Here is a 49,871-nt window from a genome sequence, read left to right as displayed (position 1 = left end):
TCCTTCGACGACCTCGGCGCGCCCCGACTTGTGCGCCCGGAAGGGCGAGCCCATCCGGGAGGCCAGCTCGTCGCAGACGAGGTAGCCGATGTTGTGCCGGTGGCCGGCGTAGGTCGGGCCGGGATTGCCCAGCCCGACCACCAGCCACACGTCCGCCTGGTCGGCGGTCACTCCTCGGTCGACTCCTCGGACGAGCCCTCGGCGGCCTCGGCCTCGGCGGCCGCGATCTCCTCGTCGGACTCGTCGCGCTCGATGCCGGCCTCGGCCTCGGCCTCGGCGAGCTCGGCCTCGACCTCCTCGGCGGTCGGGGCGGCGGTGATGTTGACGATGAGGAGCTCGTCCTCGGCCAGCAGGGTGGTGCCGGCGGGCAGCTGCAGGTCGGAGGCGAGGATCTGGGTGCCGACCTCGGCGCCCTCGACCGAGACCTCGATCTGCTCGGGGATGTTGGTGGCCTCGGCCTCGAGGGAGACGGTGGCGTTCTCGGTGACGACGAGGGTCTCGGGCTGGGCGTCGCCCACGACGACGACCGGGACGTCGACGGTGACCTTCTCGCCGCGCTTGACCGCGACGAAGTCGATGTGCTCGAGCACCCGGCGGATCGGGTCGACCTGGACCTGCTTGGTCAGGGCGAGCTGGGTCTGGCCGTCGACGACGAGCTCGAGCAGGGCGTTCGCGCCGCCGTGCTTGAGGGCCATCATCGTCTCGTGACCCGGCAGGGTCAGGTGCAGCGGCTCGGAGCCGTGGCCGTAGACGACGGCGGGCACCTTGTGCTCGCGACGGATGCGGCGCGCGGCGCCCTTGCCGAACTCGGTGCGCTGCTCGGCGGTGATCTTCTCGGCGGACATGACTCTCCTCGTGCTGTGCTGGAAGCTGGGCGCAGCCCGGGCGCGAGCGACGGGCGGCCGGAGAGCCGGGCCCTGTCGATCACGGAGCGTCGATCACGCTCCCTCGCCGAGGCAACCGGGGAAGCCTACCCGCGCCGGCGTGCGGGGCACCAATCCGCGCGTGACCGCAGAGGCCGGTTAGGTTCACCCTGTGTCGCTCACCCTCGCCGAGGCCCGTGCCCGGGCCGCCGCCGTCAGCCAGGTCTCCTACGACATCGCCCTCGACCTGCGTCGCCCGCAGGAGGGCACGTTCGGCTCGCGCACCGTCGTCGTCTTCACCGCGCACGAGCCCACGACCTTCCTGGAGCTGACCGCGGCGAGCGACCTCGTCGTCAGCATCGACGGCGTGCGCGTGGAGCGTCCCGACTACGACGGCCGTCGCCTACGGTTGCGCGACCTGCGTCCCGGCACCGAGCACCGCGTCGAGGTCGAGGCCCGCGTGCCCTACGTGAGCGACGGCGACGGCATGCACCGCATGACCGATCCCGCCGACGGCGAGGTGTACGTCGGCGCCTACGTCGGCATGGACATCGCGCAGAAGATCTTCGCCTGCTTCGACCAGAACGACCTCAAGGCGCCGCTGACGCTCAGCGTGGCCGCCGAGCCCGGCGTCACGGTGCTCGCCAACGGCCAGCCCACCACCACCGCGGCCGAGCAGGCCGACGGCGTCTGGGCCTTCACCACGACCCCGCCGATCCCGGTGGTGCTGTTCGTCGTCGTGGCCGGCCGCCTGGCCTCGCACCGCTTCGAGCACGCGGGCGTCCCGTTCGGCTGGCACGCCCGCGCGTCCCTGGCCGACGCGCTCGCCCGTGACGCCGCCGAGCTCGAGCGGATCACGCTGGAGTGCTACGAGCACTACGCCGACCTCTTCGACGAGCCCTACCCCTTCGACTCCTACGACCAGGTGTTCGTGCCCGGCCTCAACTGGGGCGCCCAGGAGATGCCCGGCTGCGTCACCTACCGCGACGAGCTGCTGCCCGTCGGGCCGATGGCCGAGCACGAGCGGCTGCTGCGAGCGATGATCATCGCCCACGAGATGTCGCACATGTGGTTCGGCGACCTCGTCACGATGACCTGGTGGGAGGACACCTGGCTGCAGGAGTCCTTCGCCGACTACATGGGCTTCCGCGTGGCCGCCGACGCCGCCGGCTACGTCGGCGCGCAGGCCGCCTTCGAGGTGGCCCAGAAGCCGGCCGTGTACGACGCCGACCGGCGACGCTCCACCCACCCCGTGGCCGCGCGTCCCGAGGACGTCCCCGACGTCGACGCCGCGGCCACGATCTTCGACGCCATCTCCTACGGCAAGGGCAACGCCGCGCTGCGCCAGCTGGTGACCTGGCTGGGCGATGAGACCTTCCTGCGCGGCGTGAACGCCTACCTGATCCGCTTCCGGTTCGCCAACGCCACCCTCGAGGACCTCGTCGCCTGCCTGGAGGAGGCCGCGCTGGCCGCCCCCGAGCGTCGCGACGTGCGCGCCTGGACCCAGGCCTGGCTGCGCACCACCGGCTACGACGAGATCGTCGTGCACCGCGGCGACGACGTCCCCGTGCTGCGCCGCCGCGGCAGCCGCCCGCACCGCCTCACCGTCGCGGCGTACGACGAGCAGCTGCGCGAGGTCGCCCGCCGCACCGTCGACCTCGCCGACGACCCCGTGGCGCTCGTCGACATGCGCGGGCGGATCGTCGTCGTCAACGCCCTCGGCGAGACCTACGCGCGCGTGCTGCCCGACGAGGTCTCCGCCTCGCACCTGCGCGCGGGGCTGACCCGCATCGAGGACCCCCTCGTGCGCTCGGTGCTGTGGTGCGAGGCGTTCCTCGCGCCCGCTGACGACGTGCTCGCCGTCGTCCGCGATCACCTGCCGCACGAGTCCGCGCCCTCGGTGGCGGCCGCCGTCGTGCTGCGGGTGCTGCGCCGCACCCTCCTCACCGTGCCCGCCGCGCAGGTGGAGGACGCCCTCGTGGTGCTCGCCGCCGCCTGCGGCGACGGCCTGGCCCGCACCGAGGACCCCGCCCTGGCCGCCGCTCTCCTGCCCGGCTGGATCGCCGGCTCCCGCTCGGTGCCCGCGCTGCGCCGAGCCCTGGAGACCGGACGCGTCGGCGTCGCCGACCTCGGCCCCACCGACCGCTGGGGCGTGCTCGCCCGGCTGGCATCCCTCGGCGAGCTCGACGACGCCGAGATCGAGGCCGCCGTCGCCTCCTCCCCCGGCCGCGACGCCGAGCTCGGCGCCCTGCGGGCCCGTGCCGCGCGTCCCACGCCCGAGGCCAAGGCCGAGGCGTGGGCGCTGGCCTCGGCGCCCGACGTCGACAACCGGCGGTTCGCCGCGCTCCTCGACGGCCTGTGGTCGAGCAGCCGCACCGAGCTCGTCGCGCCCTACGTCGAGCGCTACCTGCGCGAGGCGCCGCTCTGGGCCGCGCGCGGCCAGGCGTTCGCCCAGGTGGTGGGTCGCTCGTTCCCGACCTTCGCCCTCAGCGGGGCGCAGCGGGCGCAGCTGCGCGCGGCGCTGGCCGGCGACGTCCCGACCGTGCTGCGTCGCCAGTGGGACGACCGGCTCGACGACCTGGAGGTCTGAGCGCACCTGCGCTCGGGCGGGGCCGGCTCCGGGTGGAGCCGGCCTCGCGCGTCCTCGCTCAGGCGTGCCCGTCGAACATCGACGTGACCGAGCCGTCCTCGAAGACCTCGCGGATGGCCCGGGAGACCAGCGGGGCGATCGAGAGGATCGTCAGCTTGTCGAACTCCCGCTCGGCGGGGATCGGCAGGGTGTTGGTGACGATGACCTCGGTGGCCGGGGAGTTCTTGAGCCGGTCGACGGCGGGGTCGGAGAGGATCGCGTGCGTGGCGGCGATGATGACGCCGGCCGCGCCCTCGGCCATGAGGGCCTCGGCGGCCTTCACGATGGTGCCGCCGGTGTCGATCATGTCGTCGGTGAGCACGCAGATGCGGCCCGAGACGTCGCCGACGACGCGGTTCGCGACGACCTCGTTGGCGACGTCGGTGCGCCGGGTCTTGTGGATGAAGGCCAGCGGGGCGCCGCCCAGCTTGGCCGACCAGCGCTCGGCGACCTTGATGCGGCCGGCGTCGGGCGAGACGACGGCGAGCTGCTCGTCGCCGTACTTCTCCAGCACGTAGTCGGTGAGGATCGGCAGCGCCATCAGGTGGTCGACGGGGCCGTCGAAGTAGCCCTGGATCTGGTCGGCGTGGAGGTCGACGCAGATGAGCCGGTCGGCGCCGGCGGTCTTGAACAGGTCGGCCATCAGCCGCGCCGAGATCGGCTCGCGGCCGCGGTGCTTCTTGTCCTGGCGGGCGTAGCCGTAGAACGGCATGACCACGGTGATGCGCTTGGCGCTCGCGCGCTTGAGCGCGTCGACCATGATCAGGTGCTCCATGATCCACTCGTTGATCGGAGCGGTGTGGCTCTGGATGACGAACGCGTCGCAGCCGCGCACCGACTCCTCGTAGCGCACGTAGATCTCGGAGTTCGCGAACTCGTAGGCCGAGGTCGGCACGAGGTCGGTGCCGAGGAGCTGGGCGACCTGCTCGGCGAGCTCGGGGTGGGCCCGGCCACTGAAGACCATCAGGTTCTTCTCGGTGGCCTTCTTCATTCCGGTCACGATGCGCTGCCTTCGGTCGCGGGGCGGGACGGCCAGCATCCTCTCACGTCTCCCGACCTCCCCCGGACGCCCGTTCCCTGGCTGAGCGGGGCTCGTGGGGGAGATCACGGCGTGGGTCGGGCGGGGCCCGCGTGAAAGCTCTGGCGGCCGACCGCCAGACCTTTCGGTTGGCGTTCGAACCTTCGAACTCCAACCGAGGGTTTCGGCGGCTGGCCTCTGAAGCTTTCGGCGGCTGGCCGCCAAAGCTTTCAGCGCCGCCGCGCGCAGATCCGCCCGGGACCCTTCGGGATCAGCCCTCGAGAGCAGCGCGGGCGGCGTCGGCCTGGGCGGTGCCGTCACGCCGCTCGAGCGCCCAGCCCTCGAGCACCCGCATCGGGCCGGCGCTGACGGCGAGGGCGCCGGGGGGCACCTCGCCGCGGACCACCGTCCCGCCGCCGGTCGACGCGCCGTCGCCGATGACGACGGGGGCGACGAAGGTGTTGTTGGAGCCGGTCTTGGCGTGCTTGCCGACGACGGTGCGGTGCTTGTTCACGCCGTCGTAGTTGGCCACGATCGTGCCGGCGCCGATGTTGGTGCCCTCGCCGATCTCGGCGTCGCCGACGTAGGAGAGGTGGGGCACCTTGGCGCCCTCGCCGAGCACGGCGTTCTTGGTCTCGACGAACGTGCCGACCTTGCCGCGGCCGCCGATGCGGGTGCCGGGACGCAGGTAGGCGAAGGGGCCGACGCTGGCGCCCTCGCCGACGACGGCCAGGTGCGCGTGGGCGCGCACGACCGAGGCGCCGGCGCCGATCTCGCAGTCGGTGAGGGTGGTGTCGGGGCCGACGACGGCGTCCTCGGCGACGACGGTGGTGCCGAGCAGCTGGGTGCCGGGCAGGATCGTGACGTCGCGGGCCAGCTCGACGTCGGCGTCGATCCAGGTGGTGGCGGGGTCGATGACGGTGACGCCCTCGCGCATCCAGCGCTCGAGGATGCGGCGGTTCATCTCCGCGCCGAGCGTCGCGAGCTGGACGCGGTCGTTGGCGCCCTCGGTCTGGCGGACGTCGTCGAGCCGGTAGGCGCCGACGTGCAGCCCGGCGTCGCGGGCGAGGCCCACGAGGTCGGTGAGGTAGTACTCGCCGCCGGCGTTGTCGTTGGAGAGCCGGTGGATGGCCTCGGAGAGGAAGGCGGCGTCGAAGGCGAGGATGCCGGAGTTGATCTCGTCGATCTCGCGCTGCTCGGGGGTGGCGTCCTTCTGCTCGACGATCGCGGTGACCTCGCCGTCGGCGTCGCGGACCACCCGACCGTAGCCGGTGGGGTCGGGGACGACGCCGGAGAGGATGCTGACCGCGCGCTGGGCGGCCTCGTGGTCGGTGGCGAACGCGCGCAGGGAGTCGCCCTGCAGCAGCGGGGTGTCGCCGTAGGCGACGAGCACGGTGCCCTCGAGCGCCTCGACCGACTCCAGCGCCACCCGGACGGCGTGCCCGGTGCCGTGCTGCTGCTCCTGGACGGCGAGCACCGCCTCGGGCATGAGCTCGGCGATGTGCGGCCCGACCTGCTCGCGCTGGTGGCCGACGACGGCGACGACGCGCTGCGGGCCGGTCTCGCGCACGGCGGTGAGGACGTGGCCGATCATGCTGCGGCCGCCGATGCGGTGGAGCACCTTCATCGTCTTCGACCGCATCCGGGTTCCTCCGCCTGCGGCGAGCACGACGACGGTGAGTGGCACGGCCACGAGCAGGTCTCCTCAGGGCGGGGTGGGCGTCGGGCCACTGTAGTGAGGGCGCGGACAGGGGTCGAGTCGGGAGCGCAGGGGGATGCCCGTCGGCGGCGCAGGAGCGCACATCGCTCCCCGGGTAGGAGTCGAACCTACGTCGCTAGTCCTGATTCAAAGTCAGGCGGGCCCTGCCGGCAGACCAACCGGGGAACGCCCCCTGCGGAGGCGAGGACACCTTAGCCATCGGCGGGGTGGACGCCGCGATCGCCGGAGGCCTCCCGCAGACCGGGCAGCTCGACGACGGCGCGGGTGCCCTCGCCGGGCCGCGAGTGGAGGACGAGGGTGCCGCCGTGGGCCTCCACCAGCGCGCGGGCGATCGGCAGGCCGAGCCCCGAGCCGCCCTCGGAGCCGGAGCGGAACCGGTCGAAGACGTGCGGCAGGAGCGCGGGGTCGATGCCGGTGCCGTCGTCGAGCACGCTGATGCGCAGCCGGCTCGGGTCCGGCGCGGCCTCGAGGACGAGCGCGATCCGGCCCTCCTCGGCGGTGTGCCGCACCGCGTTGGCGACGAGGTTGCGCAGCACCTGGTCGAGGCGGGCGGGGTCGACGTCGATGGCGCCCCGGGTCCGGCACACGACCTCGAAGCGACGGGGGCCGAGCAGCGGCAGGTCGCGCTCGAGGTCGGCGGCGAGGTCGGCGACGTCGATCGGCCGGGTGAGGAGGAGGTCGGAGCGGTCGGTGACGGCCAGCGTCAGCAGGTCGTCGACGAGCAGGCCGGTGCGGTCCAGACGGGCGAGCAGGGCCTCGACGTCGGGCTGCGCAGCGGCGTCGACGCGGTCGCGCAGCAGCTCGGCCTGCGCCCGCAGCACCGCCAGCGGGGTGCGCAGCTCGTGCGAGGCGTCGGCCACCAGCCGCCGCTCCTGCTCGAAGGAGCGCTCGAGCAGGGTGAGCATGGCGTCGAGAGAGCCTGCGAGGCTGCGCACCTCCTCGACGTCGCTGCGCCGCACCGGGGCCCGGGCGGTGAGGTCGCCGCCGCTGACCTGCGCGGCCACCAGCTGCATGCGGCGCAGGGGACGCAGGAGCAGCGCGACGCTGAGCGCCACCAGGGCGGCGGCGCCCACCGAGAACGGCAGCCCGACGGCGAGCATCTGGCCGCGCACCCGGGCCTGGGCGGCCTGCACCGGCGTCCAGGAGTCGGCCACCTGGACGGTGCCCAGGTAGGCGCCGCCGGGGCGGTCGCTGCGCACGACGAGCGTGAGCACCTCGGCGCGCTGGCCGCCGCCGAGGGAGCGGCGCTCGACGCCGGGCGAGGCGCCGCACAGACCGCCCGGGACGTGAGAGGCGCGGCGCTCGAGCCGCGGCTGGTTGGTGACCGGTCCCAGGTCGGGGATGTGGACGACCTGCAGCTGCGAGAGCGGGTGCTCGTGCTGCTGCACGACCCAGGCATGCGCCGCGGCGAGGAGGTCGGCGCGGTCGTGCATCGGACGCCGGGCCACCAGCGCGTTCCACTCCCGTCCCTGCGTGACGAGGTCGGAGTCGATCTCGTCGGCCAGCCGGCGGCCCGTGGTGTGCTCGACGACGAGCAGGCACGCCACCGTGCTGAGGAAGACCAGCACGCCCGCGATCAGGCCGACGCGCAGCGCGAGCGACCGCGGGAGCAGGCGCATCAGGACGACCCGAGCGCCGGGGCTGCGGCGGTGGCGGGCGCCGCGGCGCCCGGCGTGCGCAGCCGGTAGCCGGCCTGGCGGACGGTCTCCAGCAGCGGGCCGACGTCGGGCCCGAGCTTGCGGCGCAGCTGCCCCACGTAGACCTCGACGACCTTCGTCCCCGGGTCGTGGGAGAGCCCCCACACGGCCTGCAGCAGCTGGGGACGCGAGACGACCTGGTCGGGGTGGCGCATCAGGTGCGCGAGGAGGTGGAACTCCCGCGCCGTCAGGTGCACCTCCTCGGCGCCCCGGCGCACCTGGTGGGAGCGCAGGTCCAGCGCGAGGTCGCCGAGCTCGAGCACGTGCGAGGCCGACTGGGTCGGCGAGCGCAGGGCGGCGCGGATGCGGGCGGAGAGCTCGGCGAGCGCGAACGGCTTGACGAGGTAGTCGTCGGCGCCGAGGTCGAGGCCACGCACCCGGTCGGCCACCTGCCCGCGCGCGGAGACGATCACCACCGGCAGGGCGGGGTCCTGACGCCGCAGCCGCGCGAGCACGTCCAGTCCGTCGCAGTCGGGCAGCACGAGGTCGAGGACGACGACGTCGAAGTCCTCGGCGGCCAGCAGCACGAGGGCGCGCTCACCGGACCCGACGTGCTCGACGACGTACCCGTCGGCCTCGAGTGCGTTCCGGACGAAGCCGGCCAGGGCCTGCTCGTCCTCCACGAGAAGGACCCGCACCTCGTCAGCGTACGCACCTCCATCCGGGGCGAGGAGGCCCCGGAGGGAGGTGCGCTCCGTGGAGTGGGTCACACCACTCAGCGGGCGGCGAGGGCGCGGAACGAGGCGAGGTGACCCTGCTCGTCGCCGCGCACCTCGGCGGTGAGGTCGGCGGCGGCGACGTCGCCGCGGGCCCGCTCGGCGGCGGTGTCACGGCCGTACATCGCGATCGCGTCCTGCTCGGAGGCGATCGACGCGCGCAGGTTCGAGGCGGTGCTGCCGACCAGGCCGGCCAGGTTCGCCTCGGTGGCGAAGTGGTCCTCGAGCTCGACCGCGGCGACCTCGCGGAAGAGCGCCGCGAGCCGCGGGTCGCCGGTGTTCGCCGCCCGGGCGGCCCACTGCGTGTACTGGCCCCAGGCGAGGGTCTCGGACTCCATCGCGGCCTGCAGCGCGGCCGCCACCGACGGCGCGGCGCACGCCGGGGACGCCGGGTGGGTCGCAACGCGGTCGACGCTCGGGCCCGCGGCCACGGAGCCGGCCGCCGCCTGCTGGAAGAGGGCGAGGTGGCCCTGCTCGTCGGAGCGGATCTCGCGCAGCGTGGCGGCGACGCCCGGGCAGCCGGCGGCGTCCGCGATGGCCGCCCAGCGGCCGTAGTCGCGCGAGGCGCCGCTCTCCGAGGCGACGGCGGCGCGCACGTCCTGCGCGTTGGTGCCGACCAGCCCGGTGAGAGCGCCCTCGGAGACGAAGTGGTCCCAGTACTCGACGTCGGCCACCGCGCGCCAGGTGTCGGCGGCGGTGGGGTCGCCGGCCGCGGCGTCGGCGTACGCGCGGTACTGGCCGTAGGCGAAGGCCTCGGTGACCATGGCGTGCTGCAGCTCGGCGATCGTCGCCGGGGAGGACGCGGGAGACGGAGCCGCGGTCGGGCCAGCGGCCTGAGCGCCGCCGGGAGCGGCGAGGGCCAGGCCGGCGAGGGCGGCGGCCGCGAGGGCCGGCGCGAGGACGCGACGCGAGCGGGTGGTGCGCGGGCGGATCGACATGACGTGACCTCTTCGGGAGCGGGCGGGCCCGATGCCCGCCGACGTCTCGATCCCACGCCGCGCTGGTGAGGAAGTGGTGAGTCCGAGGACAGGAGGCGGTCAGGCCTGCGACGTCGAGATCGCGGGGCCTCCCGGCGCGGCGAGCACCTCGCCGAGCGCGTCCAGGAGCGCGGCCCCGGTCCGCTCGGGGGCGAACCGGTGCCGGAGCCGCTCGGCGAGGCGCTCCGCGCGGGCGAGCGAGACCTCCGGATGGTCGACGACCTCGCGCAGGAGGTGCGCGGCGTGATGGACGTCGGGCTCGGCCCACAGGTCGCCCTCGACGTAGCCGACGTCCCACACCGTCTCGAAGGCCGGCGCCGGCTCGTGGTCCACCAGGTGGGCGAGATCGGGGTCCAGGAAGTCGAGCTGACCCCCGAACCCCGTCATCACGACCGGACGACCCGCGAGCGCCGCGTCGAAGGCGCCGAGGCCCCAGCCCTCCGAGCGCGCCAGGGAGAGGTAGACGTCGCCGACCTGGTGGAGGGCGGCGATCTCCTCGGGCGGCAGCGTGTCGTGACAGATCACCGACACCGGCGGGGCTCCGGGCGTGGCGTCCAGGAGCGGCCGCAGCGAGGTCGCGGGCGAGGGATGCCGCCACCGGCGGCGGACCCGGCCGGCCGAGAGGATCGGACGCCAGCTCGTCGGCGGCACCGTGAAGTCCTCGTCCCCGGTCTTCACCACGAGGCGCACGTCGGTGCGGCCGGCGAAGGCCTCGACGAAGGCGGCGACCGCGCGGTCGAGGGCCTTGCGGCGCACGCTGGTGCCGATCACGTAGACGGTGCGGGCGCCCGGATCCGCGCGCGGTCCGAGCCGCCCGGCCTCGATGCGGTCCTCGAGCCGGATGCGGGCGGCGGCGGTCGGAGCGACCGGCGCCGGAGGCAGGTGCGGGACGACGTGGATCGGGACCGTGACGCCGGAGCCGCGCAGGACCTCGACGTTCCATCGGCACGGCACCAGCACGCCGTCGAGACGGTTGAGGATCGGCGCCCAGCTCGCGGGCGTCCGAGCGGTCTCCCAGACCGTGTAGCCGACGACACGGTCGGCGCGGGCCCGGGCGGCGTCGAGGAGGTCGGCCTGGAACCCCGGGACGCAGTGGAGCACCGCCACCTCGGGGTCCAGGGTGGCGCGCGCGGCGACGTCGAGGAGCGGGTCGCCCCATCGCCGCGCCCGGTCCGACGAGGTCGCCTCCCGCAGGGCCGGCCCGTGCGGGAGGAGCGGCGTCCAGCGCACCGCGACGTCGGAGGCCGCCAGCCACCGCACGTACTCCTTGCCGGCGGTGGCGTAGCCCGTCGCGCCGGCCTCGCAGAGCCACTCGATCCTCACCGGCCGATCCTCTCCCGCATCCCCGCTGCGCGCAGGCGGATCACGGCTTTCGGCGCTCCGCAGCGACCTGGCAGGACGCCGACCGATCAGTACACCGCGTAGGCGGTGATCGACGCCTTCTGCTTGTCGTCCTTGGCGGTGCCCTGGCAGGAGAACGGACCCTGCACGAAGCAGGTGAAGCGACCGCTGGCGTTGATCAGCGAGATCTCGACGTACTTCGTGCCACCGAAGGACAGCGACTTCCCGTAGTTGCCCCGGCTGTTGAGCGTCGGGTAGCTCACCTTGGCGACGCCGGCCTTGCTCACCGTCGTGATGGCCACCCGCGATCCGCGGGCGAGGTCGGCCATGTCGATGGCGACCTTGAGGGTCGCCCGGGAGGGCAGGCGGCTCGGGGTGAACCGGTAGGTCCGTGCGGCGAGGTGGTTGATCGTCGTCGAGGCGACGAGGTCACGGTCGTCGCGCACCGTGAACGACTTCGCCGGGGACGCCGACGGGTAGCGCACGGCCGCACCCTCCGCATAGGTCTGCTGGGGGCGACGGTTGGCCGCCACGAACGCGGCGAACTCCTTCGCGGCGCTCGAGCCGCGCGCCTTCAGCGCGGTGTCGACGGCCTGCCAGGAGTACTGGTCCGGACCGCCGGGCGCCGCGTCGACCTGGTCCCAGACGTCGCGGACCAGGGTCGGCAGCCCTCCCTGGGCGTCGGGGTACTTCTCGGTGAGGAAGCGGAAGAAGATCCACACGCCGTAGTGCCAGTTGGCCAGGGAGCCGGAGTCGATGAACTGGTCCATCGAGGTCTGCGGCGAGCGCAGCGGGCTGGTGGCCAGGTACTGCCGGTTGTCGTTGACGTCGGGGTAGACCTCGTCCTCGATCCAGGCGGCCGTGGCCTCCAGCAGCCAGGAGTCCTCGAGGTAGTCGTAGCCGAACTGCACCGCGTGGAAGTACTCGTGAGCAGCGGTCACCTGCAGCGAGGCGAGCGGCTCGTTCTCGAACTCGACGAAGTCGTCGTCGAGGGCGCAGTAGGACCAGACGTCGTAGACCTCCTGGCTCTGCGCCGGGTCGTCGGAGGTGCAGTAGCCGTAGACGCCGTCCCCGCCGAGGTTGGAGAGGTAGACGTCGAACTTGTCCGTGCCGCCGCCGACGGTGCCGTCGGACTTCGGCGCCCGGTAGCCGGCGTCGAGGTACTGGCTGCGGATGGCGGTCATCTCCGACAGCGTCTGGTCGACGGCGTCCGGGACGCCGTTCTCGTCGTCATCGACGTTCGGCGGGGCGTCGTCGGTGCTCGTCACGTAGTGCACGCAGATCGAGGCGTTGCAGACGGGCGGCGCCTCGGCCACGGAGTAGGAGAGGTCGCCGCGGCCGCCGATCCGCTTGGCCGTGGGGCGCGCGAGGTAGGCGTCGGCGGCGGCGCGGTCGGCGGGCGTCATCTCGGAGCGCGCGACGCTGAGGTCGCGCAGGGCGAGCGTCAGGTCGGTGCCGCGGGCGCGGCCGCCCACGACGTCCTCGACGGTGGCCAGCGCGGCGGCGGCGCGGGCGGAGGTCCTGGCGACGGGGGCGGGACGCTCGGCGTCGGCCGAGGCCATGGTCACGGTGCTGAGCGGCAGCGCGAGCGCCATGACGGCGCCGGCGATCCGGAGGGGGGTCACGATCACCTGGCGAGGCTAGGAACCCCGGCGCGTCGACGGTGGCCGAACGGCGACGTCTTGACTCTTCGGTCCAGACCACCCGAGGCCACCGGCGACGGTGGCAGAGTCACCCCATGGACCTGCCCGTCATGCCGCCCGTCTCCCCGATGCTCGCGAAGTCGGTGAAGGGCGTCCCGGATCCGGCCGCGCAGGGCGGGCTGTCCTTCGAGCCCAAGTGGGACGGCTTCCGCTGCCTGGTGTTCAAGGACGGCGACGAGGTCGAGCTCACCAGCCGCAACACCAAGCCGCTGACGCGCTACTTCCCCGAGCTGGTCGAGGCGGCCCGAGCCCAGCTGCCCGACCGCTGCGTGCTCGACGGGGAGGTCTTCGTCAGCGACGGCTCGCGCCTGCAGTTCGAGGTGCTGCAGGAGCGCATCCACCCGGCGGCCTCCCGCGTGAGGCTGCTCAGCGAGCAGACGCCGGCGTCCTACGTCGCATTCGACCTCCTGGCCCTCGACGACGAGGCCTACCTCGAGCGTCCGTTCGCCGAGCGTCGAGCCGCCCTCGTCGCCGCGCTCGGTGACACGCTCCCGCCCCAGGGCGGTCCGTTCCACCTGACCCGCACCACCACCGACGCCGCCGAGGCGCAGCGCTGGTTCGAGCAGTTCGAGGGCGCCGGGCTCGACGGCGTCGTCGCCAAGCCGCTGGGCGCTCCGTACTCCCCCGGCGGGCGCACGATGCTGAAGATCAAGCACAGCCGCACCGCCGACGTCGTCCTGGCCGGCTACCGCGAGCACAAGGACAGCACCCCCGAGCGTCCCCTGCTCGGGAGCCTCCTGCTGGGCCTGTGGGACGACGGCCGCCTCCAGCACATCGGCGTGAGCGCCAGCTTCACCGCGGCGCGACGCGCCGAGCTGATGGACGAGCTCGCTCCGCTGGTGTGCGGCATCGAGGAGCACCCGTGGAGCGCCTGGGCCGGCGACGCCATCGCCAACCCCGACCGCGTGCCCGGCACCCAGAGCCGCTGGAGCGCCGGCAAGGACCTCTCGTTCGTGCCGCTGCGCCCCGAGCGCGTGCTCGAGGTCGGCTACGACCACATGGAGGGACGGCGCTTCCGGCACACCGCGCAGTTCAAGCGCTGGCGTCCTGACCGCGACCCCGCGTCGTGCGGCTACGACCAGCTCGAGGAGGTCGCCTCCTACGACCTCGGCGAGGTGCTGGGCGGAGTGCCGGGCGGGGACGCCGGGGAGTAGCGTCGCGGCATGGCCTACGACGTCGTCCTGCTCGTGGAGCAGGCTCTCGATCCCGCCGACGCCGCCCGCGTCCGCTCGCTGCACGAGTCCGTCGAGGAGCCCGTGGCCTACCACGTGCTCCTCCCCGTCGAGGACGCCGCCGCGCGCATCGAGGCCGCGCTGAGCACGCTCTCGGGCGGCGAGCTGAGCGCCGCGCCCGCCATGGCGCTCTCCGGCGCCGACCTCGACGCCCTCGACGCCGAGGCCCGCCAGCGCGCGCAGGCCGACCTCGACGCCAGCACCGCCGCGCTCGTCGCGCTGGGGGTGGAGGCCGAGGGCGCCCTGGTGCCGGAGTCGCCGCTGGACGCCCTGCTCGCGCGGGTCGGCGCCGTCGACGCCCGTGAGGTCATCGTGCTCACCCGACCCCACCTCGTCGCGGAGCTCTTCCGCCTCGACTGGACCTCGCAGGCGCGTCGTCACCTCGGCGTCCCGGTGCTGCACCTGCTCGAGCACGAGAGCTTCGACGAGCAGGCCGGCGGCGGCGAGGGCGTCTCCGGCTTCTGAGGCAGGACCCGCCGACTCCGGCGCCCCCGTGACCTCATGCGGCGGTCCGGATCTTGTTACCGAACTGTGGATGTCGCGTGGTCGCCGTTGTGGACCGCCGCCCCCTACTGTTCTGGTTGTCGGAGGGAGTTCCGGGGGGAACGAAGACCGACACGGCCCGCCACACGGGCGCTGCGAATCTGGGGGGAGGAGCAGCGAGCCGAGGGCCACATGTAGAGCCGGTATCGCCGGGGGGCGATCCGGATCGAAGCACAGGAGCCCGTTCGTCGCACAGGGCCTCGTCCATCGGACTTGAGGCCGCGGCGGGCGGGCCCTGGCCTTTTCCGGGGTCGCTCGCCCTCGCTGCGGTCCCCTGTCAGGACTCCACGCGGTTGCCGTCGGCGTCCCAGTGCTCGGCGACCTTCTTGCTCGGCTGCACCCGCGGCGGCTCGCCGGGCATCTTCGGGTAGTCCGGCGGGTAGCTGAGCTCGCCGCCGGGCAGCGTCTCCCACAGCTCCAGCAGCGGCTCCAGCGAGCCGGACGAGGCGTCCAGCTCGGCCCACGGGTCGCCGTCGGCGAGGTGCTCGCGCACCGTGGTGAGGTTGAGGGTGGCCGGGTCGTCGAGCTCGGCGAGCTGTTCCCACGTCAGCGGCGTGCTCACCGGGGCGCCCGGACGCGGCCGCAGGCTCCACGCACCGGCGATGGTGCGGTCGCGGTTGTTCTGGTTGAAGTCGACGAAGATCCGCTCCCCGCGCTCCTCCTTCCACCAGGCCGTGGTGACGCCGGGGTCGCGCCGCTCGAGCTCGCGACCGAACCCGATGGCGGCGTGCCGCAGGTCCTCGAAGGACCAGCGCGGCTCGACGCGCACGTAGACGTGGACGCCGCGGTTGCCGCTGGTCTTCGGGAACCCCCGCAGCCCGAGCTCCGCGAGCACGTCGCGGGCCAGCAGCGCGACGCGGCGGGCGTCGGCGAAGGTGGTGCCCGGCTGCGGATCGAGGTCGATGCGCAGCTCGTCGGGGTGCTCGACGTCGGGGCGACGCACCGGCCAGGGGTGGAACGTCAGCGTCCCCATCTGGGCGGCCCACACCAGGGACGCCGGCTCCGTGGGGCACAGCTCGTCGGCGGTGCGGCCGCTGGGGAAGCGCACCTGCACGGTCTCGACGAAGTCCGGCGCGCCCCGCGGCAGCCGCTTCTGGTAGAAGCCGTCGGCGCCCTTGTCCTGCGGTCCGACGGCCAGCCGCATGCCCTCGCGCCAGCCGTCGGGCCAGCGCTCCATGGCGGTGGGCCGCTCCCCCAGCGCCCGCATCATCGCCTCGCCGACGTCGGCGACGTAGCGGCACACGTCGAGCTTGGTGAGCGCCGGCGTGCGGTCGGTGGCCTCGTAGATCACGCGGTCGGGGCTGGAGACCCGCACCTCGCGGTCACCGGCCATCACCGTCGCCGCAGGTGCCTTCGCCATGCGCTCACGCTAGCCGTCGACCGTGGCCGGCGGCGACCGCCGCCTGCGGCGCCACGGCACTGGGCGGTGCCTCGACGGTTGCTCAGGAGAACGGGATCTTCCAGTCAGGCCCGCTGCCGGACCTGACGATGAACGGCGACCACCCGTCGTCGAGGACGGTCACCTCGAGGCCGGAGAAGATGAGGCGCACGTCGTGCCCGTTGGTCTCCATCACCGCCTCGAACATGGGAATCCCCAGTCGGTTGCCCCAGTCGACTGCCGTCGATGAGTCATCGACGAGACGGAAGCCCGGATAGAGGGCCTGCCACCTGACGCCCCAGACGTACCCGTCGAGCTCGACCCCCGTCTCGTAGACGGTCAGACGGTCGTCGAGCGAGATCGGCCACACGTCATCACGCACGGCTGTGGTCACCGAGGCCTTCACGCAGTGCCTGAAGCGGTAGCGACGGTGCTCGGGCTCGATGCCCGTGGCAGGGTCGGCCGTCGCGTAGACGACCACGTCATAGTCACGCATGAAGTCGGCGTAACCGTGGAACACGACCGCTTGATCGAACACCTCCTCGAAGGCAGCGGCGATCTCGGCGCGACGTCGAAGCAGTGTCACGGCCACCGTCGTCCCGAGGGCGTCCGCGCACCTCGCGCATCCGCTGACCGCGTCCTCACCATGCGCCGACCCTAGGCGCTTGCGTGGCGGCCTAGGGTCGGAGGCGTGGGTTATGACGTTGAGAAGTCCGACGCCGAGTGGCGCGAGCAGCTCTCCCCCGCCGAGTACGACGTGCTGCGCAAGGCCGGCACCGAGCGTGCGTTCGTGGGGAAGCTGACCGACACCGAGACCGTCGGCGTGTACCGCTGCAAGGCCTGTTCCACCGAGCTCTTCCGCTCCGAGACCAAGTTCCACTCCGGCTGCGGCTGGCCGTCGTTCTACCAGCCGATCACCGACACCATCGAGTACATCGAGGACACCAGCTTCGGCATGAAGCGCGTCGAGGTGCGCTGCGCGCACTGCGGCTCGCACCTCGGCCACGTGTTCCCCGACGGCTACGGCACCCCGACGGGCGACCGCTACTGCATCAACTCCCTCAGCCTGACCCTCGAGCCGGCCGACGGCTCGGGTCCGGTCGCCGGCTGAGGCCGACCACCCGGTCACCCGACCACCCGACTAGCCAGCCCGCCCGCCGCGATGCGTCGACGGCCCCCGGATCCAGATCCGGGGGCCGTCGGCGTTCCTGCGGGTGCTGCGGGTCGGTAGGTAGATCAGGGCAGGCGGTCGACCAGGTCGCGCACGCCCACCCGGGCGCCGGTGTAGAAGGGGATCTCCTCGCGCACGTGCCGGCGCGCGCCCGAGGCCCGCAGGTGACGCATGAGGTCGACGATGCGGTCGAGCTCGTCGGCCTCGAAGGCGAGGATCCACTCGTAGTCGCCGAGGGCGAAGGAAGCGACGGTGTTGGCGCGGACGTCCTTGTAGTCGCGGGCCATCTGGCCGTGCTCGGCCAGCAGCGCGCGGCGCTCCTCGTCGGGCAGGAGGTACCACTCGTAGGAGCGGACGAACGGGTAGACGCACACGTGCGCCTTGGGCTCCTCGTCGTCGAGGAAGGCCGGCACGTGGGAGCGGTTGAACTCCGCCGGGCGGTGCAGCGCCATCTGCGACCAGACCGGCTCGAGGCGCGCGCCGAACGCGGTGCGGCGGAAGCGGTGGTAGGCCGACTGCAGCTCCTCGCTGGTGGCCGCGTGCGACCACATCATGACGTCGGCGTCGGCGCGCAGGCCGGCGACGTCGTAGAGGCCGCGGATGATCACGTCGGCCTCCGCGAGCTCGGCGAAGAGCTTCTCGACCTCGGCGCCCTCGGCGTCGCGGTCGGCGTCGCCGAGGACGTCGCGCAGACGGAAGACCGACCACATGGTGTAGCGGATGGAGTCGTTGATCTCGCGGATGCGCGCTGCGTTCGTCTTCTGCTCGGCCATGGCTCCATTGTGCCTCGCCGCGCGCGGCGCCCCGACGGTCCCTGGTCCCGTGGAGCTCGTGCGCTCCGTCACCCGACGGCGGCCGCGAGGTCGGAGAGCACCTCGGTGGCGGCGCGGTGGGCCGAGGCGATGACGGCCGGGATGCCGACGCCGTCGTAGGAGGCGCCGGCCACGGCCAGGCGCGGCACCCGGTGCAGCGCCTCGCGGATCCGCTCGACCCGCTCGAGGTGGCCCACGGCGTACTGCGGCAGGCCGTGCGGCCAGCGCTGCACGTGGACGTCGACGGGGTGGGCGCGCAGCCCGATCGCCTGGGCGAGGTCGAGCAGGGACTCGCGCACGAGCTCCTCGTCCGAGGCCGTGGCGACGTGGTCCTCGCCGTGGCGGCCGAGGGAGGTGCGCAGCACCAGGAGGTCCTCCCCCGCCTCGCCGGCGGCGCGGCCGGCCTCGCGCACCCAGTCCCACTTGGCGAAGGAGAACGTGCTGGCCTTGATCCGCCGACCCTCGACCGGCGGCACGAGGAACCCCGACGAGCCGGTGGCGGCGAGGTCGGGGGCGTCGGTGGCGCGCACGACGAGGGTGACGACGACGACCGAGGCGGCCTCGATGCCTCCGATCTCGGCGGCGGCGTCGGGCGCGACGTCGGCGAGCAGCCGGGACGCCGGGGCGGCGGGCGTGGCGAGCACGACGCCGGAGGTCCGGACGCGCGTCGGCGCGTGGGGCGGGCCGAGGACGACGTCGTAGCCGGTGGCGGTGGGGTGCAGCTCGCGGACGCTGACGCCGAGCCGGACGTCGACGTCGCGGGCGCGCAGGTCCTCGAGGAGTCGCTCGGCGAGCAGGCCCATGCCGCCCTCGACGCCGGCGAAGACCGGGGCCGAGTACGTGGTGGGCGTGGCGGGCGACTGCTCCAGCACCGAGCCCCGCTCGGCCAGCGCCACCAGCTGCGGGACGGCCGCCCGCGCGGAGATCCGGCGCGCCTGACCGGCGTAGACGCCGCCGAGCAGCGGCTCGACGAGGAGGTCGGTGACCTCGGTGCCGAAGCGGCGGTCGACGAGCTCGCCGACCGAGACGTCGTGGGTGAGCACGCTGGCCGGCAGATCGCGCTCGCCCCGCACGTGGGCCAGGCCCTCGTCGCTGAGCAGCCCGGTGGCGGCCAGCTGCTCGACGTCGAGCGGCACGCCCATCAGCGTGCGGGGCAGCGGCAGCAGGCCACGGCGGGTCCAGATGCGGGAGGCGGCGATCGCGGGGTGGACGACGTCGATGCCGACGCTCGCGGCGAGGTCGACGCCCTCGGGACGCCGGTTCAGCATCGCCTCGGCGCCGACGTCGACGAGCAGGCCCGCGACCTCGCGCCGTCGCAGCTTGCCGCCGACGCCCGCCGACTCCTCGCACACCACGACGCGGTGGCCGGCGAGGGCGAGGTCACGCGCCGCGGCGAGGCCGGCGATGCCGCCGCCGACGACGACGACCGGATCCGTGCTCATGACCCTCGCCTCATGGCACCAGGGTGTCACCCCGGCCCAGGCGAGCGCCCGGGACCATCGTCCCGGATCGTCCCGCCTCAGCCCGCCAGGCGGCCGAAGCCGGAGCGGTGGAAGACCAGCGGGCTGCTGGCGTCGACGTGGTCGGCGCCGTGCAGGAGCAGCAGGATGATCGTGTGGTCGCCGGCCTCGACCTCGCGGTAGATCGAGCAGTCGAAGCGCGCGGCGGCGTCGTCGAGGGTGACGGCGCCCTCCTCGCTCACGGTGACCTCGACGTCGTCGAAGCGGCGCTCGACGGGCCCGGCGAGCTGGCGGCAGACCTGGCCGTGGTGGTCGGCGAGCACGCTGAGACCCAGGTGACCGGCGCGACGCAGGTCGGGCCAGGTCTTGGAGGTGTTGGCCACCGAGAACGAGACCAGCGGCGGGTCCAGGCTCACGGAGGTGAACGAGCTCGCGGCCAGGCCGGTGAGCGCGCCGTCGACCTCGGCGGCGACGGCGACGACGCCGCTGGGGAAGGCGCCGAAGGCCTGCCGCAGGCGGACCGGGTCGAGGTCCTGGTTGGTGACGAGCGGCGTGACGGTCATGCGGGGACTCCAGGTGCGGTGGGGGCTGTGGGGGTGGCGCTGCGGGCCAGGCGGGCGGCCTCGGTGAGGGTGCGCACCGACTCCGCCCAGAGGTCGAGCCAGGCGGCGTAGGCGTGCGGGTCGTCGTGCTGCGCGTCGAGCACCGAGAGCCCCTGCGCCGGCACGCGGGCGCCGATCTCGGCGAGCACGGGCCGCAGCGTGAGCTCGGGGGCCAGCGCGTGCGCCGGCGACCCGCTGAGCATGAACGGGACGGCGACGCCGCGCATTCCGGTGCCGCCGGCGAAGCGGTCGAGGAAGAGCTTGAGCAGGCCGGTGCAGGCGCCCTTGTAGGTGGGCGAGGCGACGACGACCAGGTCTGCCTCGCCCACCTGCTCGACCAGCGACGCGACGTGCGCGTCGGACCAGTCGAGGAGGGCCGGGCCGAGCGTCGCCAGGTCGACGACGAACGGCTCGGCGTCCGGCTCGAGCGCACCGGACAGCCAGGTGGCCGCGGCCAGGGTCCGCGAGCCGGGCCGGGGGTTGCCGACGACGACCGCGACCCGCGGGGCCGCGCTCACGACGCGGCCTTCCCGCCCGAGCCGCGGCCGGCGTACTGGAAGGGGGTGGAGGCGCGCACCTGCGGCGGCGCGGGGTGCTCCCACAGGCCGCGCTGGGCGAGGATCGGCAGCACGCCCTCGCCGAACTGGTAGGCGCCCTCGAGGTGGGGGTAGGCCGAGAGCACGAACTCCTCGATGCCGAGGGCGTGGTACTCCTCGATGCGGTCGGCGACCTCCTCGTGACTGCCCACCAGGGCGGTGCCGGCGCCGCCGCGCACCAGGCCGACGCCGGCCCAGACGTTGGGGTGGATCTCGAGGTCGTCCTTGGTGCCGCCGTTGAGGGCGAGCATGCGCTGCTGGCCGACCGACTCCGAGCGCTTGAGGCCCTCCTGCACCCGCGCGATGTCGGCGGGGTCGATGCCGGCGAGGAGCCGGTCGGCCTCGGCCCAGGCCTCCTCGGAGGTGTCGCGGTTGATGACGTGCATGCGGATGCCGAAGCGGATCTCGCGTCCCTCCTCGGCCGCCAGCCCCCGGATCCAGGCGATCTTCTCGGCGACGGCCGCCGGCGGCTCGCCCCAGGTGAGGTAGACGTCGGCGTGCTTGGCCGCGACGCGTCCGGCCGCGGGCGAGGAGCCGCCGAAGTAGATGGCGGGCGCGGGCTCGGGGATCTGGTTGAGCCGCGCGGCCTCGACCTGCAGGTGCTCGCCGTCGAAGTCGACCTCCTCGCCGCGCCACAGGGCCCGGACGATGGTGAGGAACTCATCGCAGCGCGCGTAGCGGCCGTCCTTGTCGAGGAAGTCGCCGAACATGCGCTGCTCGGCGCTCTCGCCGCCGGTGACGACGTTGAGCAGCAGCCGCTGGCCGGTGAGGTTCTGGTAGGTGCCGGCCATCTGGGCGGCCACGTAGGGCGAGATGAGCCCGGGGCGGAACGCGACGAGGAACTTCAGCCGGTCGGAGACCTGGCTGAGCATCGCGGTGGAGAGCCAGGCGTCCTCACACCAGGCGCCGGTCGGCGTCAGGGCGCCCTCGAAGCCCATCTGCTCGGCCGCGCGGGCGATCTGGCCGAGGTAGGGGACGTCCGCGGGCCGGCCCGACGGTCCGGCGGTCACGCCGTGCCCGCCGCCGACGACGTGCCGGCCGTCGCCGCCGTTGGTCGGGAGGAACCAGTGGAACGTCAGGGTGCTCACGATGAGGTCCTTCGCAGGTCGATGCAGGTGGGTCGGGTCGGGTCGTGTGGAGGCGTGTCAGAGCTGGCCGTGTCGCGGCGGCAGGGTGCCGTCGAGGGCGTGGCGGCCCAGGTGCTGCACCTTCCACGCCGCGGGGTCGTGGAGGGTGTGGGTGCGGGCGTTGCGCCAGTGCCGGTGCAGGTTGAGGGAGTCCAGCGCCGCGCGGGTGCCGGCCACCTCGAAGAGCCGCGAGGACGCCTCGAGCGAGGCGTGGGTGGTGGCGGCACGGGCGGCGGCCACGGCCAGCGAGGCGGTGCCGGCACTGGCCTCGGTGAGGTCGGCCTCGGCGGCGTCGACGGCCCGGGCGGCCTCGGCCAGCAGCGCCTCCGCGCCGCGGACCGCGAGCTCGACCTCGCCGAAGGCGTGCACGACGAGGGGGTCGTCGGCGGCGCGCTCGACCCCGGCGTCGGGGTAGGGCCGGCTCCTCGAGGTGACGAACGCGGCGGCCTCGCGCACCGCGGCGCGGGCGATGCCGGCGTCGAGGGCGGCGTGCAGCACCTGGGCGAACGCGCCGTAGGTCTGCGGGCCCTCGAAGGTCAGGTGGTAGGGCGTGACGAGGTCGGCTGGGACGGCGACGTCGGTGAGCCGCACGGTGCCCGAGGCGGTGGTGCGCTGACCCATGCCGTCCCAGTCGTCGACGACCTCGACGCCCGGGGCGTGCCGCTCGACCCAGGCGACGTGCAGCGGCCCGTCGACGTCGAGGTGGGCGAGCACGGGGATCCAGTCGGCGAGCAGCGCGCCGGTGGCGTAGCCCTTGAGACCGCGCAGCCGCCAGCGTCCCGGCCCGTCGGGCAGCAGCGTGGTGGCGTGGTCGCGGACGTGCCGAGAGCCGATCTCGGACTGGGCGTTGCCGAAGCGCCGCCCCTGCAGCACCTCCCCCAGCAGCCTCTCCTGCTGGGCCGCGGTTCCCTGGCGGCGCAGCGCGCCGACGTAGACGAAGTGGCTGTGCGGGATCTGGGCGATGCTCGGGTCGCCCTCGGCGAGCACGCGGAACACCTCGGTGACGGTGGCCGTCGGGAGGTCCGCGCCGCCGAGGGCGGCCGGCACGGTGATCGCGAGCAGCCCCGAGGCGGCCAGCTCGTCGAGCTCGGCCGCCGGGAGGATCCGCTCGGCGTCGCGCCGCGCGGCCCCCTCGGCGAACCGGTCGGAGAGCTCGCGGGCCACGGCCACGGCGCGCTCGGCGTCGAGCACCGGGACGCGCGTGCCGCGCTCGGGGCTGAGGGTCGCCATCAGACGCGCTCCAGCTCCGCGGCCTCGAGCTCGCGGACGAGCGGCAGGATCTCGCGGCCGAAGTACTCGACGTCCTCGTGGTAGTGCAGGAAGCCGAGCAGGAGCAGGTTGACGCCCTGGCGCTTGTACTCGATGGCACGGTGGGCGATCTGCTCGGGCGTGCCGATCAGGCCGGTGCGGAAGCCGTCGTTGTACTGCACGAGGTCGGCGAACTCCGAGTCCTGCCACATGCCCTTCTTGTCGCCGGTGGCCTGGCCGGCCTGCTTGACCGCCGAGCCGAAGCCCTCGACGGCCTCGCGGTCGGCCTTGTCGACGATCTCGCGCAGGACGTCGCGGGCCTCGGCCTCGGTGTCGCGGCCGATGAGGAAGCCGTTGACGCCGAAGCGCACCTTCCCGGCGCGACCGTGCACGGCGGCGACGTCGTTGACGTCGCGGATCTGCTCGGCGATCCCCTCGGGCGTGTTGCCGTTGGCGAAGTACCAGTCAGAGACCCGGCCGGCCATGCCGCGGGCGTCGGTGGAGTTGCCGCCCTGGAAGATCTCCGGGTGCGCGCGCTCAGGCGTGATGATCGGCTTGGGCTTGAGGTCGAAGTCGTGGAGCCGGTAGAAGTCGCCGTTGAACTCGGCGTGCTCGGAGGTCCAGATCTCGCGGACGTAGCGGATGAACTCCTCCGAGCGGCGGTAGCGCTCGCCGTGCTCGAGCCAGGGCTCACCGAGCTTGGTGAACTCGTCCTTGAACCAGCCGCTGACGACGTTGATCGCGGCGCGACCCCCGGTGATCTGGTCGGCGGTGGCGATCCACTTGGCGAGGACGCCGGGCTGCCACAGGCCGGGGTGGACGGCGGCGATCACCTTGAGGCGCTCGGTGGCCAGCAGCAGCGCGAGGCTGAAGGACGTCGACTCGAGCTGGTAGGCCGCGCCGTAGGAGGCGATGTAGCGCACCTGGGAGAGGGCGTACTCGAAGCCGTTCTCCTCGGCGAGGCGGGCGAGCTTGACGTTGTAGTCGTAGCCCCAGTCGGTGCGCTGCTCGATGTTGCTGACGACCAGGCCGCCGCTGACGTTCGGGACCCAGTAGGCGAACTTGAGCGGCTCGTGGAAGTGCGGCGGGAGGCTGGTGGACATGGCGGAGGACCCTTTCCGGGATTACTGCTCTTAGTTGACTAGGTTGCTGGACTTTTAGCGCGGACACAAGTCCGGTGCGCACGGATGCGACGAGGGGGTGAGAGGCAGTGCCTCTCACCCCCGGTCGCCGGACGTCGGCTCAGGCCCCGACTCAGGCGTCGGACCCCGCGCCGCGGCGGGTCGCTCCGATCGCCCAGGCGTAGGGCGGCGGCGTCCCGTTGACCAGGTGCGCGCCGACCACGCGCGCCTTGAGGATCCGCGGATTGTGGGACGACACGGTGCGCGCGTTGCGCCAGTGCCGGTCCAGCCCCCGCGCCCGGGAGGTGCCCGAGGCTCCGAGGGTGTCGAAGAGGTCGCTGGTGGCCTTGAGGATCAGCTCGGTCACCACCACCTGCGCTCGCGACGCCTCGATCTCCGCGGCCTCGTTCAGGCGCGCGACCTCCTCCGCGGACGCGCTGGCGGCCTCGGCCACGGCCTGCACCGCGCGCGCCACCTCGACGGTCGTGGCCCGCGAGGCGTAGACCGCCGAGGCGATCTCGCCGACCCGCGCCAGCACCTGGGCGTCGTCGCGCACCCGGGCCGCGTTGGCGTGGGAGTAGTTGCGCTCCCGCTCGCGCACCGCGTCCAGGGTGTCGGCCAGCGCGGCCTCGCCGATGCCCGTCAGCGTCGCCAGCAGGTTCAGCTGGTACACCGCGGTCTGGTACGGGAAGCGCTCGCCGAAGGGCAGCACGTGCTCGGCCGGCACCGGGACGCCGTCGAAGGCGGTGGTGCCGCTGCCGGTGCCGCGCTGGCCGAAGCCGTCCCAGTCGTCGAGCACGACGACGCCGTCGGCGCGGGTGTCGACCAGCGCGATGGCGAAGTCGTCCTCGCCGTCGGCGCCGCCGCCCACGCGGCGGGCGTAGACGTCGGCCCACTCGGCGAAGATCGTGCCGGTCGTGTAGAACTTCTGGCCGTCGAGGCGGTAGCCGCCCCCACCGGCCGGCGTCAGCACGGTCTGCTGGGTCTCGATGCTCGTCGATCCGGTCTCCGACCAGGCGTTGCCGGCGATCTCGCCGGCGACGAACCGGGCGAACCAGGCCTGCTGGTCCTGCCCGCGCCGGTGCTGCCACAGGCGGTCCTCGGCGAGCGCGAAGTGCCCGCGGAAGGCCTGCGTCAGGTTGCTGTCGGCGGCGGCGAGGTCGATCCAGACCTGCACGAGCTCGGGCCAGTCCAGCCCCGCTCCCCCGTGCTCGACGGGCACCTGCAGCGCGCCGAGCCCGGCGAGCTTGAGCGCGTGCACGGGCTCCTCGGGCAGCGAGCCCTCGAGCTCGCGCGCGAGCGCCCCCTCCGCGATGCGCGGCAGCAGCTCCTCGACGGCGGCCCGCTGGTCGATCGCCTGCGCCGGGGCGGGCCGATCTGCGATCTCGGTCATCGTCGGCCCCTCACGTGTACCAGGTGGGCTCGGGGATCTCTCCGAGCAGGAAGTGACGGCCGACCTCGGCGCGCTTGTGCGCGATGGGGTCGTGCAGGGAGTGGGTGCGGATGTTGCGCCAGTGGATGTCCAGGCCCACGGAGCTCGACGTCGCCCGGGCGCCGGTGACCTCGAAGACCCGGGTGCCGACCTCGAGGCCGACGTCGATGGCGACCTGCTTGGCCGCGGCGATGACGACGGCGGCCTCGCCTCGCTCGGCCCCGGTGACGTCGTCGGCGTGGGCGTTGATGGCCTCGATGAGCCCGGCCGCACGCTCGGCGAGCGCCTCGGCGGCCCACAGGCGCGAGCGGAGGTCGCCGTAGGTCTCGAGGATGTAGAACTCCTCCGATCCGCGGCTCTTCACGTCCGGGGTGTAGGGCCAGGGGCGGGTGCGCTCGCGGGTGTAGCTGGCCGCGGTGGCCAGCGCGCCCTCGGCGATGCCGAGGTAGAAGTTGGCGAAGACCAGCTGGATGAGGGGCACGTTGAGGGTGTTGTAGACGCGCGGGGCGAAGCGCCACCCCTCGTCGGTGCGCACGTAGCCGGCCGCGGACTCCCAGGGCACGCGGACGTCGACGATCTCCACCGAGCCGCTCTCGGTGAGGCGCTGGCCCAGGCTGTCCCAGTCGCCGGCGAAGCGCAGGCCGGGCTGGTCGGTCGGGACGATCGCGAAGACGTGGTCCTCGGTGCCCTCGATGACGCCCTCGAGCACGGTGACGTCGGAGATGCGACCACCGGTGGAGAAGGACTTGCGGCCGGAGAAGACCAGCTCGTCGCCCTCGACGCGCACGACGAGGTCATCGTCGCGGGGGTTCACCGCGCCGCCGAAGAACCACTGGTTCTCCCCGGCGGCCTGCTCGACGGCGGCGATCTGCTCGGGGGTGCCGACCAGGCGAGCGGCCCAGGCCCACACGTAGTGGTAGCCGAGGAGCTGGCCGATCGAGCCGTCGCCGGCGGCCACGGCGCGCACGACGCGCAGCGCGGTGGTCCAGCTCTCGCCGGCGCCGCCGTGCTCGACGGGCGCGAGGAGCGTGACGAGGCCGGCCTCCTTGAGCAGACGCACCTCGGCGACGGGGCTGGCGTTGGCGCGGTCGCGCTCGACGGCGTCGACGGCGAGCTGGCTGGCGACCTGGCGGGCCCGCTCGACCCACTCCTCGGAGGTCTGCGGGCGGGCTCCGAAGGCCGCCTCGGACGGGTGCTGCGCCGGGGTGGGCGCCTGGGACTGGAGCGTCATCGCTGGCATCCCCTCTCGTGTCGTAGGATCATCTTTGTCTAGTAACTTAGTCATGTTTAGGACGGGCGCCAGTCCTCCGACGCACGGAACTGTCGAGCACCGCCGACAGGCCGCACCGACCACCCACCCGCCACCAGCACCCGTACCGCGAGGACCCGCATGCGCATCGAACAGCTCGAGTACCTGGTCGCCGTGACCCAGCACGGCTCCCTGCGCCGCGCGAGCGAGCGGCTGCACGTCTCCCAGCCCGCCCTCAGCGAGGCGCTCTCCAAGCTCGAGCGCGAGCTCGGCGTCACCCTGCTCGACCGGCGCCGGACGGGCTCGCGGATCAGCCGCCAGGGCCGCGACCTCCAGCAGCACATGGTCGAGGTGCTCGACGCCGTCGCCCGGCTGCGCACCGCCGCCGGCGACCAGAGCGCCCGCAGCCGCCTGATCCGCCTCGGCACCGTCAACGCCGCCACCTCGACGCTGCTCGTGCCCGCGGTGCGCGAGTTCCAGGACGCCCACCCGCGCACCACCGTCGAGGTGCTCACCATCCAGCAGGGCGCCATCCACGAGGGGCTCCTCGAGGGCACCATCGACCTGGGGCTGGTCAACGAGCTCGCCGGCGACGACGGCCCGGCCGACCTCGTCGGCACCGACCTCCTGCATGGCCGCCCCGTGGCGGTGCTCCCCGCCGGACACCCCCTGGCCGTCCGCGACGCCGTCAGCGTCGACGACCTGCGGGCCGAGCGGTTCGTCGGCATGCGCGCGGGCTACCTCATGCACCGCTACGCCCACCGGCTCTTCGGCCCCGACCAGCCGCCGGTCGTGCACAGCACCGACGGGGCCGAGATGGGCAAGGTGATGGTGGCCGAGGGGCTCGGCGTCACGCTCCTGCCCGACTACAGCGTCGAGGGCGATCCGCTCCACCGCGCCGGGCTGATCGTGCACCGGCCGATCGAGGGCGATCGCACCGTGGTCAGCCTCGTGCTGCGCCACCGGCGCCCCGACCTGCTGCCCGTGCAGGTGCGCGACCTCGTCGATCGGCTGCGTCGCACCGCCGACGCCTCCTCGCACGAGGTCGTGCACCAGCCGGCCTGAGGCGCCGACACCGGGAACCGGGGCCGGAGCCCGCGCGTCCGATCGGCATGCGCCAGCGACACCCGCTCCCCGTCCTCGTCCCCGCCCTGCTTCCCGTGCTCGCCGTGCTGATCGGCCTCCTCGCCGCCTGTGGCGGAGGGGGCGGCGACGCCGGCGAGCGGAGCGGCGCGAGCGCGGCCGGCTCCTCGGCAGTGGTGCCCGAGCCGGCCGCCGACGGCGTCCGGGCCTCCTACGACTCCGCGGAGGCGAACGCCGACACGACGGCCGAGAAGGCCTCGTCGGCCCCCGGGGTGCTGGCGCCCTCGGTGATCTCCACCGGCGCCGTGTCCCTGGCCGCCGACGACGTGGGCGCGGCCCGCCGGGAGGCCACCGCGGTGGCCACCGGCCTCGGCGGCTCGGTGAGCGACGACAGCACCGACGTCGACACCGACGGCCGCGCGCTCAGCAGCGTGCTGACGCTGCGGGTGCCCAGCGCCCGGTTCCGCGACGCGATGGACCGGCTCGAGGGCGTCGCCGACCTGCGGGCCTCGAGCACCAGCAGCGAGGACGTCACCACCCAGGTGCTCGACACCGCCGCCCGGATCCGCGTGCAGCGGGCCAGCATCGCCCGCATCAGCACGCTCATGCGCCGCGCCGGCAGCCTGGCCGACGTCGTGCGCGTCGAGCGCGAGCTGGCGAGCCGTCAGGCCGACCTGGAGTCGCTGGTGCGTCAGCGCGACCACCTCGCCGACCAGACCTCGATGGCCACGATCTCGGTGACGATCGAGCGCACCGGCACCGTGCCCGACGACACCCGACGCACCGGGTTCCTCGGCGGCCTGCGCTCGGGCTGGGACGCCTTCTCCGACGCCGCGTCCGCCACGGCCACGGCGACGGGCGCGGCCGTCCCGTTCGTCGGCCTGCTGCTCGTGCTGGCCGCGCTGGGCTGGGTGCCCCTGCGCCGTCGGGCGCGCGGGCGGACCGCTCAGGCCAGCGGGTAGCCCTGGACGAACTCGGTCAGCCGCGCGAGCTGGTCGGGGTCGGTGGAGGGGATGACGCCGTGGCCGAGGTTGAAGACGTGGCCGCGGGCCGCGCGTCCGGCCTCGATCACCTCCGCGGCGCGGGCGGTCATGACCTCGGTGGGGGCGAAGACGAGCGTGGGGTCGAGGTTGCCCTGGACGCCGCGGTCGCCGACGCGGCCGATCGCGTCGGCCAGCGGGGTGCGCCAGTCGACGCCGACGACGTCGGCCCCGGCCTCGCCCATGAGCGTCAGCAGGTTGGAGGTGCCGACGCCGAAGTGGATGCGCGGCACGCCGAGCGCGCCGGCCTGCTCGAGCACCCGCGCCGAGTGCGGCATGACGTGGGTGGCGTAGTCCTGCGGCGTCAGCGCACCGGCCCAGGAGTCGAACAGCTGCACCGCCGAGGCGCCGTGGCGCACCTGCACCTCGAGGTAGGCCGCGGCGATGCCGCCGATCTTGCGCATGAGGGCGTCCCAGACGTCGGGGGCGCCGAACATCATCGCCTTGGTCTTCGCGTGCTCCTTCGAGGGCCCGCCCTCGACGAGGTAGGACGCGACCGTGAACGGCGCGCCGGCGAAGCCGATGAGCGGGGTGCCGCCGAGCTCGCCGACCAGGCCCTCGACGGCCTGCGCGATGAACGGGACGTGCTCGGGCGTGAGGTCGGGGATCGCCTCGACGTCGGCCAGGGTGCGCACGGGGCTGGCGACGACCGGCCCGATGCCGGGCTTGATGTCGAGGTCGACGCCGACCGCCTTGAGCGGCAGCACGATGTCGGAGAAGAAGATGGCGGCGTCGACGCCGTAGCGGCGCACCGGCTGCATCGTGATCTCGACGACGAGGTCGGGGTCCATGCAGGACTCCAGCATGCCGACGCCCTCGCGCACCCTCAGGTACTCAGGCAGCGAGCGGCCGGCCTGACGCATGAACCAGACCGGGGTGTGCGGCACCGGCTCGCCCCGGGCGGCCTTGAGGAAGGCGCTGTCGGCGAGGGCAGGATGCGGGGCGATCGTCACGGGGTCAAGGATCGCACGGCGTGTTCGAACCTCGGTTCGAGGCCGCCGTCACCTACTGTGACCCCATGGTCGTGCGTCCCCAGACGCACCCGGAACCGGGTGCTGCCGTCGTGCCGACGGCGTTCCGCGAGGCGGTGTCCTCGCTGGCCTCCGCGCGCCTGCGTCCCGAGGTGCTGTGCGAGGAGATGCCCGCCCCGCAGCGCATCGCCCCCTACGCCTCCGCCCTGTCGGCCGACGTCACCGTCGACGGCGTCGACGTCGGCACCGGCCGGCTCGTGGTGCTCCACGACCCCGACGGCAACGACGCCTGGGAGGGCACCTTCCGCTGCGTCGCCTACGTGCGCGCCGACACCGAGCCCGAGACCGAGTCCGACGACGCGCAGCTGTTCTGCTCCGCCGTGTGGTCCTGGCTCACCGACGCCCTGGAGTCCGCCGGTGCCACGCACGTGGCCGTCAGCGGCACCGTCACCCGCGTGCTCACCGAGAGCTTCGGCTCGATGGCCGGCGAGCCCGCCACCTCGCAGGTCGAGGTGCGCGCGTCCTGGACCCCCGTCGTCGAGGACGACGCGCCGGTCGACCTGCGCGCCCACGTCGAGGCCTGGGGCGAGGTCCTGTGCGCCGCGTCCGGTCTGGAGCCGGTGCCCGAGGGCGTCGCGGTGATGCCGAGCCGCCGGGGACAGCGCGGCCAGGCCTGATGAGCGACGCCGGACCTGATCCCACGGCTCCCTCCGCAGAGCCTGGGGAGCCCCAGGAGCCCCAGGAGCCCGAGGCGCCCGAGGCGCCGCCCGCTCCCCTGCTGACCCTGCGTGACGGCCTGCCGGGCGTCGTCGACACCCCCGAGGGTCTGGCGGAGTGCTGTGCGGCGATCGCCGGCGGCACCGGCCCCGTGGCCATCGACGCCGAGCGCGCGTCCGGCTACCGCTACTCCAGCCGCGCCTACCTCATCCAGCTGCGCCGCACCGGCACCACGACCTTCCTCGTCGACCCCATCGCCTTCGACGACCTCGCGCCGCTGCAGGAGGCCATCGGCGAGGCCGAGTGGATCCTCCACGCCGCCACGCAGGACCTCCCCTGCCTGGCCGAGGTCGGCCTCCACCCGCACGCCCTCTTCGACACCGAGCTCGCCGGCCGCCTGCTCGGCTATCCGCGCGTCGGGCTCGCGACCCTCGTCGAGACGCTCCTCGGGCGGCGCCTGAAGAAGGAGCACTCGGCGGTCGACTGGTCCACCCGGCCCCTGCCGGCGCCGTGGCTGGAGTACGCCGCCCTCGACGTCGAGGTGCTCGTCGAGCTGCGCGACCTCCTCGCCGCCGAGCTCGAGGAGTCCGGCAAGGCCGCCTGGGCGCAGCAGGAGTTCGACCACCTGCGCTCCTTCGAGCCCACCGTCCGCACCGACGCCTGGCGTCGCACCTCCGGCCTGCACCGGGTGCGCGGCCGTCGCAACCTCGGCGCCGTCCGCGCCCTGTGGGAGCTGCGCGACGAGATCGCCCGCCAGCGCGACGTCACCCCCGGCCGGATCCTCCCCGACTCCGCGATCGTCGTGGCCGCCACCGCACTGCCCCTCGAGCGCAGCCAGCTGCTGAGCCTGCGCGGCTTCCACGGCCGCGGGGCCGAGCGGTACTCCACTCGCTGGATCGCCGCCGTGCGCGAGGTCGCGGAGCTGCCGGAGTCCGAGCTGCCGCAGCGCGCGCCGCGCACCGACGGCCCTCCGCTGCCCCGCGCCTGGGCCGAGAAGGACCCCGCGGCCGCCCGTCGCCTGGCTCTGGCCCGCGACGCCGTCGCCGCCCTCGGCGAGGAGGTCTCCACGCCCGTGGAGAACCTGCTCACCCCCGACTATCTGCGCCGGCTGCTCTGGACCCCGCCCGCGGTCCGCGAGCCGCAGGCGCTGGCCGCGGCCGTCGCCGCCCAGCTGGCCTCCCTCGGGGCCCGCCCCTGGCAGATCGAGCTCACCACGCCGCTGCTCGTCGAGGCGATCATCGCCGGCGACGTCGAGCCGGAGCCCGAGGCAGCTCCGGACGACCAGGTGGACGACCAGCCCGACGCCTGAGGCGCGGCCGGCCTCAGCCGGACGTGCTGGGGCTGCCGCTCGGGCTGGGGCTGCCGCTGGGGCTCGGACCGGCCGGCGCCAGCACCGTCTGGGAGTCCTCGTCGATGCGGGTGGTCAGGGCGTCGAGGTCGACGTCGCCCGGGTCGGTCACCAGGGCCCGGACGTCGCGCGCCACCGCCCGCTGCAGGGCGGGAAGGTCGTCGAGGAACGGGGGCAGGCGCATCGAGCGCACCGCCGTGGTGAACACCTGGGCGTGGATCGGCTGGTCGGTGGTCTGGGTGAAGTCCTCCGACAGCGCCACCTGCTGGTTGGCCGGCACGAGGTAGCCGGTGCGGGTGACCAGGCGGACCGCCTCGGGCGAGACGGCGTAGGCCAGGAAGTCGGCGGCCTGGACGGTGTGCTCGGTGCGGGCCGAGAGGCACAGGCCGGTGACGTCGCCGACGGTGGCGGTGGTGTCGATCGTGGGCACCGGCAGCACGTCGAAGCTCAGGCCCTTGGCCTCGCGCAGCTCGGGCACGAGGGCGCGGGTGCCGAGGATCATCGCGACCTTGCCGCGCCGGAACCACGACACCGGGGCGGCGGCGGCCAGCTGGCGCTGGGAGATGTTGAGCTTCGGGTCGCGCAGCACCGGCAGGATGTCGTCGAGCGCGCCGCGGGTGTCGTCGGAGGAGAAGGCCAGCGACGTCGGCGGGGTGCCGTCGCCGTAGACCTCGCCGCCGCCGGCGTAGATGAACGGCGAGAGCCCCTCGAGGGTCGGCTCGATCGCGAGCGCCTTGGCGCCGCTGCCGCGACGCGCGGCGAACTCGGCGGCGGCCTTGAACTCGTCGAGACTCCACTTGGTGCGGCTGGCCGACGGGACGTCGAGCCCGCGCTGCGCCATGGCGTCGAAGTCGACGAGCTGGGTGTTGTAGTAGACGACCAGCGGCGAGGAGCCGTAGGGCATGCACTGCAGCTGGCGGTCGGCGGAGAAGCCCTCGATGGCGTCACGGGAGTAGCCGTCGCCGAAGTCGACGCGACGCTCGTCGAGCAGCTCGTCGACCGGCTGGCTCAGGCGCTTCTCGCGCAGGAAGGCCAGCTCGTTGCGCGAGGCGAGGAAGACGTCGGGGATGGCGGTGCGGTCGCCGCTGGCCGCGGCCTTCGTGAGCGAGGCCTGCATCTGCTCGCGGCTGGTCCAGGCGCGCACGGTGACGCGGGACTCCGGCGTCGTGCTGTTCCAGGCGTTGGCCATGGTGCGGTAGGCCTCGACCTCGGCCTTCGAGCCGTACACGCCGAGCGTGAGGTCGACCTTCTCGGTGGGCGAGGGCGACAGGGACGGCGAGGCGCTGGTGCCGCTCGCCCCGGAGCCGTCGGCCTCGGTGCAGGCGGTGGTCCCGAGCAGGCTCAGGAGCATCAGCGCTCCGAGTGCGACCCGACGCTTCAACCGGCACCTCCTGGCTGCAGCGGGGCGGGACCCGGACGCGCGGCAGCCATGCACGGCGGGCCTCGCCACCCTACCGGGGCGCCCGCTGCACACCGGCCGGGTCCGCCGTGCGCCTTCTCACGGGACATCCGGGAACTCGGCCGCCAGAGGGCGGGGTCCTCAGCCGCGCAGGTCGGGGTTCACCCGGCGCGCCGCGGCGAGCACCTGCTCGAAGACCACTCGGTCGAGGGCCGCGCCCTCGCGGCGCACGCTGCCGGCGTCGAGCCGCAGCAGCCGGTCGAGCCGCACCTCGCTCGGCCGGCCCTGACGGTCCCAGCCGCCGGCGCCGACGTCCATCCAGCTTCGTCCCGCCCGTGCCTCCTGCGCGGCGTCGCGGTCGTGGTCCTTGCTGGTGAGCATCAGCCCGAGCAGCCGTCCCCCGTCGCGGCCGATCAGCAGCACCGGCCGGTCCTTGCCGCGGCTGGCGTCCTCCTCGTAGGGCACCCACCCCCACACGACCTCGCCCGGATCGGGCCGACCGTCGGCGTGGGGCGCGTAGTCGAGCTCGATGCCGCCGCGCGCCGGCCGTCCAGCGGCGCGGGGCTGTCGGGGCTGTCGGGGCTGTCGGGGAGCCGGCGACGCGGTGCCCGGCGGACTCTGGACGCCCGTGCGGGCGGAGCGGACGACGGCGCGCAGCAGACGCTCGAACCTCATGGCGGCGACGCTACCGGCTCGCCTCTCCAGGCTGTGAGGGCGAGTGCACCGGACCGGGAGCGCCTCACGGCGCGTGGCCGCTCGTAGCGGCTGATGTTGGGACCCGGGGCTGCCACGACCCGGTGCACTCGCGTCTCCGACACTACGCCGTGGACCTGACGGACGCACGCCGAACCGGCCTGATCCGGTGAGGCTGTGAGAACCCTCATGCGGGGTGGGGCTCGATGGCGGATCTGCGCGCTCCGGCGCCCTCGCCGTCGCCGGCTCGCCTCAGGCCCTCGTCCTGAGAGGCGCAGCTACGCATGCGCGGGCCCCGGCTCTGCGTCGGTGCGCCGCCGGCTCCGGTCGTCGAGATCCGCTCCGGTGGACGAGCGCCGCCCCGGTGGTCGAGCGCCGCCCCGGTGGTCGAGCCTGTCGAGACCCCCGCACCCGCCCGGAATCGCTGTGCACAAGCGCTCGTCTTCGAACTGGTGTTCGGATAGAATGAGGCATGGCCACTCGGAAGCCCCGTCTGCTGCGCGACAGCGACCTCCTGCGCGCTGCCATGGCGGCCAGGTCCGTGGCTGACGACGCCGAGCGTGAGGTCTTCCAGATCGCCGCTGACTGGGCGATCACCCACACCGTGGCCGACGGGATGGACGCCGCGTTCCTGGTGGGCACGCACTGCGAGGTGGCGATCGCCGGTCCTGGTGCGCCGATGGTCAGCGAGTACTGCTGCGACGAGATCGCCGCGGCGCTGGGGATGTCGACCGACTCGGGCCGGTTCTACGTGGGCCACGCACTCGAGGCGTGCACGCGTCTCCCGCGCCTGTGGGCACGCCTCGTCGAGGGGGAGGTGACGGTGGCGCAGGTGCGTCGGATCACCGAGCACACGATGCTGCTGTCGTTCGAGGCGGCTGCTCGGGCTGATCAGCTGCTCGCCGCCTATGCGCATTCGGTGGGGCGTCGGGCGATCGAGAACGCCGTCAACCTCGCCGAGCAGCAGGTCGATCCTGATCTTGCGGCCCTGCGTCAGCGGCTGGCTCGTGACGACCGGCGCTTCGACGTCGCCGTCGACCAGCCGAGTCTCGACGGCACCATCGACGTGCACGGCCGCATGGACCGCGAGGACGCCATCGACCTCGACGCCGCACTCGGCGAGCTGGCCCACCAAGCACTCGCCCTCGGCTCCACCGACTCCCTCGACGCGCGGCGTCCGTGGGCCGCCGGCCAGCTCGGGCGCCAGCACCTCGACCTCACCACCGACGAGCCAACGGTCGAGTCAGCACGCACGAGGGAGAGCGTCCTCTACGTCCACCTCTCCGCGGACGCCCTCGGCGACATCGGCCCCATCGCCACCCTCGAGGCCACGCGATCCCCGCTCCTTCTGGACGCCGTCAAGCGCTGGTGCGGGGACTCGTCCAGGGTGATCATCCGGCCCGTCCTCGACCTGGCGGCGGAGCGGCACTGCGAGTCCTATGAGGCCGCACCCCTCCTCCGGGAACAGGTGATCGTCCGTGATCGCACCTGCGTCTTCCCGCACTGCCGGCGTCCGGCCCGACGAGCCGACCTCGACCACATCAACCCGTTCGACTGCGGCGGCCCAACGTCGTCCCTGAACCTCGCGTGCCTGTGTCGGCATCACCACCGCTCGAAGACACACTCCGGCTGGCGCTACCGGCCCGACCCCGACCATCCCGGCCATCACTTGTGGACCAGCCCCACCGGCGTCCACTTCCGGCGCGGACCCACCGGCACCGTCATGCTCCCCGCACCGGATCTCGACAAGCTCCATCACCGACAAGATCCGGTGGTCGAGCCTGCCGAGACCCCCGCACCCTGACACCCCGCTGAACCCAACACCCCAGCCCGTGACCATCCCCGGTCCCGGGCTCGAGGTGCGTGGTCAGGCCAGCCGATGCGCCAGCTCGGCGTGGCCGGCCGCCTCGAGCTGCTCGGCGAGGGTGAGCAGGCGCGCGATGGGATCGACGGCGTCGACGGGCACCGCGTGGTCGGGGTGCTCGCTGGCGCGGCCGGCGGCGACCACGCGGGCGAAGGCGCTGGCGCGGAAGAGCACGTCGGCGAAGTCGCCCGTGGCGATGCCGCCGAGCACCTCGTCGACCATCGCGCGCAGCTGGTCGGGGCCGGGCGGGTCGGCGACGCCGGCCACCACGCGGGCCACCTGGGCGCGGGCGCGGCCGGCCTCGAACTCGCGGGCCACGGTGTGCGGGTCCGCGTGCACCCACTGCCGCAGCACGTAGAGCCGCCACAGGCAGCCGGCCAGCGAGTCCGCGGGAGCGTGCGACCACACCTGCGCGATCGCCTCGAGCCCTTCGGTGTCGGCCAGGTGGATGATCCGCTGCGCCAGCCGCGGATCGTCCGCGCCGCGCACCAGCACCTGGGCCGCGAGGTCGCCAGCCTCCGTCAGCCCGGCGGGGTCCTCACCACCGACGTAGGCGTCGAAGAACTCCGTGGTCTTCGGTGCGGGCCGGTGGTGGCGGTGGGGCTGCTCAGGCACCGCACCAACCTACGCGTGTCGCCTGAGCCCACGATCGCGGGCGGCCGTGGGCGGTCCTGCAGGCCGCAGCGGCGTGATCGGACCCCTCCAGTGGAGCTGAGCAGCGTGGTCCCCTCTCACGACAGCCATGGGGACCGCTCGATCTCGACGTCCTCGATCTCATCGGCCCTGACGCCCTTCGTCCAGCCCATGTGCTGGTCGCCGGCGAAGTCCAGACGGGCCGCGACCTCCGGGGAGTCACTCAGCACCACGAGCGCACGGCCCGCCGACACCGACGACACGATCACCCGCGACCCCTTCCACCGACGATGCGGCGATCGACGCCTCGACGCGGCACCACGAGCCTTGCTTCCCGTCCAGGACGGGGTCCATCGCCCTCAGCCGCTCCCCGAGCGTCACACCGTCCACGTCGTGACGTCCTTCTGCGCGAACGGCGTCGGATTCAGCCTGCCGGCCTGCGGCGCCGGCGGCGGCGCGACCGGGCCGATCCGGTCCAGCACCGCGGCACAGGCCGCGGCCTCGTCCGCGAGCCCGTCCTTGACCGGATCGGGCCGACCGCGCTCGTAGTACGACAGCAGCCACCCCGAGGGCGAGCGCGAGAGCAGGTACTGATCGTCGCTCAGAGCGACCTCGTGGACGCCCTCGATCCACACGCGCCGCGCCAGGCCGCGGGAGCGCAGCACCTCCAGGAGCACCTCGAACGTCATCGCGCACCCTCCTCCTCCACGTCGACCTCGCGGATCACGATGTCACGGCCGCGGCCGTGAGACGCGCTCGACGTCGCGGCGCGGGCCGGCGACGAGTGCGACCTCGTCCAGGCTCCCCTCGATGAGATCCTCCTGACCGCACTCGAGGTGGAGCAGGTCCCGACGACCGCCCGCAGAGAGGCCCTCGATCCGGAGGTCGTCGTGAAGCCGGTCGTCGTGCCGGGCCGTGAGCTCTCGCAGCGTCATGGGCCAGGCGCTCTCCGGGTCGCGCCCTGAGCGCCCGCGCCGCAGGCGGACACCAGAGCCTCGAGCAGCGGCCCGCTCCAGGCGGTGAGGTCGGCCGGTTCCCCCGGAAGCGGGACGGCGTCGGGGCGCGGCGGTCGGGCGGACTCCAGGAGGCTCTGCCAGACGGCGTCGGGGTCGCGGGGGTCGGTGGGCCGCACCGGCACCAGGCGCCCGTCGGCGATCACGCGACGCGGCGGGGCCTGCGCGGGCTCCCCGGAGAGCGGCGTGACGACCGCGGAGTCGTAGAGCCGGCAGCCGACGTCCGGAGCCGACCGCCCGCGGCCTCCACGAGGCCGCCGTCGCCGACGTGCAGCGTCTCGCCGTCGCGCACCGGCTCGGTGCGGCGGGTGGTCAGCACGACGCCGTCGCTCATGCGTCGGCGGCCAGGGCCTTGCGGATGCGCTGGTCGCTGACGGGCACGGCGGTGCCGAGCTGCTGGGCCCACAGCGAGATGCGGTACTCCTCGAGCAGCCAGCGGACGCTGCGCAGCGCGGCGCCGGGCGGACGTCCCGACGGCAGCGCCTCGACGCGGTGCAGCCAGGTGTCCTGGAGGTCGGCGAGCTGGTCGGCGAGCTGCCGGTCGCGGACGACGGCCGAGGCGCCGTCGTCGAGCCGCTCGCGACGCAGGCGCGCGGCGGCCAGGTACGTCGGGTAGCGGCGCAGCTGGGCGGCGCCGGCCTCGCCGACGAACCCGCGGGCCATGAGCCGGCCGATCTGCGCGCGCAGGTCGGTGAGCGCGGGCAGCTGGGCGAGGTCGGCGCGGCCGGTGAGCAGGCGGTCGACGTCGCGCCACTCCCCCAGCACCCGCAGGACGTCGGCGAGCACGGCGCGGATGCGCGGCTCCTGCTCCCGGGCGGTCTCGGCGCGCAGGGCGTCGTACGCCGCCTGGTCGCGCACGGCCGGGCGGGCGTCGACCGCGTCGCCGAGCACGGCCAGGCGACAGTCGGCCAGCAGCTCCGCGACGCTCGGGTAGGGCGAGCCGGCCAGGCCGAGCTTCTCGGTGTTGGTCAGCGAGTCGATGACGGCCGGCGTCGGGTCGGGCAGCTCGAGGGCGAGGAGGCGTCGGACGCCGAGGCGGTGACGGGCGTCGCGCTCGTCGACGCTGCCGTAGGCCTGCAGGCCGACGGCGTCGCCCTCGTCGACCAGGCCGGGGAAGACGGTGACCTCGTGGCCGGCGCGGCGCTCGGTGTGCGTGGGCGCGATCTCGCCGAAGGTCCACGACCTCTGGCCGGTGGCGGTGAGCCCGGAGGTGTCGGCGACCTCGGCGATGGCCTGCTGGAACTGCGGACGCAGCGGCGCCTTGAGCGCCTCGAGGTCCTTGCCGCGGCCCTGCTCGGCGCCGGCGTCGTCGACGACGCGGTAGGTCGGCCGCAGGTGCTCGGGCACCTTGCTCCAGTCCCACGCCTCGCGCGGCACCACGACGCCGGTGGTGGCGCGGCACCAGCGCTCGAGGGCGTCGAGGAGCGGCTCCTCCCCCGGCGGTACGGCGGCGAGGAAGTCGCGCGCCTTGTCGGGCGCGGGCACGAAGGAGACCCGCAGGCTCTTGGGCAGGCTGCGGATCAGCGCCGTCACCAGCTCCTCGCGAAGCCCGGGGACGACCCACGAGAAGTCGTCGGACTCCACGCGGTTGAGCGTCGCGACGGGCACCTCGATGGTGAGGCCGTCGTCGGCCGAGCCCGGCTCGAAGTGGTAGCTGATGGGGAAGGTGAGCCCCTCGCCCTCCCACGTCTGCGGGTAGTCGGCCTCGTCGACCTCGTCGGCGGTGTCGTGGGTGAGCATCGCGGGGTCGAAGGTGAGCAGGTCGGGACGGCGGCGTCGCTCCTGCTTCCACCACTGGTCGAAGTGCGCGCCGCTGACGACGTCGCGGCCCACACGGGCGTCGTAGAAGTCGAAGAGGGTCTCGTCGTCGACGACGATGTCGCGACGCCGGGCCCGGTGCTCGAGCTCGGCGGCCTCCTCGAGCAGCCGCCGGTTGGTGGCGAGGAACTGGTGGCGGGTGCGCCACTCCTCCTGCACCAGCGCATGGCGGATGAACAGCTCGCGGGCCACCTCGGCGTCGACCTTGCCGTAGGAGACCAGCCGATCGGCCACCAGTGGGACGCCGTAGAGCGTGGCGCGCTCGTAGGCCATGACGGCCGCGCGCTTGGTGGACCAGTGCGGCTCGGAGTAGGTGCGCTTGACGAGGTCGCCGCCGAGGCGCTCGGCCCACTCGGGCTGGATCGCGGCCACCTGCCGCGCCCACAGCCGACTGGTCTCGACGAGCTCGCCGGCCATGACGAACGCCGGGGGCCGCCGCGCCAGCGGGCTGCCGGGGAAGATCGCGAACCGCGCGCCGCGCGCGCCGAGGTACTCCCGCATCGGACGTCGTCCACCGCGGCCCCTCTCGCCCTTGTCACGGCCCTCGCGCTCCTCGAGCGAGCCGATCTGGGAGAGCAGGCCCGAGAGCAGCGCCTGGTGGATGCCGTCGGCGTCGGGCTGGTCGGCGACGTGGCCGACGTGGATGCCCATCTCCTTGGCCACGGTGCGCAGCTGGGACTCGAAGTCCTGCCACTCGCGCACCCGCAGGTAGTTGAGCATCTCGCGCTTGCACATGCGGCGGAAGGCGTTGCCCGAGAGCTCGCGCTGCTGCTCGCGCAGGTAGCGCCACAGGCTCAGCCAGGTGAGGAAGTCCGAGCCCTCGACGCGGAAGCGGGCGTGCAGCTGGTCGGCCTGGGCCTGCAGCTCGGCGGGCCGCTCGCGGGGGTCCTGGAGGCTGAGCGCGGCGGCGATGACGAGCACCTCGCGCACGCAGCCCAGCCGCTCGGCCTCGAGGATCATCCGGCCCAGGCGGGGGTCGATGGGCAGCCGCGCCAGCTTCGTGCCCAGCCGCGTGAGGGTCGGCGCCGTGTCCTCGGCCCGGCGCGGACGCAGCGCCTGCAGCTCCTCGAGCAGCTGGACGCCGGAGGCGACGTTGCGGCGATCGGGCGGCTCGACGAACGGGAACCCGGCGAGGTCGCCGAGCCCGAGCGAGGCCATCTGCAGGATGACGCTGGCGAGGTTGGTGCGCAGGATCTCGGGATCGGTGAACTCCGGGCGGCCCTCGAAGTCCTCCTCGGAGTAGAGCCGGATCGCGATGCCCGGCGCCACGCGGCCGCAGCGTCCCGAGCGCTGGTTGGCCGAGGCCTGGCTGATCGGCTCGATCGGCAGCCGCTGCACCTTGGTGCGCACCGAGTAGCGCGAGATGCGCGCCAGGCCGGTGTCGACGACGTAGCGGATGCCCGGCACCGTCAGCGAGGTCTCGGCGACGTTCGTCGAGAGCACGATCCGGCGTCCGGCGTGCGGCGCGAAGACCCGCTGCTGCTCGGCCGCGGAGAGCCGGGAGTACAGCGGCACGACCTCGACGCCGCCGCCGCGCGTGGAGGCGGTCAGCTCGGAGAGCGCCTCGGCGGTGTCGCGGATCTCCCGCTCGCCGGGCAGGAAGACCAGGACGTCGCCGGGACCCTCGGCCATCAGCTCGCGGACGGCGTCGAGGATCGCCTCGGTCTGGTCGCGCTGGATCGCCTCGCCGTCCTCGTCGGCCTCGGGCAGCTCCAGCAGCGGGCGGTAGCGGACCTCGACGGGGTAGGTGCGGCCCGACACCTCGATGATCGGCGCCGGCGTGCCGTCGGCCGCGGCGAAGTGCTCGGCGAACCGCTCGGGGTCGATGGTGGCCGAGGTGACGATGAGCTTGAGGTCGGGACGCCGCGGCAGCAGCTGCTTGAGGTAGCCGAGCAGGAAGTCGATGTTGAGCGAGCGCTCGTGGGCCTCGTCGATGATGATCGTGTCGTAGCGCCACAGCATGCGGTCGCGCTGCAGCTCGGCGAGCAGGATGCCGTCGGTCATCAGCTTGACGCGGGTCTGCCGGCTGGTCTGGTCGGTGAAGCGCACCTGGTAGCCCACCGGCGAGTCCGGGCCGAGGCTCACCTTCAGCTCGTCGGCGATGCGCTGGGCCACCGAGCGGGCCGCGATCCGGCGGGGCTGGGTGTGGCCGATGAGGCCGCCGCGCCGCCGGACCTTCCCGTCGCGGCCGCGGTGCTCGGTGGAGCGGCCGCGTCCGAGCTCGAGGCAGATCTTCGGCAGCTGGGTGGTCTTGCCCGAGCCGGTCTCGCCGGCCACGATCACGACCTGGTGGTCGCGGATCGCCTCGGCGATGTCGTCGCGCCGCTGGCTGACCGGCAGCTCGGCGGGGTAGCTGATCCGCAGGCCCGCGGGGCGCCCGGACTGCGACTCGGGGCCGGGCTCCGGGCCGGGCTCGGCGCCGGGCTCGGCGGTCTGCTGCTCGGTGTCCATGGCGTCGGCCATCGTGCCAGCCCGGCGGTCGGGGCACGAAGCCCGACGGGGTGCCGCGCCATGACCCTTGCGAGAACGTGTTCTAGTTCTGGATGATGCGGGCATGACCGACCTCCTCGTCGTCGGCTCCGGGGGCGGCGCGCTCACCGGCGCCCTGCTCGCCGCCGCAGCCGGCCTGCGCACCGTCGTCGTCGAGGCCACGGACCGGATCGGCGGCACCTCGGCGTACTCCGGCGGAGCCTGCTGGCTGCCCGGCAGCACGGTGCAGCAGCGCGCCGGGCTCCCCGACTCCACCGACGGCGCCCGCGCCTACCTCGGCGCGGTGCTCGCCCTCGAGGGCTTCGAGCCCGACGCCGCGCGGCTCGAGGCCTTCCTCGCCGGCGCGCCGCGCCTGGTCGCCCGCCTCGAGGAGCTCGGCGTCCCCTTCGAGTGGCTGCCGTTCCCCGAGTACTACGCCGGCCCCGGCCGCGTGCCGGCCGGCCGCTCCATCAAGCCCACGGCCGTCAAGCGGGATGCCCTGCCCGCCGCGGTGGCGGACCTCGTCCGACCGCCCGTCGAGCTCGACCGCGCGGGTGCGCCGGGCCGTCGGACGCTCACCGGTGGGCAGGCGCTGATCGCCCGCCTCGCCGGGGCGTTCGTCGAGCACGGGGGGCGGATCCTCACCGAGCACCGCGTCGAGTCGCTGCTCGGCCCCGGGGTGCGCGGGGTCGTCGCCCGGACGCCGGACGGCGTCGTCGAGCTCGCGGCGTCGGCGGTGCTGCTGGGCTCCGGCGGCTTCGAGCGCGACCGCGCCCTGCGCGCCGACCACGGCGTCCCCGGCGACCCCGACTGGTCGATGGCCCCGGCGGGCACCAACCGCGGCGAGCCCATCACCGCCGCGCTCGCCGCCGGCGCCGCCGCCGACTGGACCGGCCACGGCTGGTTCTGCCCCGGCCTCCTGCAGCCCGACGGCGGCGGCTCGTTCACCCTCGGATTCCGCAGCGGCCTCATGCTCGACCGGCACGGCCGGCGCTACGGCAACGAGTGCCTGCCCTACGACCGGTTCGGCCGGGTCATGGCCGCCGACGCCGACCGCGTGCCGTCGTGGTTCGTCTTCGACTCCCGCGAGGGCGGACGCCTGCCGGCCATCGCGATGCCCGAGGGCGACGCCGCCGAGCACCTCGCCGCCGGCACCTGGGTGCGCGCGGACACCCTCGAGGAGCTCGCCGGCCTGATCGACGTCGACCCTGCGACGCTGCGCGCCCAGGTGGAGCGGTTCAACGGCTTCTGCGACACCGGCGTCGACGAGGACTTCGGACGCGGCGCCGACGAGTACGACACCTTCTTCGCCGGTGGCGCCGGGCCCAACGCGGCCCTCACGCCGGTGGACCAGCCGCCGTTCCTCGCCGCCCGGTTCGTGCTCTCCGACCTCGGCACCAAGGGCGGCGTCGCCGTCGACGCCGCCGCCCGCGCGGTGCGCCCGGACGGCACGCCGCTGCCCGGGCTCTACGCCTGCGGGAACGCGGCGTCCTCGCTCTTCGGGCCGGTCTACCCCGGCCCCGGCGCGCCGCTCGGCAGCGCCATGGTGGCCGCCGCCGCGGCCGTCGAGGACCTCACACGCCGGTGACCTCCGCGTCCCCGTCCTCGGGCCGCACGCTCGCGCGCGCCTCGGTGGCCACCGGCGTCACCCGCGCAGCCGCCGCCCGGTGCGCCGGACGTCCCCACGGAACGCGGGCGAGGACGCTCGCCGGCGCGATCGCGGCGGCGCTGACGGTGTAGGCGGTGTAGCCGGTGTTGGTGGCGGTGGTGCCGGTGGTGCCGGGCTGGCCGGGCTGCGTCTGACCGCCCATCTGGACGCCCATCTGGCCCCCCACCTGGCCCTGCTGCATCGGGCCGCCCATCTGGCCGCCCATCTGGCCCTGCTGGCCCATCTGCCCCTGCTGCATCTGCATCCGCCCCGGGCCGCCGAAGCCGCCCGGCCCACCGCGTCCGCCCGGTCCGCCGAACCCGCCGTCGTTGCTCGGGCTGGCCGCGGCCAGGGCCGCGGCACCGGCGCCGCCGAGCAGGACGCTGGCCACCGAGACGACGGCGACGCCGCGCCAGCCGAGGGCGCGGCCGCGGAAGGAGAGGCCGCCACGGGAGGCGGCCGGGGTGGTCGGGGACGGGACGGTGTAGGTCGTCGGGCTCATGGCTCCACCGTCGGCACCCGACCTGTGCCGCACCTGTGGCTGCGTCGAGAGCCAGCCTTGGGCTGATTCGAGGTCCGGATCGAGGGCGATCAGGTCAGGGAGAACTGGACGTTGTCAGGGGTTGCTTCCCCTGACAACGTCCAGCTTCCCCGGATATCCGGGGAGACCGCCCCACCCAGACACCACCCACGTGTCGCACAGGAAACCCACAGACAGCAGGTCCACAGTGTTCTCCATGGACCTCACCCGCGCCGACGGATCCCCTCTCCGCGTGCTCGTCGTCGACGACGAGCTCAACATCGCCGAGCTCATCAGCATGGCGCTGCGCTACGAGGGATGGCAGGTCGAGATGGCCCACACCGGCACCAAGGCGGTGCAGGCGGCCAAGGACTTCCGGCCCGACGCCGTGGTGCTCGACATGATGCTGCCCGACTTCGACGGCCTGGAGGTCCTGCGTCGCATGCGCGGCACCGACCCCGACCTGCCGGTGGTCTTCCTGACCGCCCGCGACGCCGTCGAGGACCGCATCGCCGGCCTCACCGCCGGGGGCGACGACTACGTCACCAAGCCGTTCTCCCTCGAGGAGGTCGTGGCTCGGCTGCGGGGACTCATGCGGCGCGCAGGTGCCCAGCAGCAGGCGGAGTCCAGCGTCCTCACCGTCGGCGACCTCAGCCTCGACGAGGACTCCCACGAGGTCTTCCGCGCCGGCCAGGAGATCAGCCTGACGGCCACCGAGTTCGAGCTGCTGCGCTACCTGATGCGCAACCCGCGGCGCGTGCTGAGCAAGGCCCAGATCCTCGACCGCGTCTGGAACTACGACTTCGGCGGCCAGGCCAACGTCGTCGAGCTCTACATCTCCTACCTGCGCAAGAAGGTCGACGCCGGCCGCGACCCGATGATCCACACCATGCGGGGCGCCGGCTACGTCCTCAAGCCGGCGGGCTGAGGTGGCGCTCCCCGCGCGACTGCGCGGCGTGCCGGCGCGACTGACCCCGCCGACGCTCACCGCCCGCCTGGTGCTGACCTCGGCGGTGCTGGCCCTCCTGGTCACCGTGCTGCTCGGCTCGCTGACGACCCTCGCGGTGCGCAGCTACCTCGGCGACCAGCTCGACCGCGACGTCGCCGCGGCGCTCGAGCGCGCCCAGCGGGTGCCGCCGGCCGCCGTGCTGGCCCCCTCGGCCCCCTCGGGCTCGCCCGACGCGGACGCCGACGGTCGCCGCGGCGACGGCTTCGGCCCCGGCGACGCCGTGGGCGGGCTCACCGCGCTGCGCGTGGTCTCCGACTCCCAGTCCTGGCGCGGGTTCATCACCGTGCAGGACGACTCCGGCTACGCCAGCCGCGACCCGCTCTCCAGCCGTGCCTCCGACGTGCTGGACGACGTGCCCGCCGACGGCCGCACCCATCGCGTCACCGTGCCCGGGCAGGGCTCCTACCTGGTGGCGGTGAACCGCGACGGCAGCGCCGCCGCCGGCCTGCCGACCGCCGACGTCGACGACGTCGTCGCGAGCCTGGTGCGCTCGGTGGTGCTGCTCGGGGCCGCGGCGATCCTGCTGGCCTGCGTGGCCGCGGCCGCGCTCGTGCGCCGTCAGCTGCGGCCGCTGCGCGAGGTCGCCGAGACCGCGCACACCGTCGCCGAGCTGCCGCTGGCCGACGGCGAGATCGACCTGGAGGAGCGCGTACCGGCCCACCTCACCGACGCCCGCAGCGAGGTCGGCCAGGTCGGCGCCGCCCTCAACACCCTGCTCGACCACGTCGCGACCTCGCTCGAGGCGCGGCACCGCAGCGAGCAGCAGGTGCGGCAGTTCGTCGCCGACGCCTCCCATGAGCTGCGCACCCCGCTGGCCACGATCGCCGGGTACACCGAGCTGGCGCGACGGCGCCCCGAGGACGCCGCGATGGCGGGCCTGGCCCTGGGCAAGGTCGAGGAGGAGGCGGTGCGGATGACCGCGCTCGTCGAGGACCTCCTGCTGCTGGCCCGCCTCGACGCCGGGCGTCCCCTCGAGCGCGAGGCCGTCGACCTCGCCCGGCTGTGCGTGGAGGCCGTCGCCGACGCCCGCGTCGTCAGCCCCGAGCACCACTGGCGCCTCGACGTCCCCGAGGGCGACGGCGCCCCCGAGGTGCTGGGCGACCCGCTGCGCCTGCACCAGGTGGTCACCAACCTGCTCACCAACGCCCGCAAGTACACCCCGGCCGGCTCGACGATCACCGTGCGCGTGCGCGAGGACGGCTTCGCGGTGCACGACGACGGGCCGGGCTTCCCGCCCGACCTCGTCGAGCACGCCTTCGAGCGGTTCGCCCGCGGCGACGCCGCCCGCACGCGTCAGGGCGGCGTCGGCCTGGGCCTGGCACTGGTGGAGGCGATCGTGACCTCCCACGGCGGCGCCGTGCGGTTGCGCTCGGAGCCGGGCGACACGACGATCGAGGTGACCCTGCCCCGGGCCTGACGGATCCCTGACGACCCTGTTACGGTAGATGTCGGATTGTCCGACAATCTTGCCAGGGGAGGCAGGTCATGACCGTCGTCAGCGAGAGCATCCGCACCGCCACGGAGTTCGCCCGCGCCGAGGAGCGCACCGCGCACAACTACCACCCGCTGCCGGTGGTGATCGAGCACGCCGAGGGCGCGTGGATGACCGACGTCGACGGACGCCGCCACCTCGACCTCCTCGCCGGCTACAGCGCGCTGAACTTCGGCCACGCCCACCCCGGCCTGCTGCGGGTCGCCCACGAGCAGCTCGACCGGCTCACGCTGACCAGCCGCGCCTTCGTCCACGACCGCTTCGCCGGCTTCACCGCCGCCCTCGCCGACCTGTGCGGCAAGGACCTCGTGCTGCCGATGAACACCGGCGCCGAGGCCGTCGAGACCGCGATCAAGGTCGCGCGCAAGTGGGGCTACGAGGTCAAGGGCGCCGCCCCCGACCGCGCCCGCATCATCGTGGCCGCCGGCAACTTCCACGGCCGCACCACCACCATCGTCGGCTTCTCCGACGACCCCGACGCCCGCGACGGCTTCGGCCCCTTCGCCCCCGGCTTCGTGATGGTGCCCTACGGCGACCTCGACGCCGTCCGCTCCGCCGTCGCCGAGGACCCCGCCAACACCGTGGCCGTGCTCGTCGAGCCGATCCAGGGCGAGGGCGGCGTCGTCATCCCGCCGGCCGGCTACCTGCGCGGCCTGCGCGAGCTGTGCACCGCCGAGCGCGTGCTGCTCATGGCCGACGAGATCCAGGCCGGCCTCGGCCGCACCGGCCGCACCTTCGCCTGCGACCACGAGGACGTCGTCCCCGACGTCTACGTGCTCGGCAAGGCGCTGGGCGCCGGCATCGTCCCCGTCTCCGCCGTCGTCGCCGACCGCGACGTCCTCGGCGTCCTGCGCCCGGGGCAGCACGGCTCCACCTTCGGCGGCAACCCGCTGGCCTGCGCCGTGGGCCACGAGGTCGTGCGGATGCTCGCCACCGGCGAGCACCAGGCCCGCGCCACCGAGCTCGGCGCCCTGCTCGCCGAGCGCCTGCAGGCGATGGTCGGCCACGGCATCGTCGGCTTCCGCAGCCGCGGCCTGTGGGCCGGCGTCGACATCGACCCCGCCGTCGGCACCGGCCGCGAGGTCTGCGAGCGGCTCCTCGAGCGCGGCGTCCTGGCCAAGGACACCCACGGCTCTACCATCCGCCTCGCCCCGCCGCTGGTGATCTCCGCCGACGACCTCGCCTGGGGTCTCGACCAGCTCGCCGCCGTCGTCGGCTGACGTCGGCGCGGCCCGGGCGTCAATTACCCGGCTGACCGGGTAATCGTCTGGTTGGCACGCGAAATGTCGCGTGCCAACCAGACAACTCGCGTGCCACGTCCGGCCGGATCAGCCCTCACAGGCGATCGACAGGCCGGCATGACCTCCGGCCCAGCGGGGCGGTCGAGAGTCGTCCCCATGACCACCGTCGCGTCCCCGCCCTCTCGGAGCCTGCCCGGCGATCCGCCCGGCAGCCCCTCCCCCACGAACCCCGACGACGGCCGTCGCGTGCGCCTCGAGCGTGGCGCCCTGGCCGCCCTCCTCCTCGGCACCGCCGCGCTCTACCTCATCGGGCTGAGCGCGTCGGGCTGGGGCAACGCCTTCTACGCCGCCGCGGCCCAGGCCGGGTCGGAGTCGTGGAAGGCCTTCTTCTTCGGATCCTCCGACGCCGCCAACTCCATCACCGTCGACAAGACGCCGCTGGCGCTGTGGCCGATGGGCCTCTCGGTGCGGATCTTCGGGCTCAGCTCGTGGAGCATCCTGGTGCCGCAGGCGCTCGAGGGCGTCGCCGCCGTCGCGCTCCTGCACGCGGCGATCAAGCGGGCCACCGGATCGGCCTGGGCCGGTCTGCTCGCCGGCGCCGTCATGGCGCTGACGCCCGTCGCGGTGCTGATGTTCCGCTTCGACAACCCCGACGCGATGCTCGTGCTGCTGCTCATCGGCTCGGCCTACGCCGTGCAGCGCGCCGTGGAGGTCAGCCGCGAGGGCGGCCATGCCGTCCGCTGGCTGGCCCTGGCCGGCACGCTCGTGGGCCTGGCGTTCCTCGCCAAGATGCTCCAGGCCTTCCTGGTGCTGCCGGCCCTCGGCCTGGCCTACCTGCTGCTCGCGGGCGTCCCGCTGGCGCGCCGCCTCGGGCACCTGCTGGTCGGGTTCGGCGCGATGATCGCCGCGGCCGGCTGGTGGATCGCGATCGTCGAGCTGTGGCCGGCGTCCTCGCGCCCCTACATCGGCGGCTCGCAGGACAACTCCATCCTCGAGCTGACCCTCGGCTACAACGGCCTGGGCCGCCTCAACGGCGACGAGACCGGATCGGTCGGCGGCGGAGGCGGCGGCGGTGGCGGCAACTGGGGCGCCACGGGCCTGCTGCGGATGTTCGGCAGCGAGGTCGGCAGCCAGATCGCCTGGCTGCTGCCGGCCGCCCTCATCCTCGGCGTCGCGGCCTTCTTCCTCTCCCGACGGCACGCCGAGCGTCCGCGCGTCCACGCCGCACTGACGATCTGGCTGGGCTGGCTGGTCGTCACCGGGCTGACCTTCAGCCTGATGGCCGGCATCTTCCACGCCTACTACACCGTCGCCCTGGCGCCCGCGATCGGCGCGCTCATCGGCATCGGCGCCTGGGCCGCGTGGGAGCACCGACGCACCGTGCTGGCCGCCGCCGTCCTCGGCTCGGCCACCGCCTTCACCGCCGTGTGGGCCTTCGTGCTGCTCGGCCGCGCCGACGCCTACGGCTGGCTGCGCTGGCCGGTGCTGCTCCTCGGCCTCGCCGTGGCCGCCGGCGTCGCCCTGGTCGGCGTGCTGCCCCGTCGAGCGGCGCTGGCCGTCGGCGTCGCCGCGATCCTCGTCGGCCTGGCCGCTCCCACGGCCTACTCGCTCTCGACCGCGGCCCAGGCCCACACCGGCTCGATCCCGACCGCCGGGCCGGCCGGCGCCGGCTCCATGGGCGGCCCCGGCGGCGGACGCGGTGGCCTCGGCGGCGGCATGCCGCCGGGCATGAACCAGAACGGGGCCCAGAACGGCACCCAGAACGGCCAGGGTCAGCCGCCCACGACGGGCCAGAACGGCACCGGCGGCCAGACCGGTCAGACCGGGCGCGCCGGCGGCATGGGCGGCCTGCTGAACGCCGCCGATCCCAGCGCCGCGATGGTCGCCCTGCTCAACCAGGACGCCGGCTCCTACCGCTGGGTCGCGGCGGCCGTCGGCTCGCAGAGCGCCGCCGGCTACCAGCTGGCCACCGAGAGCCCGGTCATGGCGATCGGCGGCTTCAACGGCAGCGACCCGAGCCCGACCCTGGCCCAGTTCAAGGCCTACGTGGCGGCCGGCGACATCCACTGGTTCATCGCCGGTGGCGGCTTCGGCGGCAACCAGAGTGGCGGCTCGAGCGCGTCCTCGGAGATCGCCTCGTGGGTGGAGTCGACCTTCACCTCCCAGACCGTGGACGGGGTCACCGTCTACGACCTCACCTCGGCCGCGAGCTGATCGCCCGGACGCGTCGTCGTGGCCGGCTTCTCCGGGTCCGGCTTCTCGGCCACCGCCTCGGACT

The 49,871-nt window shown here is 74.1% G+C and carries 41 protein-coding genes, 1 tRNA gene and 1 pseudogene; 14 read left to right on the top strand and 29 right to left on the bottom strand.

What is annotated here, in order from left to right; all coding sequences use genetic code 11:
- Positions 1-171 (bottom strand): annotated as a pseudogene (locus ACZDWJ_RS11675) (aminoacyl-tRNA hydrolase); the annotation flags it as partial.
- Positions 168-845 (bottom strand): 50S ribosomal protein L25/general stress protein Ctc, encoded by a 678-nt coding sequence (locus ACZDWJ_RS11670; protein ID WP_463521128.1) that lies wholly within the window; start codon positions 843-845, stop codon positions 168-170. The gene ACZDWJ_RS11670 and the pseudogene ACZDWJ_RS11675, both read right to left, overlap by 4 nt.
- A gap of 190 nt (positions 846-1,035) precedes the next feature.
- On the opposite strand from ACZDWJ_RS11670, the gene pepN reads away from it, so the two are divergent.
- On the top strand, positions 1,036-3,453 hold the full coding sequence (pepN, locus tag ACZDWJ_RS11665; RefSeq protein ID WP_463521127.1) for an aminopeptidase N: 2,418 nt from the start codon (positions 1,036-1,038) through the stop codon (positions 3,451-3,453).
- A gap of 58 nt (positions 3,454-3,511) precedes the next feature.
- Here pepN and ACZDWJ_RS11660 read toward each other — a convergent pair whose 3' ends face one another.
- The 8 genes from ACZDWJ_RS11660 to ACZDWJ_RS11625 form a co-directional block, all read right to left on the bottom strand.
- A complete protein-coding gene (locus ACZDWJ_RS11660; protein WP_463521167.1) occupies positions 3,512-4,483 on the bottom strand; it encodes a ribose-phosphate diphosphokinase in 972 nt (323 codons plus the stop codon).
- 298 nt (positions 4,484-4,781) lie between these two features.
- Positions 4,782-6,203, bottom strand: coding sequence for a bifunctional UDP-N-acetylglucosamine diphosphorylase/glucosamine-1-phosphate N-acetyltransferase GlmU (gene glmU, locus ACZDWJ_RS11655; protein ID WP_463521126.1), 1,422 nt, complete (start codon positions 6,201-6,203; stop codon positions 4,782-4,784).
- 113 nt (positions 6,204-6,316) lie between these two features.
- Positions 6,317-6,395 (bottom strand) — tRNA-Gln (locus ACZDWJ_RS11650).
- 26 nt (positions 6,396-6,421) lie between these two features.
- Positions 6,422-7,849: a sensor histidine kinase gene (locus ACZDWJ_RS11645; RefSeq protein WP_463521125.1), complete on the bottom strand. Its 1,428-nt coding sequence runs from the start codon at positions 7,847-7,849 to the stop codon at positions 6,422-6,424.
- Entirely contained in the window at positions 7,849-8,565 is a 717-nt protein-coding gene (locus ACZDWJ_RS11640) for a response regulator transcription factor (RefSeq protein ID WP_463521124.1), read from the bottom strand. Before ACZDWJ_RS11640 ends, ACZDWJ_RS11645 begins: the two co-directional genes overlap by 1 nt.
- 77 nt (positions 8,566-8,642) lie before the next feature.
- Positions 8,643-9,581 (bottom strand): hypothetical protein, encoded by a 939-nt coding sequence (locus ACZDWJ_RS11635; protein ID WP_463521123.1) that lies wholly within the window; start codon positions 9,579-9,581, stop codon positions 8,643-8,645.
- A 99-nt stretch (positions 9,582-9,680) separates the two neighbouring features.
- Positions 9,681-10,943: a glycosyltransferase gene (locus tag ACZDWJ_RS11630; RefSeq protein WP_463521122.1), complete on the bottom strand. Its 1,263-nt coding sequence runs from the start codon at positions 10,941-10,943 to the stop codon at positions 9,681-9,683.
- Between the two features lie 86 nt (positions 10,944-11,029).
- The gene (locus tag ACZDWJ_RS11625) at positions 11,030-12,592 is read right to left on the bottom strand and encodes an MXAN_6640 family putative metalloprotease (protein WP_463521121.1); all 1,563 of its coding nucleotides are present in this window, start codon (positions 12,590-12,592) and stop codon (positions 11,030-11,032) included.
- 107 nt (positions 12,593-12,699) lie between these two features.
- Here ACZDWJ_RS11625 and ACZDWJ_RS11620 point away from each other — a divergent pair, with 107 nt between their 5' ends.
- Positions 12,700-13,818 carry an ATP-dependent DNA ligase gene (locus ACZDWJ_RS11620; RefSeq protein WP_463521120.1) on the top strand — a complete coding sequence of 373 codons (1,119 nt, stop codon included), beginning with the start codon at positions 12,700-12,702 and terminating at the stop codon, positions 13,816-13,818.
- A gap of 9 nt (positions 13,819-13,827) precedes the next feature.
- A complete protein-coding gene (locus ACZDWJ_RS11615; protein WP_463521119.1) occupies positions 13,828-14,361 on the top strand; it encodes a hypothetical protein in 534 nt (177 codons plus the stop codon).
- Between the two features lie 355 nt (positions 14,362-14,716).
- Here ACZDWJ_RS11615 and ACZDWJ_RS11610 read toward each other — a convergent pair whose 3' ends face one another.
- Positions 14,717-15,799 (bottom strand): DNA polymerase domain-containing protein, encoded by a 1,083-nt coding sequence (locus tag ACZDWJ_RS11610; protein ID WP_463521118.1) that lies wholly within the window; start codon positions 15,797-15,799, stop codon positions 14,717-14,719.
- An 82-nt stretch (positions 15,800-15,881) separates the two neighbouring features.
- Entirely contained in the window at positions 15,882-16,403 is a 522-nt protein-coding gene (locus ACZDWJ_RS11605) for a YxiG-like protein (RefSeq protein ID WP_463521117.1), read from the bottom strand.
- 105 nt (positions 16,404-16,508) lie between these two features.
- Between ACZDWJ_RS11605 and msrB the strand changes: the two genes are divergently transcribed.
- Complete coding sequence (gene msrB, locus ACZDWJ_RS11600) at positions 16,509-16,928, top strand: peptide-methionine (R)-S-oxide reductase MsrB (RefSeq protein ID WP_463521116.1); 420 nt, start codon at positions 16,509-16,511, stop codon at positions 16,926-16,928.
- Positions 16,929-17,053: 125 nt separating this feature from the next.
- Here msrB and hemQ read toward each other — a convergent pair whose 3' ends face one another.
- The 9 genes from hemQ to ACZDWJ_RS11555 all read right to left on the bottom strand — a co-directional run bounded on the left by hemQ (position 17,054) and on the right by ACZDWJ_RS11555 (position 26,617).
- Positions 17,054-17,761: a hydrogen peroxide-dependent heme synthase gene (gene hemQ, locus ACZDWJ_RS11595; protein WP_463521115.1), complete on the bottom strand. Its 708-nt coding sequence runs from the start codon at positions 17,759-17,761 to the stop codon at positions 17,054-17,056.
- Positions 17,762-17,829: 68 nt separating this feature from the next.
- Positions 17,830-19,242 carry a protoporphyrinogen oxidase gene (gene hemG, locus ACZDWJ_RS11590; RefSeq protein ID WP_463521114.1) on the bottom strand — a complete coding sequence of 471 codons (1,413 nt, stop codon included), beginning with the start codon at positions 19,240-19,242 and terminating at the stop codon, positions 17,830-17,832.
- Between the two features lie 77 nt (positions 19,243-19,319).
- A complete protein-coding gene (locus tag ACZDWJ_RS11585; RefSeq protein WP_463521113.1) occupies positions 19,320-19,823 on the bottom strand; it encodes a flavin reductase family protein in 504 nt (167 codons plus the stop codon).
- Positions 19,820-20,380, bottom strand: a complete 561-nt coding sequence (locus tag ACZDWJ_RS11580) for an NADPH-dependent FMN reductase (RefSeq protein ID WP_463521112.1) — start codon at positions 20,378-20,380, stop codon at positions 19,820-19,822. The genes ACZDWJ_RS11585 and ACZDWJ_RS11580 overlap by 4 nt, the downstream gene beginning before the upstream one ends.
- Positions 20,377-21,546, bottom strand: a complete 1,170-nt coding sequence (locus ACZDWJ_RS11575; RefSeq protein ID WP_463521111.1) for an LLM class flavin-dependent oxidoreductase — start codon at positions 21,544-21,546, stop codon at positions 20,377-20,379. Before ACZDWJ_RS11575 ends, ACZDWJ_RS11580 begins: the two co-directional genes overlap by 4 nt.
- A gap of 57 nt (positions 21,547-21,603) precedes the next feature.
- Positions 21,604-22,815: an SfnB family sulfur acquisition oxidoreductase gene (locus ACZDWJ_RS11570; protein WP_463521110.1), complete on the bottom strand. Its 1,212-nt coding sequence runs from the start codon at positions 22,813-22,815 to the stop codon at positions 21,604-21,606.
- Entirely contained in the window at positions 22,815-23,936 is a 1,122-nt protein-coding gene (gene sfnG / locus ACZDWJ_RS11565) for a dimethylsulfone monooxygenase SfnG (protein ID WP_463521109.1), read from the bottom strand. The genes ACZDWJ_RS11570 and sfnG overlap by 1 nt, the downstream gene beginning before the upstream one ends.
- A 151-nt stretch (positions 23,937-24,087) precedes the next feature.
- On the bottom strand, positions 24,088-25,347 hold the full coding sequence (locus tag ACZDWJ_RS11560; RefSeq protein ID WP_463521108.1) for an acyl-CoA dehydrogenase family protein: 1,260 nt from the start codon (positions 25,345-25,347) through the stop codon (positions 24,088-24,090).
- A 10-nt stretch (positions 25,348-25,357) separates the two neighbouring features.
- Entirely contained in the window at positions 25,358-26,617 is a 1,260-nt protein-coding gene (locus ACZDWJ_RS11555) for an acyl-CoA dehydrogenase family protein (RefSeq protein ID WP_463521107.1), read from the bottom strand.
- Positions 26,618-26,776: 159 nt separating this feature from the next.
- Between ACZDWJ_RS11555 and ACZDWJ_RS11550 the strand changes: the two genes are divergently transcribed.
- Positions 26,777-27,700, top strand: a complete 924-nt coding sequence (locus ACZDWJ_RS11550; RefSeq protein ID WP_463521106.1) for a LysR family transcriptional regulator — start codon at positions 26,777-26,779, stop codon at positions 27,698-27,700.
- A gap of 47 nt (positions 27,701-27,747) precedes the next feature.
- Positions 27,748-28,680: a DUF4349 domain-containing protein gene (locus ACZDWJ_RS11545; protein WP_463521105.1), complete on the top strand. Its 933-nt coding sequence runs from the start codon at positions 27,748-27,750 to the stop codon at positions 28,678-28,680.
- Here the strand turns inward: ACZDWJ_RS11545 and hemE are convergent.
- On the bottom strand, positions 28,665-29,705 hold the full coding sequence (gene hemE / locus ACZDWJ_RS11540) for a uroporphyrinogen decarboxylase (RefSeq protein WP_463521166.1): 1,041 nt from the start codon (positions 29,703-29,705) through the stop codon (positions 28,665-28,667). The two genes, ACZDWJ_RS11545 and hemE, sit on opposite strands and share 16 nt — an antisense overlap.
- A 71-nt stretch (positions 29,706-29,776) precedes the next feature.
- Between hemE and ACZDWJ_RS11535 the strand changes: the two genes are divergently transcribed.
- Together ACZDWJ_RS11535 and ACZDWJ_RS11530 are read left to right on the top strand one after the other, a co-directional pair.
- Positions 29,777-30,406, top strand: a complete 630-nt coding sequence (locus ACZDWJ_RS11535; RefSeq protein WP_463521104.1) for a DUF3000 domain-containing protein — start codon at positions 29,777-29,779, stop codon at positions 30,404-30,406.
- Positions 30,406-31,755, top strand: coding sequence for an HRDC domain-containing protein (locus ACZDWJ_RS11530; RefSeq protein ID WP_463521103.1), 1,350 nt, complete (start codon positions 30,406-30,408; stop codon positions 31,753-31,755). The genes ACZDWJ_RS11535 and ACZDWJ_RS11530 overlap by 1 nt, the downstream gene beginning before the upstream one ends.
- A gap of 13 nt (positions 31,756-31,768) precedes the next feature.
- Here ACZDWJ_RS11530 and ACZDWJ_RS11525 read toward each other — a convergent pair whose 3' ends face one another.
- Both ACZDWJ_RS11525 and ACZDWJ_RS11520 read right to left on the bottom strand, forming a co-directional pair.
- Complete coding sequence (locus ACZDWJ_RS11525) at positions 31,769-33,175, bottom strand: ABC transporter substrate-binding protein (RefSeq protein ID WP_463521102.1); 1,407 nt, start codon at positions 33,173-33,175, stop codon at positions 31,769-31,771.
- 159 nt (positions 33,176-33,334) lie between these two features.
- The gene (locus tag ACZDWJ_RS11520; protein ID WP_463521101.1) at positions 33,335-33,868 is read right to left on the bottom strand and encodes a type II toxin-antitoxin system PemK/MazF family toxin; all 534 of its coding nucleotides are present in this window, start codon (positions 33,866-33,868) and stop codon (positions 33,335-33,337) included.
- A gap of 490 nt (positions 33,869-34,358) precedes the next feature.
- Here ACZDWJ_RS11520 and ACZDWJ_RS11515 point away from each other — a divergent pair, with 490 nt between their 5' ends.
- Positions 34,359-35,690: an HNH endonuclease signature motif containing protein gene (locus ACZDWJ_RS11515; RefSeq protein WP_463521100.1), complete on the top strand. Its 1,332-nt coding sequence runs from the start codon at positions 34,359-34,361 to the stop codon at positions 35,688-35,690.
- 63 nt (positions 35,691-35,753) lie between these two features.
- Here the strand turns inward: ACZDWJ_RS11515 and ACZDWJ_RS11510 are convergent, their stop codons facing one another.
- The 4 genes from ACZDWJ_RS11510 to hrpA form a co-directional block, all read right to left on the bottom strand.
- Positions 35,754-36,365 carry a hypothetical protein gene (locus ACZDWJ_RS11510; protein ID WP_463521099.1) on the bottom strand — a complete coding sequence of 204 codons (612 nt, stop codon included), beginning with the start codon at positions 36,363-36,365 and terminating at the stop codon, positions 35,754-35,756.
- Between the two features lie 116 nt (positions 36,366-36,481).
- A complete protein-coding gene (locus ACZDWJ_RS11505; protein WP_463521098.1) occupies positions 36,482-36,652 on the bottom strand; it encodes a hypothetical protein in 171 nt (56 codons plus the stop codon).
- 108 nt (positions 36,653-36,760) lie between these two features.
- Positions 36,761-37,072: a hypothetical protein gene (locus tag ACZDWJ_RS11500; RefSeq protein WP_463521097.1), complete on the bottom strand. Its 312-nt coding sequence runs from the start codon at positions 37,070-37,072 to the stop codon at positions 36,761-36,763.
- A 654-nt stretch (positions 37,073-37,726) separates the two neighbouring features.
- A complete protein-coding gene (gene hrpA / locus ACZDWJ_RS11495) occupies positions 37,727-41,677 on the bottom strand; it encodes an ATP-dependent RNA helicase HrpA (RefSeq protein ID WP_463521096.1) in 3,951 nt (1,316 codons plus the stop codon).
- Positions 41,678-41,768: 91 nt separating this feature from the next.
- Between hrpA and ACZDWJ_RS11490 the strand changes: the two genes are divergently transcribed.
- Positions 41,769-43,271 (top strand): FAD-dependent oxidoreductase, encoded by a 1,503-nt coding sequence (locus ACZDWJ_RS11490; protein WP_463521095.1) that lies wholly within the window; start codon positions 41,769-41,771, stop codon positions 43,269-43,271.
- On the opposite strand, the gene ACZDWJ_RS11485 is transcribed toward ACZDWJ_RS11490, so the two are convergent.
- Positions 43,258-43,833: a hypothetical protein gene (locus ACZDWJ_RS11485; protein ID WP_463521094.1), complete on the bottom strand. Its 576-nt coding sequence runs from the start codon at positions 43,831-43,833 to the stop codon at positions 43,258-43,260. The two genes, ACZDWJ_RS11490 and ACZDWJ_RS11485, sit on opposite strands and share 14 nt — an antisense overlap.
- A 235-nt stretch (positions 43,834-44,068) precedes the next feature.
- On the opposite strand from ACZDWJ_RS11485, the gene ACZDWJ_RS11480 reads away from it, so the two are divergent.
- From ACZDWJ_RS11480 to ACZDWJ_RS11465, 4 genes are all read left to right on the top strand, one after another.
- Positions 44,069-44,779 carry a response regulator transcription factor gene (locus ACZDWJ_RS11480; protein WP_463521093.1) on the top strand — a complete coding sequence of 237 codons (711 nt, stop codon included), beginning with the start codon at positions 44,069-44,071 and terminating at the stop codon, positions 44,777-44,779.
- Between the two features lie 28 nt (positions 44,780-44,807).
- On the top strand, positions 44,808-46,277 hold the full coding sequence (locus ACZDWJ_RS11475) for a sensor histidine kinase (protein ID WP_463521092.1): 1,470 nt from the start codon (positions 44,808-44,810) through the stop codon (positions 46,275-46,277).
- A gap of 68 nt (positions 46,278-46,345) precedes the next feature.
- The gene (rocD, locus tag ACZDWJ_RS11470; protein WP_463521091.1) at positions 46,346-47,572 is read left to right on the top strand and encodes an ornithine--oxo-acid transaminase; all 1,227 of its coding nucleotides are present in this window, start codon (positions 46,346-46,348) and stop codon (positions 47,570-47,572) included.
- A 177-nt stretch (positions 47,573-47,749) separates the two neighbouring features.
- Positions 47,750-49,807, top strand: a complete 2,058-nt coding sequence (locus tag ACZDWJ_RS11465) for a mannosyltransferase YkcB-related protein (protein ID WP_463521090.1) — start codon at positions 47,750-47,752, stop codon at positions 49,805-49,807.
- Positions 49,808-49,871: the final 64 nt, after the last annotated feature.

The sequence above is a fragment of the Nocardioides sp. B129/18 genome, from assembly GCF_055282735.1.
Note: the sequence above shows the minus strand (reverse complement) of the source record. Positions and strands in the feature narration are given on the sequence as shown.

What these genes read in the sequence shown, in the direction of transcription:
- ACZDWJ_RS11670 (WP_463521128.1), bottom strand. Translation starts at nt 845, where the DNA reads ATGTCCGCCGAGAAGATCACCGCCGAGCAGCGCACCGAGTTCGGCAAG.
- ACZDWJ_RS11660 (WP_463521167.1), bottom strand. Translation starts at nt 4,483, where the DNA reads ATGAAGAAGGCCACCGAGAAGAACCTGATGGTCTTCAGTGGCCGGGCC.
- ACZDWJ_RS11645 (WP_463521125.1), bottom strand. Translation starts at nt 7,849, where the DNA reads ATGCGCCTGCTCCCGCGGTCGCTCGCGCTGCGCGTCGGCCTGATCGCG.
- ACZDWJ_RS11635 (WP_463521123.1), bottom strand. Translation starts at nt 9,581, where the DNA reads ATGTCGATCCGCCCGCGCACCACCCGCTCGCGTCGCGTCCTCGCGCCG.
- ACZDWJ_RS11620 (WP_463521120.1), top strand. Translation starts at nt 12,700, where the DNA reads ATGGACCTGCCCGTCATGCCGCCCGTCTCCCCGATGCTCGCGAAGTCG.
- ACZDWJ_RS11615 (WP_463521119.1), top strand. Translation starts at nt 13,828, where the DNA reads ATGGCCTACGACGTCGTCCTGCTCGTGGAGCAGGCTCTCGATCCCGCC.
- ACZDWJ_RS11610 (WP_463521118.1), bottom strand. Translation starts at nt 15,799, where the DNA reads ATGGCGAAGGCACCTGCGGCGACGGTGATGGCCGGTGACCGCGAGGTG.
- hemQ (WP_463521115.1), bottom strand. Translation starts at nt 17,761, where the DNA reads ATGGCCGAGCAGAAGACGAACGCAGCGCGCATCCGCGAGATCAACGAC.
- hemG (WP_463521114.1), bottom strand. Translation starts at nt 19,242, where the DNA reads ATGAGCACGGATCCGGTCGTCGTCGTCGGCGGCGGCATCGCCGGCCTC.
- ACZDWJ_RS11585 (WP_463521113.1), bottom strand. Translation starts at nt 19,823, where the DNA reads ATGACCGTCACGCCGCTCGTCACCAACCAGGACCTCGACCCGGTCCGC.
- ACZDWJ_RS11570 (WP_463521110.1), bottom strand. Translation starts at nt 22,815, where the DNA reads ATGGCGACCCTCAGCCCCGAGCGCGGCACGCGCGTCCCGGTGCTCGAC.
- sfnG (WP_463521109.1), bottom strand. Translation starts at nt 23,936, where the DNA reads ATGTCCACCAGCCTCCCGCCGCACTTCCACGAGCCGCTCAAGTTCGCC.
- ACZDWJ_RS11560 (WP_463521108.1), bottom strand. Translation starts at nt 25,347, where the DNA reads ATGACCGAGATCGCAGATCGGCCCGCCCCGGCGCAGGCGATCGACCAG.
- ACZDWJ_RS11555 (WP_463521107.1), bottom strand. Translation starts at nt 26,617, where the DNA reads ATGACGCTCCAGTCCCAGGCGCCCACCCCGGCGCAGCACCCGTCCGAG.
- ACZDWJ_RS11550 (WP_463521106.1), top strand. Translation starts at nt 26,777, where the DNA reads ATGCGCATCGAACAGCTCGAGTACCTGGTCGCCGTGACCCAGCACGGC.
- ACZDWJ_RS11545 (WP_463521105.1), top strand. Translation starts at nt 27,748, where the DNA reads ATGCGCCAGCGACACCCGCTCCCCGTCCTCGTCCCCGCCCTGCTTCCC.
- ACZDWJ_RS11535 (WP_463521104.1), top strand. Translation starts at nt 29,777, where the DNA reads ATGGTCGTGCGTCCCCAGACGCACCCGGAACCGGGTGCTGCCGTCGTG.
- ACZDWJ_RS11530 (WP_463521103.1), top strand. Translation starts at nt 30,406, where the DNA reads ATGAGCGACGCCGGACCTGATCCCACGGCTCCCTCCGCAGAGCCTGGG.
- ACZDWJ_RS11520 (WP_463521101.1), bottom strand. Translation starts at nt 33,868, where the DNA reads ATGAGGTTCGAGCGTCTGCTGCGCGCCGTCGTCCGCTCCGCCCGCACG.
- ACZDWJ_RS11515 (WP_463521100.1), top strand. Translation starts at nt 34,359, where the DNA reads ATGGCCACTCGGAAGCCCCGTCTGCTGCGCGACAGCGACCTCCTGCGC.
- ACZDWJ_RS11500 (WP_463521097.1), bottom strand. Translation starts at nt 37,072, where the DNA reads ATGACGTTCGAGGTGCTCCTGGAGGTGCTGCGCTCCCGCGGCCTGGCG.
- hrpA (WP_463521096.1), bottom strand. Translation starts at nt 41,677, where the DNA reads ATGGCCGACGCCATGGACACCGAGCAGCAGACCGCCGAGCCCGGCGCC.
- ACZDWJ_RS11490 (WP_463521095.1), top strand. Translation starts at nt 41,769, where the DNA reads ATGACCGACCTCCTCGTCGTCGGCTCCGGGGGCGGCGCGCTCACCGGC.
- ACZDWJ_RS11485 (WP_463521094.1), bottom strand. Translation starts at nt 43,833, where the DNA reads ATGAGCCCGACGACCTACACCGTCCCGTCCCCGACCACCCCGGCCGCC.
- ACZDWJ_RS11480 (WP_463521093.1), top strand. Translation starts at nt 44,069, where the DNA reads ATGGACCTCACCCGCGCCGACGGATCCCCTCTCCGCGTGCTCGTCGTC.
- rocD (WP_463521091.1), top strand. Translation starts at nt 46,346, where the DNA reads ATGACCGTCGTCAGCGAGAGCATCCGCACCGCCACGGAGTTCGCCCGC.
- ACZDWJ_RS11465 (WP_463521090.1), top strand. Translation starts at nt 47,750, where the DNA reads ATGACCACCGTCGCGTCCCCGCCCTCTCGGAGCCTGCCCGGCGATCCG.